This window comes from Limimaricola cinnabarinus, from assembly GCF_002723615.1.
In the GTDB taxonomy this organism is placed as follows: Bacteria; Pseudomonadota; Alphaproteobacteria; order Rhodobacterales; family Rhodobacteraceae; genus Limimaricola; species Limimaricola cinnabarinus_B.
The window spans coordinates 55,734-111,086 of the sequence record NZ_KZ304953.1 but is presented as its reverse complement, the minus strand read 5'-3'; the positions used below and the strand labels follow the sequence as shown (position 1 = coordinate 111,086).

Genomic DNA, 55,353 nt, shown 5'->3' with positions numbered 1-55,353 from the left:
CCCCGCCCTCCGCACCGCAGGAGATCGACGCCGGTCGAAACGCGGCGCTGGCCCGCTGGCGCCGGGAGCGCGACGGCAATGCCGTACAGAAATCGCTGCTGGCGCTGCGCGAGGCGGCCAAGCGCGGCATCAATGTCATGGGGCCGTCGGTCGCCTGCGCCAAGGCGGGGGTGACCACGGGCGAATGGGCCGCCACGCTGGGCGGCGCCCTGCCCCGGGCGGCCGCGCCCGCCCCTGCCCCTGCTCCTGTCACGGCCCCGCCCCCCCGAGGCGAGCGGATGGCGGCCTGCGCGCGGCTCGATGCGGCAATGCGCGGCCTGTCGCGGCCGATGACCATGCTGCTGGTGCGCCCCGGTCTCGATGCCCGCCCCTGGTCCGGTCATCCGCTTTTGCGCGCCGCGCAGGATTGCGGTGTCTCATTATGCGATTGCGGCGCGCGCCGGATGCCTGCCGAAATCGTCCCCCTCGCCTATCGCGACAAGCCCCATGTGCTGATCTTCGGCCTTTCGAATGCGCAATCTATCCGAATGGCGAATAGCACGGTCATGGAGCTGCAAAAGGCCGGTTTCGGGCCCATTCCAATGCTTGGCCTCGTTGCATTCGATGCCGCTCCGCCCCTGCTCGGCGAATTGCACGAAAGCGTGACGTTACGAAACATTCACGAGACGACAGCCGAGACGTTTCTCGATGATCTATCTCACATGGTGGTTTCGGGAAATGCATTGCCACGCCGTCACCCGACCTAACCTTTAGGATAACTCGTAGCTTTTTGTTGAACATTGCAATAAAGAGTAGTCAATACGGCTTCTATTCAACAGAAAGATCAACCAGATGGATCACAACCTGAACGAGATGTCCCGTCAGGATCTCGAAAAGCTTCGCAAGGAGATCGACGAGGCATTGTCCACCGTTTCGCAACGCGAGCGCAAAGCCGCCCTGGAAGCCGCGGAACGCGCAGCCGCCGAACACGGGTTTTCCCTGGCCGATCTTGCGGACTCCGCAAGCAAGGGCAAGAAATCCAAGACCAAGAACCCGCCCAAATACCGCAATCCCGAAGATCCGACCCAGACCTGGTCGGGCCGCGGCCGCAAACCGCGCTGGATCAACGAAGCCGAGGCTGCCGGGCGACCGCTGTCGGATTTCGAGATCTGAATGTCGGGGCCGGGCTTTGCAGCCCGGCCTTTTTTCATCCTTGGAAGGACAGAGAATGAGCACGCATATCGGCGCAAAGGCGGGCGATATCGCCCCGACCGTTCTCATGCCCGGCGACCCGCTGCGCGCGAAATGGGCCGCGCAGAATTTCCTCGACGCCCCGGAATGCATCAACGAGGTGCGCGGCATGCTCGGCTTCACCGGGACATGGCGCGGCAACCCGGTGACCATCCAGGGCTCCGGCATGGGCATGCCGTCGCTGTCGATCTATGCCAACGAGCTGATCCGCGACTATGACGCGCAGACGCTGATCCGCATCGGCTCCTGCGGCGCGATGCAGGCCGATATCGCGGTGCGCGACGTGATCCTCGCCATGACGGCGTCGAGCGTGGGCAACCCCTCGCGGGCGATGCTGCGCGAGATCCATTACGCGCCGCATGCCGATTTCGGGCTGTTGCGCGCCGCGCATGAGGCCGCATCCAAGCGGGGCACGGCCACCCATGTGGGCGGGATCTATTCCTCGGACACCTTCTATGACGAGCGCCCCGACCTGCATGAGCAGATGGTGCGGCACGGCATCTTGGCGGTGGAGATGGAGGCGGCGGAGCTTTACACGCTGGCCGCGCGGCACAAGCGGCGCGCGCTCGCGGTGCTGACCGTGTCGGACCACCTCGTCACCGGCGAGGACCTGCCCGCCATCGAGCGCGAGCAGAGCTTCGGAGAGATGGTGGAGATCGCGCTGGAAGCCGCTTTCGCCTGAGGCCCCCGTACCGCCGTACCCCTGCCCATGGCAGCGGTGCCGCGGCCTCGCCCGGCGCGCGGATACGATGATCGCCCGGCGCGCTTCCCGCGCCGGGCGATGGTCTTGTCAGACGGCGCGCTCGACCATCATGTGCTTGATCGACTGGATCGCCTTGGCCGGGTTCAGCCCCTTGGGGCAGGTCTTGGCGCAGTTCATGATGGTGTGGCAGCGGTAGAGCTTGAACTCGTCCTCGAGATCGTCGAGCCGCTCGCCCGTCGCCTCGTCGCGGCTGTCGACGATCCAGCGATAGGCGTGCAGAAGCGCCGCCGGCCCGAGATAGCGGTCGCCGTTCCACCAGTAGGAGGGGCAGGCCGTCGAGCAGGACGCGCACATGATGCACTCGTAAAGACCGTCGAGCTTCTTGCGGTCCTCGATCGACTGGCGCCATTCCTTGGCGGGCGTGTTGGTCTCGGTCTCGAGCCAGGGCTTGATCGAGGCGTGCTGCGCGTAGAAATGCGTGAGGTCGGGGATCAGGTCCTTGACCACCGGCATGTGCGGCAGCGGGTAGATCTTGATGTCGCCCGCGACCTCGTCGAGCCCGTAGGTGCAGGCCAGCGTGTTGATCCCGTCGATGTTCATCGCGCAGGAGCCGCAGATCCCCTCGCGGCAGGAGCGGCGGAAGGTCAGGGTCGGGTCGATCTCGGATTTGATCTTGATCAGCGCATCGAGAATCATCGGCCCGCAATCGTCGAGATCGATGAAATAGGTGTCGACGCGCGGGTTCTTCCCGTCATCGGGGTTCCAGCGGTAGATCTGGATCTTCTTGAGCGACTTGGCCCCTTCGGGCTTGGGCCAGGTCTTGCCGTGGGTGATGCGGCTGTTCTTGGGCAGGGTGAGCTGGACCATGGTCAGGTCTCCTTGGGGAAAGCGCCGGGGCGCGGGGCCCCGGTCGTCGTCGCATGGGATCTGGTCATCTCAGACGTGGCGGGCGCACGGGGAGCTGGCCGCTGCGGGACAGGACGCAGTCTTCGTAGACGGCGAGCGGATCGCGCCCGCGCAGATAGTCGCCGCTGACGCCGATCGAAAGCCCGGTCGACAGCCCGCTGCGCGAGCTGGCGCCGATGCTGACGGCGCCGGTCGGCGCCTGTGCCGCCCGCGCCCGCTCCTCGCAGACCCGCGCCGCGTCGAGCGGCGACAGCGGGGCCTGGGTGCAGGCCGCCGCCAGAAGGGGCAGTACGAGGAGCAGCGCGGAGCGCATCAGTAGACCCGCGCCTTGGGCGCGATCTTCTTGATCTCGATGCCGCCATCCGATTCTTCGGTCAGCGGATCGAGATGCACCGGCCGGTAGTCGAGCCGCGCGCTGTTGCCCTCGACCCAGGCGAGCGAGTGCTTGCGCCAAGTCTCGTCGTCGCGGTCGGGGTAGTCCTCATGCGCATGGGCGCCGCGGCTCTCCTTGCGCGCCTCGGCGGCGGTGATGGTGGCCAGCGCGTTGGGCATCAGGTTCGCCAACTCCAGCGTCTCCATCAGGTCGGAGTTCCACACGAGGCTGCGGTCGGTGACATGCAGATCGTCCATCTTCGCCGCCGTGGCCTGCATCTTCTTCATGCCTTCCGCCAGCGTCTTGTCGGTGCGGAACACCGCCGCGTCGGCCTGCATGTTGCGCTGCATCTCGATGCGCAGCTCGGCGGTGGGCACGCCGCCCTTGGCATGGCGCAGCCCGTCGAAGCGGTCGAACGCCTTCTCGATCGCGGCCTTGGCCGGGGCCTTCACGGCGGTCGCGGGATCGACCACCTCGCGCGCGCGGATCGCTGCGGCGCGGCCGAAGACCACGAGGTCGATCAGCGAGTTGGAGCCCAGACGGTTGGCGCCGTGCACGCTGGCGCAGCCCGCCTCGCCCACGGCCATCAGGCCGGGCGTGACGGCATCGGGGTTGTCGCTCGTCGGGTTGAGCACCTCGCCCCAGTAGTTCGTGGGAATGCCGCCCATGTTGTAATGCACGGTCGGCAGAACCGGGATCGGCTCTTTCGTGAGGTCCACGCCCGCAAAGATCCGCGCCGATTCCGAGATGCCGGGCAGGCGCTCGGCGAGGGTCTCGGGCGGCAGGTGGTTGAGGTGCAGATGGATATGGTCGCCATCCTTGCCGACGCCGCGCCCCTCGCGGATCTCCATGGTCATGCAGCGCGAGACCACGTCGCGCGAGGCGAGATCCTTGTAGGTGGGTGCGTAGCGCTCCATGAAGCGCTCGCCCTCGGAGTTGGTGAGGTAGCCGCCCTCGCCGCGCGCGCCTTCGGTGATGAGGCAGCCCGCGCCGTAGATGCCGGTCGGGTGGAACTGCACGAACTCCATGTCCTGCAGCGGCAGGCCCGCCCGCGCCACCATGCCGCCGCCATCGCCGGTGCAGGTATGGGCCGAGGTCGCCGAGAAATAGGCCCGGCCATAGCCGCCCGTGGCCAGAACCACGGTCTTGGCGGCGAAGACATGCATGGTGCCGTCATCGAGCTTCCACGCCAGAACGCCGCGGCAGGTGCCGTCATCATCCATCAGCAGGTCGATGGCGAAATACTCGATGTAGAACTCGGCCTTCTGCTTGAGGCTTTGTCCGTAGAGCGTGTGCAGGATCGCGTGGCCGGTGCGGTCGGCGGCGGCGCAGGTGCGCTGCACCGGCGGGCCTTCGCCGTATTCGGTGGTGTGGCCGCCAAAGGGGCGCTGGTAGATCTTGCCCTCTTCGGTGCGCGAAAACGGCACGCCGTAATGCTCCAGCTCGTAGACCGCCTTGGGGGCCTCGCGGGCGAGGTATTCCATGGCGTCGGTGTCGCCGAGCCAGTCGGAGCCCTTCACCGTGTCGTACATGTGCCACTGCCAGCTGTCGGGGCCCATGTTGCCCAGGGAGGCGGCGATGCCGCCCTGCGCCGCGACGGTGTGGCTGCGGGTCGGGAAGACCTTGGAGATGCAGGCGGTGCGCAGGCCCTGCTCGGCCATGCCGAGGGTCGCGCGCAGGCCCGCGCCGCCGGCGCCGACCACCACCACGTCGTATTCGTGGGTTTCGTATTCGTAGGCTGCCATCAGGGGTCTCCGATCAGAGGGCGAGGCGGATCAGGGCGAGAACGCCGATCGCGGCCAGAGCATAGGAAAGGCAGGTCACGCCGATGATCAGCGCGCGGCGGGCGAAGCCCTGCGCGTAATCCTCGATCATCACCTGGGCGCCGGCGCGGAAATGCCAGAAGCCGACGATGAAGGTCAGCACGGCGATCGCCGCCGGAATCGGACGCTGGTAGTAGATCACCACCTCTTCATAGGTGCCGCCCAGCACCGCGCCGAAGGTAAAGACGAAGAGCGGAATCAGCACGGCCAGCGCCACCGAGGACATGCTCATGCGCCAGTGCTGGCGGGTCCCGGAATGCGAGGCGCCGAGGCCGTGCGCGCGCTTGCGGTCGGTCAGGTAAGCCATTGGTTGCCCCTTCAGAGAACGACGACGGTGAAGATGGTGAGCAGGACCGAGACGATCAGGATGATCTGGCCCAGAAGCTCGGCCTTGTCGATCTCGAGCATCTTCACCTCGTCCCAGATCAGGTGCCGGATGCCCGCCAGCGTGTGGTACCACAGGCCCAGCACCGAGAAGAACAGCACCAGATCGCCGAACCAGCTGCGCAGGAAGCCGTCGGCGGTGGCGAAGCTCGCCGGGCCGGCGGCAGCAGCGGCAAACCACCAGACGATCAGCGCGGCGGCGACGATCATCGCGTTGCCGGTGATCCGCGTCAGGATCGAGGTGATCGAGGTGATCTGCGGGCGGTAGATGGTGATATGGGGCGAAAGAGGGCGGTTGCCCCGGTTCACATCGGCCATGGCGTCGTCCTTATCTGGCGTGCGGGCCTGCGTTGCCGCGGCCCCGGCTGGCCTATCCCTAGCGATTTTGCGCGGCCTGTCACCCGCCACGACGCTGCTGAATGCTGAAAAATCCCGGAATCAGGCAGGATTCCGCCCGGCGTGATCACACTCCCGAAGGCTGTGATCACGGATGCCGGGCGGATGCGGAATCTCGAAGGCCGCGGCGATCCGCGCAGCCTCAGAGCTGGCCGAGCTTCAGATCGGCGGAATACTCGACATCGGCCTCCTTGGTCACGGCCTGCCCGCAGCGCATCACGCCATTGGCGGCGTCGAAGGCATAGGTCGGCTGGCCGTAGAGCTCCCATCCCTTCGACAGGGCTTCGGTCACCTTGTGGCAGAAGGCCGAGGTGTCGTCGGCGGTAAGAAGGCGGTAGATCATCATGGCATGGCTCCGAAGCAAGAAAGGTTCGGGCCAGACTTGCACCAGCGCGCGGGGGATGAAAACCACCCGGCGCCACGAGGCCGCCGCCGGGCGGGAAGGCCGGATCAGGAAGCCCGGCCCTCCTCCAGCTTCCGCGCCAGATCGAGCAGCGCCCGCGCGGCCTCGACATGCAGCGCCTCGACGATCTCGCCATCGACCACGGCCACCCCCTGCCCCTCGGCCAGCACCGCCTCGAAGGCGGCGATGCGGCGGCGGGCGAGATCGATCTCTTCCGCGCCGGGCGCGAAGGCGGCATTGGCGGCGGCGATCTGCGCGGGATGGATGAGGCTCTTGCCGTCGAAACCCAGATCGCGCCCCTGCGCGCATTCGGCCTCGAGCCGCGCGGCATCGTCCAGCGCGTTGCAGACCCCGTCGATCGCGGCGACGCCATGCGCGCGCGCGGCCAGAAGCGCGCCCTGCAACGCGGTCAGGAGCGCGAAGCGGTCGGCGGTCGGCCTCAGGCCGATCTCGCGCCCCAGATCATTGGTGCCCATCACGATCCCCGACAGCCGCGGATGCGCGCAGATCTCGGCCGCGCGCAGCACGCCGCGGGCGGTCTCGATCATCGCCCAGAGCGGCCGCTCCGTCCGGGCCGCCACCGCGTCGAGATCCGCCGCCTCATCGACCTTCGGCACCACGATGCCGTCGCACTCCCAGCCCGCCTGCGCCGCGAGATCCTCGGCGCCCCAGGGTGTGCCGAGCCCGTTGATCCGCACCAGCCGGAGCTGCGCCGCCCTCCCCCTTTCCGCAAGCGCCGCGCCCAGCGCCGCGCGTGCTTCCTGCTTGGCCGCCGGGGCGACCGCGTCCTCGAGATCGAGAATCAGCGCGTCGCAAGGCAGGTCGCGCGCCTTGGCCAGGGCGCGGGCATTGGAGGCGGGCACGTAGAGCATGGAGCGCAGCGGCATGAGGGGTCCTTCGTGGCAAGAGCGCCTCCAACCTGCCCCGATACGCGGCCCGCCGCAATCGCCGCGGCGGGGTATGAAACAGGCCGGATTCGGCCGGTTTCGCGCGCTGCGATCGGCCGGAACCGGCCGGTCGATCATCGCCCACTGGCCTCATGCAAATATAGCTCTCGAAGGGTGCAACCTTCCCCCGGCTGGGGGGTTTCCGGCTCAGAACCGGGGCGGCGTCCAAAGGGCGGCCGCAGACCCGGCATTAGGACGAAAGGTTCTGAAAGATGAAACTCCTTCTCACTTCCGCGGCGACCGCGCTCGTCATGGGAACGACCGCCTACGCCGAATCCCACAGCATGGGCCTGGGGGCCTTCGAGGTCACCGCCGATGACTTCTATGCCTCGAACCTCATGGGCATGCGCGTCTATGCCTCGCAGCAGGAGCTTGGCGCGAATGGCGACATGATCGATTTCGCCGAGCAGGAATGGGACGATATCGGCGAGATCAACGACCTGGTGATCTCCGAGGACGGGGCCGTGGGCGCCGTGATCGTCGGGGTCGGCGGCTTTCTGGGGATCGGCGAAAAGGATGTCGCCATCACCATGGACCAGATCCGCACCTATGATGACGAGAACGGCGAGCGCTTCCTCGTGATCAACGCCACGCAGGAATCGCTGGAGGCCGCCCCCGGCTTCGAGCGGGCCAGCATGGACGAGACCGCGATGACCGATGGCGAGGCCGCCGAGCCGGGCATGGTCGAGCAGACCAGCGCCGCCGCCACCGCCGCGGCCACCGCGACGATGATCGAGGACGAGGAGGCCGTCACCGTACCGGCGGATGGCAGCACCACGACCACCGATATCGAAACCGAGACGGTCGAGGGCGAATCGGAAATGACCGAAGCGGAGACGGTCGAAACGGAGATGGCCGAAACCGCCCCCGCCGCAGACACGGGCATGGCCACGGGCACGGGCACGGCCGCGACCACCGGCATGATCGAGCGCGACGGCTACACCACCACCGCCGTCAGTGATCTGAGCACCGAAGAGCTCAACGGCGCGTCGGTCTATGGTGCCGATGACGACAATGTCGGCGAGATCGAGGAGCTGGTGGCCTCGGATGCGGGCGAGATCGAGCAGGCCGTCATCGGCGTCGGCGGTTTCCTCGGCATCGGCGAAAAGCGGGTCGCGGTGAATTTCTCCGACCTGCAGATCCTCACCAACGAGGATGGCTCGGACATCCGCGTCTACATCAGCGCCACCGAGGACGAGCTGAAGGCCCTGCCGGAATACCAGGCCCCCGAGGAGGCGGCGATGGAGAACGAGATGGGGACCCAGATGGAAACCGAAACGGGGACCGAGATGGAAACCGAGATGGAAACCGAGACCGCGCCCGCCGCGCAGTAACGCCCGTTTCCCCGCTTCATGCGGCCGCCCCCCCGGACAAGGGGGGCGGCCGTTTTCGTTTGCGCAAACATCGGGCCGCGCGGCGCTGCGGGCCGCCTCAGGCTTGCAACAGGGTCGGGCACGGCTTAGCAAAGCCTCGCAAACACATTCTCGACAGGAGCCATTCATGGCCAGACCCAAGATCGCCCTCATCGGCGCCGGTCAGATCGGCGGCACGCTTGCCCATCTCGCCGCGATCAAGGAACTCGGCGATGTCGTGCTGTTCGACATTGCCGAAGGCACCCCTCAGGGCAAGGCGCTCGACATCGCCGAATCCGGTCCGGCCGAGGGCTTCGACGCGACCCTCAAGGGCACCAACGACTATGCCGACATCGCCGGCGCCGACGTGTGCATCGTCACCGCCGGTGTGCCGCGCAAGCCCGGCATGAGCCGCGACGACCTTCTGGGCATCAACCTCAAGGTCATGAAGTCGGTGGGCGAAGGCATCGCCAAGCACGCGCCGAACGCCTTTGTCATCTGCATCACCAACCCGCTCGACGCGATGGTCTGGGCCCTGCGCGAGTTCTCGGGCCTGCCGCATGAAAAGGTCTGCGGCATGGCCGGCGTGCTCGACAGCGCCCGCTTCCGCCACTTCCTCAGCCTCGAATTCGACGTCTCGATGCGTGACGTCACCGCCTTCGTTCTGGGCGGGCATGGCGACACCATGGTGCCGCTGGCGCGCTACTCCACCGTCGGCGGCATCCCGCTGCCCGACCTGGTGCAGATGGGCTGGACCACGCAGGAAAAGCTCGACGCGATCATCCAGCGCACCCGTGACGGCGGCGCCGAGATCGTCGGCCTGCTCAAGACCGGCTCGGCCTTCTACGCGCCCGCCACCTCGGCGATCGAGATGGCCGAGGCCTATCTCAAGGACCAGAAGCGCGTCCTGCCCTGCGCGGCCTATGTCGACGGGGCGCTCGGCCTCAACGGCATGTATGTCGGCGTGCCGACCGTGATCGGCGCCGGCGGCGTCGAGCGCGTCATCGACATCAAGATGAACCGCGACGAACAGGCGATGTTCGACAAGTCGGTCGATGCGGTGAAGGGCCTCGTGGATGCCTGCAAGGGCATCGATCAGAGCCTCGCCTGATCCTGAGCCAAAGGGAGCGGCCCGCCTTCGGGCCGCTCCGCCAAGGAGCCGCGCCGCCATGACCGCTTCCACGCCAGATCGCGGCTTCGTCTTCGCCGCCACCGGCCACGACTATGTCACGCTTGCGCGCCGCGCGGCGCGCAATCTCAAGCAGGCCATGCCGCGCTGCCAGGTCGACCTGTTCACCGATGCCGAGATCGACGACGAGATCTTCGACCGGGTGCATCTGCTCGAACATGCCTCGCGCCGCCCCAAGATCGAGGCGATGCAGCGGTCGCGCTTCGAGCGGACGATCTATCTCGATGCCGATATCGCGGTGCTCGCACCGATCGACGACGTCTTCGACATCCTCGATCGCTTCGACCTCGCGCTCGTTCCCAGCCAGCGCCGCAACGACCGCCGCAACCGCGAACAGCTGCCCGGTCATCCGGTGCCGCCCGCCTTTCCGCAGATGAACAGCGGCGTGATGGCGGTCCGGCGGTCGGCCCGGACCGACGCCCTTCTCGCCGACTGGCACCGCATGGTGCATGACGGCACCCAGAAATTCGACCAGCCCTCCCTGCGGGTGCTGCTCTACGAAGGCACGCTGCGGCTTCACATCCTGCCCGACGAATACAACGTGATGTTCTTCAGGCCCTTCATGCTCAATGGCACCGGCTTCACCGCGCCGCGCCTGCTGCACGAGCCCAAGCTGCACCAGCGGGAGGCGGGCGACCCGACCCGGCCCTTCCAGCTGGGCGAGATCCTCGCGCCGCCGCAGATCAAGAAGCTTGCGGAAATGCTCGATGGCGATCAGACATTGTCGCACTACGTTCCGGTCACCGGCGGCGATCCGGTCAAGCCGACCCCGCGCAAGACCGGCTGGCGGACATTTCTCGGCAATCTCAAGCGCCGCGCCATCTGAGCCCCTCATTCCAGGACCTCGACATGACTTCTCAGCCCGCCGCCGCGCCCTCCGATCGCGGTTTCGTCTTTGCCGCGACAAGCCCGCGCTACACCATCATGGCGCAGCGCGCGGCGCGCAATCTGCGCATGGTGATGCCGGAAGCGCAGGTCGATCTCTTCACCGACCAGGACATCGACGATCCGGTGTTCGACCAGATCCACAAGGTCGAGCATGTCTGGCACCGCCCCAAGATGGAGGCGATGCGGCGGTCGCGCTTCGAGCGGACGGTCATGCTCGATGCCGATCTCATCTTTCTCGCCCCGGTCTGGGAGCTGTTCGACATTCTCGACCGCTTCGAATTCGCGGGCTGCCACGGCAATGTGCGCCGGCGCGGCATGGGCTATGCCGATGCCGACGTGCCGCGCAGCTTTCCGGTGATCAATACCGGCGTGCTGGCCTTGCGCCGCACCCCGGCCCTGACCGATTTCCTGCAGCGCTGGGAAGATGCGGTGCGGGATTCGGAGGCCAATCTCGACCAGCCGACCTTCCGCCGCATGCTCTATGAATCGGATCTGCGCTTCGTGGCGCTGCCGGTCGAATACAACATGATGCATGTCCCCGCGCTCGACCGGCGGGAGCCGAAGATGGGCGCGCCGCGAATTCTGCACCTGATGCGGCTCGACAAGATGGAGCCGGGCGATCCGACCCAGCCCTTCGATCTCAAGGAATGCGTGGAGCCGAAGATCTACCGCCATGCCCGCCGCCTGCTGACCCGCGACTGGTCCTTGAAGGACCAGCCCATCGGCCTGCCGCGCATGCCCGCGAAAAAGAAGCCCACCGCCGGCAAGGCGGTGGTCAGCAAGGGCAAGCAGATCAAGAAGGGACTGCGCAGGCGGCTGAACCGGCTCAAGAGCGCCTGACCGCTGTCAGGCCCGCCGAGCAAGGGGGGCCGAGGCCGGGATTCGCGCAGGCACACGCCCCTTTCCCCAAAGCGCTCCTCCCCGACTGCCCGGCCCGCGCCTATTGTGATCACATGAATTTTTCGCGTGATCACAACGGTGGGTTTTTCGGGTGTCGGCGGCACAAACCGGTTCTTCTGTGGCGCGCGGTATGGTTCAAAGGGCCAAATCACGGCAACCGAGGACCGGTCCATGAACATCCACGAATATCAGGCCAAGGCCCTTCTGCGCAGCTACGGCGCGCCCGTTTCCGACGGGCGTCCGGTGATGCGTGCGGAAGAGGCGAAGACCGCGGCGGGCGAGCTCGACGGCCCGCTTTGGGTCGTGAAGGCGCAGATCCACGCGGGCGGCCGCGGCAAGGGCAGCTTCAAGGAAGCCGATGCCGGCGAAAAGGGCGGCGTCCGCCTTGCCAAATCGGTCGAGGAAGCCGCCGAAGAGGCCAAGAAGATGCTCGGCCGCACGCTGGTCACGCATCAGACCGGCCCGGCGGGCAAGCAGGTCAACCGCATCTACATCGAGGACGGCTCGGAGATCGAGACCGAGCTCTACCTCGCGCTGCTGGTCGACCGCGCCACCTCCCGCGTCTCCTTCGTCTGCTCGACCGAGGGCGGCATGGACATCGAGGAGGTCGCCGAGAAGACGCCCGAGAAGATCCTGTCCTTCTCCGTCGATCCGGCCACCGGCTACCAGCCCTATCACGGCCGCCGCATTGCCTTTTCGCTGGGGCTGAAAGGCCAGCAGGTGAAACAGTGCGTCAAGCTGATGGACACGCTCTACCGTCTCTTCCTCGAGAAGGACATGGAGATGCTGGAGATCAACCCGCTGATCGTCACCGACAAGGGCGATCTGAAATGCCTCGACGCCAAGATGGGCTTCGACGGCAACGCGATCTACCGCCATGACGACATCGCCGCGCTGCGCGACGAGACCGAGGAGGACAGCAAGGAGCTGGCCGCCTCCAAGTATGACCTGAACTACATCGCGCTCGACGGCGAGATCGGCTGCATGGTCAACGGCGCGGGCCTCGCCATGGCGACGATGGACATCATCAAGCTCAAGGGTGCCGAGCCCGCCAACTTCCTCGACGTGGGCGGCGGCGCGACCAAGGAGAAGGTGACCGAGGCGTTCAAGATCATCACCTCGGACGAGAACGTCAAAGGCATCCTCGTCAACATCTTCGGCGGCATCATGCGCTGCGACGTCATCGCCGAGGGCGTGATCGCGGCCGTCAAGGAAGTCGGTCTGCAGGTGCCGCTGGTCGTGCGTCTCGAAGGGACGAATGTCGATCAGGGCAAGGAGATCATCAACAATTCCGGTCTCGACGTGATCGCGGCGGACAACCTGTCCGACGCCGCCGAGAAGATCGTCAAAGCGGTGAAGGGATAACAGCAATGGCGATTCTCGTCGACGAAAACACCAAGGTCATCTGCCAGGGCCTGACCGGCAGCCAGGGCACCTTCCACACCGAGCAGGCGATCGCCTACGGCACCAAGATGGTCGGCGGCGTCACGCCGGGCAAGGGCGGCCAGACGCATCTCGACCTGCCCGTGTTCGACAGCGTGCACGAGGCCAAGGCCAGGACCGAGGCCAATGCGTCGGTCATCTACGTGCCGCCGCCGTTTGCCGCCGACAGCATCATGGAGGCGATCGACGCCGAGATGGAGCTGGTGATCTGCATCACCGAGGGCATCCCGGTGCTCGACATGATGAAGGTCAAGCGGGCGCTGGAGAACTCCAGGACCCGGCTGATCGGGCCGAACTGCCCCGGTGTCATCACGCCGGACGCCTGCAAGATCGGCATCATGCCCGGCCACATCCACAAGCGCGGCTCGGTGGGCGTCGTGTCCCGCTCGGGCACGCTGACCTATGAGGCGGTCAAGCAGACCTCCGACATGGGCCTCGGCCAGTCGACGGCCGTCGGCATCGGCGGCGACCCGATCAAGGGTTCCGAGCATATCGACATCCTCGACATGTTCCTCGACGACGACGAGACCCAGTCGATCATCATGATCGGCGAGATCGGCGGCACCGCCGAGGAAGAGGCCGCCGAGTTCCTCGCCGAGCAGCGCAAGAAGGGCCGCTGGAAGCCCACCGCCGGCTTCATCGCCGGGCGCACCGCGCCTCCGGGCCGCCGCATGGGCCATGCCGGCGCCATCGTGTCGGGCGGCAAGGGCGACGCGGAGAGCAAGATCGAGGCGATGAAATCCGCCGGGATCGTGGTCGCCGACAGCCCCGCCACGCTGGGCGAAGCGGTCAAGAAGGCCATCGGCTGAAACCGGTTTGGGCGGGGACCTTCGGGCCCCCGCCCCTGACATCCGCGCCGCGCGCCCTATCTGGGCCGGCGCATCCAGAGTTATTGCCCCGAGGATCGAGGATCCTGCCATGACCGATCAAAGCCCCAACGACGTGTTCCACGCCTCCAGCTTCCTGCAAGGCACGAACGCCGACTATATCGAGCAGCTTCACGCGCGCTATGCCGAGAATCCCTCGAGCGTCGACGAGGCGTGGCAGGAGTTCTTCCGCAGCCTCGGCGACACCGGCTCGGACGCCCGTGCCGAAGCGGCCGGCCCCTCCTGGGCGCGCGCCGACTGGCCGATGCAGCCCAATGACGACCTGACCGCCGCGCTCGACGGCCAGTGGGCCGCCCCCGCCGAGGCCAAGGGCGCGCGCGACAAGATCGTCGCCAAGGCCGCCGAAAAGGGCGTGGGGCTGAGCCAGGAACAGCTGCGCGCCGCCGTGCTCGACAGCATCCGCGCGCTGATGATCATCCGCGCCTACCGCATCCGCGGCCATCTCGCCGCCGATCTCGACCCGCTGGGCCTGCGCGAGGAAACCGCGCATCCCGAACTCGACCCCGCGAATTACGGCTTCACCAAGGCCGACATGGATCGCCCGATCTTCATCGACAACGTGCTCGGGCTCGAGATCGCCTCGATGAACGAGATCCTCGCTCTGGTGAAGCGCACCTATTGCGGCACCTTCGCGCTGCAATACATGCACATCTCGGACCCCGAGCAGTCGGCCTGGCTCAAGGAGCGGATCGAGGGCTATGGCAAGGAGGTGAAGTTCACCGAGGAAGGCCGCCGCGCCATCCTCAACAAGCTGGTCGAGGCCGAGGGCTTCGAGAAGTTCCTGCATGTGAAATACATGGGCACCAAGCGCTTCGGCCTCGATGGCGGCGAGGCGCTGATCCCGGCGATGGAGCAGATCATCAAGCGCGGCGGCAGCCTCGGGGTGAAGGACATCGTGATCGGCATGCCGCATCGCGGCCGCCTCTCGGTGCTCGCCAATGTCATGCAGAAGCCCTACCGCGCGATCTTCCACGAGTTCCAGGGCGGCAGCTTCAAGCCCGAGGAGGTCGACGGTTCGGGCGACGTGAAATACCATCTCGGCGCCTCGTCCGACCGCGAGTTCGACGGCAACAAGGTGCACCTGTCGCTGACCGCGAACCCCTCGCATCTCGAGGCGGTGAACCCGGTCGTGCTCGGCAAGGTGCGCGCCAAGCAGAGCCAGCTCGGCGATACCGAGCGCACCCAGGTGCTGCCGATCCTGCTGCATGGCGACGCGGCCTTCGCGGGCCAGGGCGTCGTGGCCGAGGGCTTCGGCCTGTCGGGCCTGACCGGGCACCGCACCGGCGGCACCATGCATATCGTGGTGAACAACCAGATCGGCTTCACCACCGCGCCGCATTTCTCGCGCTCCTCGCCCTACCCCACCGACATCGCGCTGATGGTCGAGGCGCCGATCTTCCACGTCAACGGCGACGACCCCGAGGCGGTGGTGCACGCCGCCAAGGTGGCGACCGAGTTCCGGCAGAAGTTCCACAAGGACGTGGTGATCGACATCTTCTGCTACCGCCGCTTCGGTCACAACGAGGGCGACGAGCCCATGTTCACCAACCCGGTGATGTACAAGAAGATCAAGAACCAGAAGACCACGCTCACGCTCTACACCGAGCGGCTCGTCAAGGACGGGCTGATCCCCGAGGGCGAGATCGAGGACATGAAGACCCAGTTCCAGGCCATGCTCGGCGACGAGTTCGAGGCCGGGAAATCCTACCGCCCGAACAAGGCCGACTGGCTCGACGGGCGCTGGAGCCATCTCGACCGGCGCGACCACGAAAGCTACCAGCGCGGCCAGACGGCGATCGACGAGAAGACCATGACCGAGATCGGCCGCGCCATCACCCGCGCGCCCGAGGGCTTCCCGCTGCACCGCACCGTCAGCCGCCTGCTCGACGCCAAGGGCAAGATGTTCGAGAGCGGCCGCGGCTTCGACTGGGCCACGGCCGAGGCGATCGCCTTCGGCTCGCTTCTGACCGAGGGCTACCCGGTTCGCCTCTCGGGGCAGGACAGCACCCGCGGCACCTTCTCGCAGCGCCACTCGGCCTTCATCAACCAGGAGAACGAGGACCGCTACTACCCGCTCAACCACATCCGCGAGGGGCAGGCCCGGTTCGAGGCCATCGACTCGATGCTTTCGGAATACGCGGTGCTGGGCTTCGAATACGGCTACACCCTGGCCGAGCCCAACGCGCTGGTGATGTGGGAGGCGCAGTTCGGCGATTTCGCCAATGGCGCGCAGATCATGTTCGACCAGTTCATCTCCTCGGGCGAATCCAAGTGGCTGCGCATGTCGGGCCTCGTGATGCTGCTGCCGCATGGCTATGAGGGCCAGGGCCCCGAGCATAGCTCGGCCCGGCTCGAGCGCTTCCTGCAGATGTGCGGCGGCGACAACTGGATCGTGGCCAACTGCTCGACGCCGGCGAACTACTTCCACATCCTGCGCCGGCAGCTGCACCGCACCTTCCGCAAGCCTCTGGTGCTGATGACGCCCAAGTCGCTCCTGCGCCACAAGATGGCGATCTCGGATGCCGAGGACTTCACCACCGGCTCCTCCTTCCACCGCGTGCTGTGGGACGATGCCGAGAAGGGCCATTCGGACACCGAGCTGAAGCCGGATGCAGAGATCAAGCGCGTCGTCATGTGCTCGGGCAAGGTCTATTACGACCTCTTGGAAGAGCGCGACGCGCGCGGGCTCGACGACGTCTACCTGATGCGGATCGAGCAGTTCTATCCCTTCCCGGCGCTGTCGCTCGTCAAGGAGCTTGAGCGGTTCAAGGGGGCGGAGATGGTCTGGTGCCAGGAGGAGCCCAAGAACCAGGGCGCCTGGAGCTTCATCGAGCCCAATATCGAATGGGTGCTGAGCCGGATCGACGCCGCGCACAAGCGGCCCCGTTACGTCGGCCGCCACGCGAGCGCCTCGCCCGCGACCGGCCTCGCCAGCCAGCACAAGGCCCAACAGGAAGCGCTGGTGAACGAAGCGCTGAGCATCGAAGGAAACTGAGAATGAGCACCGAAGTCCGCGTCCCCACCCTCGGCGAGAGCGTCTCGGAAGCGACCGTCGCCACCTGGTTCAAGAAGCCCGGCGATGCCGTCGCGGTGGACGAGATGCTGTGCGAGCTCGAAACCGACAAGGTGACGGTGGAGGTCCCCTCTCCCGTCGCCGGCACGCTGTCGGAGATCGTCGCCAATGAAGGCGACACCGTCGGCGTCGACGCGCTGCTGGCGCAGGTCTCCGAGGGCGACGCGCCCGAGAAGGCCGAGCCCGAGGCTCCGAAGGAAGACGGTCCCAAGGAGCAGCAGGAGGCCACCAATGTCTCCGGTGAGCCCGAGGGCGAGCCCGCCGAAAAGGGCGAGGCGAAAGGCGACACCGAGGACGCGCCCTCGGCCAAGAAGCTGATGGCCGAGAACGACCTCAAGGAAGGCGACGTCAAGGGCACCGGCAAGGATGGCCGGGTCATGAAGGAGGACGTGCTGAAGGCGCTCAACGCGCCGAAGAAGGCCGAGACCTCCAAGCCCGCCGCCCGTGGCCCCGTCTCATCGGATGATGCCGACCGCGAGGAGCGGGTCAAGATGACCCGCCTGCGCCAGACCATCGCCCGCCGCCTCAAGGAGGCGCAGAACACCGCCGCGATGCTGACCACCTACAACGAGGTGGACATGACCGCGGTGATGGAACTGCGCAACGAGTACAAGGCGCTGTTCGAGAAGAAGCACGGCGTGAAGCTCGGCTTCATGTCCTTCTTCACCAAGGCCTGCGTGCATGCTCTGAAGGAGGTGCCGGACGTCAACGCCGAGATCGACGGCGATCACGTGGTCTACAAGAACTACGTCCACATGGGCGTCGCCGTCGGCACGCCGAGCGGCCTCGTCGTGCCGGTGATCCGCAACGCCGACAGCATGGGCTTTGCCGAGATCGAGAAGTCGATCGCCGAGATGGGCGTGAAGGCGCGCGACGGCAAGCTCGGCATGGCCGACATGCAGGGCGGCTCCTTCACCATCTCGAATGGCGGCGTCTACGGCTCGCTGATGTCCTCGCCGATCCTCAACCCGCCGCAGTCGGGCATCCTCGGGATGCACAAGATCCAGGAACGCCCGATGGCGATCAACGGCAAGGTCGAGATCCGGCCGATGATGTATCTGGCGCTGAGCTATGATCACCGCATCGTCGACGGCAAGGGCGCGGTGACCTTCCTCGTGCGCGTCAAGGAGGCGCTGGAAGACCCGCGCCGCCTGCTGATGGACCTCTGAACTCCGCGCGGGGCCGGGCGTTGAGCCCGGCCCCGTTGTTCAAGAAAGGCGCGCGCCATGCAGATGCTCTGCCAGATCGACACCCCCGACTACGCCTCGTGGAAGACCGCCTTCGACGATGATTACGAGACGCGGATGCAGGCGGGCCTCAGCCAGCTGCAGATCTGGCGCGACGCCGATCACGGCTCGACCGTGCTGGTGCTGTTCGACGTCAACGACCGCAAGCGCGCCGAAGGCTGGATCGCCAAGGAGCAGGGCTTTGGCGGCGCCATGACCTGCACCTTCCTAGAGACCGCCTGATGCCCCTTCCCGCCCCGATACGCGAAATGCGCCCGATCGTGCTATGCTCGTCGGGGATGTATCGGTCGTGGGAGGCTCATCATGTCCGGCGAACTCGGGATTCTGGCGCTTTACGGGCTGCTCGTTCTGATCATTCTCGTGGTGCAGGTGCTGACGGCATGGGCGCAGGTCGGCCTGCCCATGCTGGCGCGCCCGCGCGACGACATGCCCCGGCTGACCGGCATGGCCGGGCGGATGGAGCGCTGCCTGTCCAATTCGGTCGTGGCCATGGCGCTCTTCGCGCCCGCGGTGCTGATCCTCGTGCTGCGCGAGGCCACGGGGGGCGGCACGCTTATGGCGGCACAGCTCTTCCTGCTCGCACGGGCGGCCTATGCGGTGATCTACCCGGCGGGCATCCCCTGGCTGCGCACCGGCGTCTGGGCCTTGGGCTTTCTCGCCACGCTCTATCTCTACATCGCCGCCCTCTGAGCCGGGGCCCGCGCTGATGGCGCCCGAATTGCAGGCGCTGGCCTATGCGGGGCTGCTGCAGGGCGCGCAGTTCGGCTGGCTGTCGCTGCGCGCCAACATGGAGCTCGGCTTCGGCAAGACGCTCTCCCCGCGCGATCCGCAGCGGCTCGGCCGCCCGCTCGAGGAACAGGCGAGCGTGCGGACAGGGCGGCTCTACAGGGCGCTCAACAACCATTTCGAGGGGCTGATCCTCTTCACCCTCGCGGTCGTCGTGCTGATCCTCGGCGACAAGACCACCGGTCTGTCGGGCCTTCTGGCCTGGACCTATCTGGGCGCGCGCATCGTCTACGTGCCCGCCTATTTCTTCGGGCTGCGCCCTTGGCGCTCGCTGATCTGGCTGGTGGGGTTTCTCGCCACCATCGGCATGATCGGCCTGGCCCTCGTCTGACACCCACAGGAGACACTCCATGGCATCCTACGATCTCATCGTCATCGGCTCCGGCCCCGGCGGCTATGTCTGCGCCATCAAGGCGGCCCAGCTCGGCCTCAAGACCGCGGTGGTCGAGGGGCGCGAGACGCTGGGCGGCACCTGCCTCAATGTCGGCTGCATCCCCTCCAAGGCGCTGTTGCACGCCACCCACGCGCTGCACGAGGCCGAGCACAACTTTGCCAAGATGGGGCTGAAGGCCGAGACGCCGACCGTCGATTGGCAGCAGATGCTCTCCTACAAGAACGACAGCATCGGTCAGAACACCGGCGGCATCGAGTTCCTGTTCAAGAAGAACAAGATTGACTGGCTCAAGGGCTGGGGCTCGATCCCCGAGGCGGGCAAGGTCAAGGTCGGCGAGGAGACGCACGAGGCCAAGAACATCGTGATCGCGAGCGGCAGCGTCCCCTCCTCGATCCCGAATGTCGAGGTCGACAACGAGATCGTCGTCGATTCCACCGGCGCGCTGGAGCTCAAGAAGATCCCCGAGAAGATGGTGGTGATCGGCGCGGGCGTGATCGGGCTGGAGCTGGGCTCGGTCTATCGCCGTCTGGGCGCGGAAGTGACCGTGGTCGAATATCTCGACGCGATCACGCCCGGCATGGATGCCGAGGTCGCCCGCAACTTCCAGAAGATCCTGACCAAGCAGGGGCTGAAATTCGTGCTCGGCGCGGCGGTGCAGGGCGTGACGGTCGAGGGCGACAAGGCCAAGGTCACCTGGAAGAGCCGCAAGGATGACAGCGAGGAGAGCCTCACCGTCGACACCGTGCTCGTGGCCACGGGGCGGAAACCTTACGTCGAGGGACTCGGCCTCGAAGAGCTCGGCGTCGAGATGACCGAGCGCGGCCAGATCAGGATCGACGACCACTTCAAGACCAGCGTCGACGGCGTCTATGCCATCGGTGACGCGGTGCCGGGGCTGATGCTGGCGCACAAGGCCGAGGATGAGGGCGTGGCGATCGCCGAGATCCTCGCCGGACAGAAGGGCCATGTGAACTACGAGGTGATCCCGGGCGTGGTCTACACCCACCCCGAGGTGGCGACCGTCGGCAAGACCGAGGAGCAGCTCAAGGAAGAGGGCCGCGGCTACCGCGTCGGCAAGTTCCCCTTCCTGGGCAATGCGCGCGCCAAGGCCAACCATTCGGCCGAGGGCTTCGTGAAGATCCTCGCCGACAAGGAGACCGATCGCATCCTCGGCGCGCATATCATCGGCCCGATGGCGGGCGACCTCATCCACGAGGTCTGCGTGGCGATGGAGTTCGGCGCCGCGGCCGAGGATCTGGCCCGCACCTGCCACGCCCATCCGACCTATTCGGAAGCCGTGCGCGAGGCGGCGCTGGCGCTGGGCGACGGCGCGATCCACGCCTGACCCCCTCTCCCCCCGCCCCGATCGAAAACGGCCGCCCCTCGGGGCGGCCGTCGTCATGTGGCGGGGGTCTTCGCGGCGCCGGGCCGAAGCCCGGCCATGGCGGATCTCAGCCGAAGAACAATGCGTCCTCGAGATCGTCGGAGGACACGTCGAGGATCTTGACGCTGTCACGGCCGCCGAAATCGATCACGGTGTCGCCCCTGCGATCCGTCAATTCGATCTTGCCTTCCGCGTGGTGCCGGAAGGTGATGTGATCGACGTCGACATTGAAGTCCTTGATGACATCCTTGCCGAACCTGGCGTCGAAGACGAACTCGTCGCCGCCGAGACCGCCGGTCAGCTTGTCCTTGCCGCGGCCGCCATCGATGACATCGTTGCCGCCCTGCCCCTTGATCACGTCCCGGCCCCGGCCACCGGAGAGCATGTTGTCCTCGGCCGAGCCGATCAGCTTGTCCTTGCCGCGCGTGCCCTCGACATTCTCGAAGCCATCGAACCTGTCGCGATCGCCCAGGCCCTTGGTGCGCGAGACGCCCTTGTCCATGTTGACGACAACGCCGTGGCGCCCGACATGCACCAGCGTATCCTCGCCCTCGCCGCCATGCAGCACGTCCTTGCCACGGCCACCGACCACCCGATCGTCGCCGCCGCCGGCATGGATCGTGTCGCGGCCATTATAGCCCTGGATGTAGTTGTCGATCTCGGAGCCGTACAGTTCATCGCCCTTGCGGGTGCCGGTGATGTTTTCGGCATCCGAGGTGACCGAAAGCCTGAAATCGCCAATCGGATCGACCGGATACCCCGAGGGCACTTCCACAGAAAGGAAGATCTTCTGGTCGGCGTCGGCCTCGTAGCTGAACTCGCTCGGGTCGTATTTGTCATTCATCCGAATCCAGCTGCCCGACGAATCCCGGATGCCCCACTGGGTCTGACCGATCGGGTCGTCGAGATCGGTATCGAGCACGAAGCTGTAGGTGCGCCCCTCCTCCACCTTGAGGGCATACATGTCGGCATCGCTCTTGTTGTCGAGCCGCCCTTCGACCCTGCCGCCGTCGAAGATCTTGGCCTTGGTATGGGTGTCCCCGCGCACGAAATCGCTGCGGTCCAGCGTCAGCCTGTATCCGTAACCATATTTGACCTGGGTGCTCGTCGTATCGATCCGCACATCGAACGCGCCGCCGGTGGATTGCTGCCAAGACCCGGAGAGCACGGCGGACCTGTTGTAGGATGCGATTCCGGTGATGCTGTCGAGGACCTGCACCCTGGGGTCCGCGTTGCGACCCGTGGTCACGTCGCCCCTGATCCAGTTATAGCTGATCCCGGCTTCGAGGTGGATCCGGTGCACGACACTGCTTTCGGCGGGTATTGCCTCGAATGTCTGCTTCGTGTCGTGTCTAGCCATCTAAAGACCCTCGGTTGTTTGCATGCCATGGGTAAGGGCGCGCACAACCCCAGGCAACAAACCCATGATCTTTCACAACTCGTGCTGATTTTTGGCAACGCATTGCGAGTCTGGGCCGGATGCAGCTTGCATGCCGTAGCAGAGGGCAAGGCGATGAGCTCCGGTTAGGCAGACCCCGCATATCCATGCGAGATGCCGGGCAGACCGGGGTTCGGAGCAGGTCCGAGATCTATGACAGGAGGGTGATGGTGGAGCCTAGGGGGATCGAACCCCTGACCTCCTGCATGCCATGCAGGCGCTCTCCCAGCTGAGCTAAGGCCCCATCATGTCCGGCGTTTCCGCCGTGTCGGTCAGCGTCGCTGCCCGTGTGCCGCTCTCTAAGGGTGGGGCCGGGCGGGTGCAAGCGGAAAACACACGCCCGGGCCGATTTTCTTATTCGTCGTCTTCGGCCGGGACATCGGCCAGCTCGTCGAGGGAGACCTCGTTGCTGTCATCGTCGTCATCGTCGAGCACGTCGTCGCCCAGATCGACGTTGTCGTCATCCTCGTCGTCGCTGTCGTCGAGCAGCAGCTCCTCGTCATCCTCCGAGGATTTCTTGGCCTTCTTGCTCTGCGCATCCTCGGCATCCGCGACCATGGTGCGGTGCTTGCCGGTGTCGAGCGTGACGACCTCGCCCGTGTAGGGGCTGATGATCGGGTTGGCGTTCAGGTCGTAGAAGCGCTTGCCCGTGGTCGGGCAGATGCGCTTGGTTCCCCATTCTTCCTTCGGCATGGGCTGTCCTTCCAGTTCCGTGCGGCGATGATCGGCGGGCGCGCCGGCCCGGGCGCGAAAAGCGCCTCGGCCTTGCGGCGGATCGCGCTCCCCTGCCATAAGCGCGCAGAGGTGTCAAAGGCTTTGGCCGAAGGGAGCGACCGGGTGATGGGAGAACATGTGCTGCCGGGCGATCCGCCCCTGACGGTGGCGCTGCGCCGTTCGGACCGGGCGCGGCGGATCACGCTGCGCGTGTCGCATCGCGACGGCCGGGTGACGCTGACCCTGCCGCGCCGCACGCCCGAGACCGAGGCGCTGGCCTTCCTGCAGGCGCGCGAGGCCTGGGTGCGCGGGCATCTCGAACAGGTGGCCCCCGCGCGGCCGGTGCGGCTTGGCGGCAGCCTGCCCTATCTGGGCCGCGAGATCGCGCTGCGCCCCGGCCCCGTGCGCCGCGCGACGCTTGATGGCGATACGCTGCTCCTGCCCGACGACGCGGCCCGCGCGCCCGCGCGCATCATGGCCTTTCTCAAGGACCGCGCCCGCGACCGGCTCTCGGCGGCGGTGGACCGCCACGCCGCGGCGCTGGGCCGCCCGGTGCGGCGGCTGAGCCTGCGCGACACGCGCTCGCGCTGGGGCTCGTGCAGCGCGCGGGGCGACATCATGCTGTCGTGGCGGCTCGTCATGGCGCCGCCCGAGATCGGCGATTACGTCGCCGCACACGAGGTCGCCCACCTGGCCGAGATGAATCACTCCGCCGCCTTCTGGGCCGTCTGCGTGCGGCTCTACCCCGATCACCGCGCCGCGCGCGACTGGCTTCGGACACGTGGCGACAGCCTGCAGCGGATCGAGTTCTCCGTCCCTGCCCCCGCCCCCGCCCCCGCCCCCGCCGAGACGCTCGCATGATCCCCGCCAATGCGAGCCCGCGCCTGCCCGACCCGACCGGCGCCGCGCATGACCGGGTCTACCGCGCGCTCAGGACGCGCATCCTGCATGGCGAGATGGAGCCCGGGGAATCGCTGACCCTGCGCGGCATCGGCAAGCTGTTCGGCGTCTCCATGACGCCCGCGCGCGAAGCGGTGCGGCGGCTGGTGGCCGAGGGCGCGCTCACGCTCTCTTCCTCGGGCCGGGTGGCCACGCCCGCGCTCACCAATGAGCGGATCGAGGAGCTGGCGAGCTTGCGCGCCATGCTGGAGCCCGAGCTTGCCTCGCGCGCCCTGCCGCGGGCGCATTTCGCGCTGATCGACCGGCTGGAGGCGATCAATGCCGGGGTCAGCCAGATGGTCGCGCGGCATGACGCGACCGGCTACATCCGCATGAACCTCGAATTTCACCGCACGCTCTATCTGCGCGCCCAATCGCCCGCGATCCTCGCCATGACCGAGACCGTCTGGCTGCAGCTCGGCCCCACCATGCGCGCGCTCTACGGGCGGCTGCGGCGCACCGAGCCGCCCTATCACCACAAGCTCATCCTCGCCGCGCTCCGCGCGGGAGACGAGCCGGGGCTCAGGCTCGCGGTGCGGACCGACGTGACGCAGGGGCTGCGGCTGCTCAAGGGGTGATTGACTATTCCGACATTTATTGTCAGGAATAGGCCAGCCACGACGGCCCGCCCGTCGCAAGCCGGATGCGTTCAGGACCATCGAGGCCCGCCATGCCCCGCGACTTTCCCGAAGATTTCCCCACGGACGACACCCGCCGCGCGCCGCCTGGTGGCGCGCCGGTCGGCCATATCGACGATCTCGGTGCGCTGGAGGCGCGCGCCGTGCGGCTGCTCAGGCTGTGGTGCGATGCCGGGCCGGGCGCGGTCGAGGCGCGCCTCGCCCCCGATCTCGATCCCGGCCCCGCCCGCGCGGCCAGCCGCGCGCTCGATGCGCTGTTGCGGCTATGCGGTGCCACCGGGCGGCGGCCGCTGATGCGCCACGCCGCGCAATGCGCCTGCCTGGGCGCGGACGAGGCCTGGTTCGCGCGGCTCGTCGGCCACGGTGCGCTGGCCGAGCGCGAGGAGGCGATGATGCTCGCCATGGCCTTCCTGCGTCCCGATGCGGTGGCGGAGGCCGCGCATCTGGCCCAGGCGCTGGGGCTCGGCCTGCGCCGCGCCGGGATCGGCCGGCGGCTGCATTGAACGCAGGCGCGCGGGCGATCCGCGCGCCGCCCTCGATCTAGAACAGCCACGCCCCCCATCTGCCGGAGGGAGCGGTGAATGGCGGGCCGCGCACGGCCCCAGCTCGGCCCCGGCCCATGCGGCAAATCCCGACGGCACCTCTTTCGGATAGGTCCAGTAACCTGTTGAGAGGACACATATATTTTTTACGTTGGGTCGAAATAATGACGACGTGAGGTTCCGATGAGGCGGCGCAGACCTGCCTCATTCCCGCCACAATCGGCCCCGAAACGGATCATGTTCTCGCGATTGATCAGTTTATCGAACCAACTATCCAGCTCACAGACCAGCTCATGGGATGGCGTCATGTATCATCAGGTAAACGCTTTTTCGGCTTCCGACGCCGCCTCCGCCCCGTCGCGGAACCCTGCGCTTTCGCGCAATGTCGAGCTTGTCTCGAGCCGGTTCTCGCAGGTCCGGCGGCATCGTTTTTCGAGCGGTGTCGAGGCCATGGTGACCGTGACCTTCCGCTACCACCCCGCCCTGCCGGTGCGCCGCGAAACGCTGCTCGTCAGCCTGCCGCGCCGCATCCATTCCCGTCCCGGTGCCTTGCGCAACCGGCTCGCCGGCATGGCGCTCGACCTCGCGGTGCTGATGCACCGCACGGACCGGGGCGCAGCCCTGCGACCGGTCTGACCATCTTGCCCCTTCGGGACCTCGCGCCCGAACCGACTTCAGCGCTCCTTCGGGAGCGCTTTTTTTCTTGCAGGAAGCCTCTTTCGCCGCGCCGCCCCAGCCCCTAGCCTTCCGGTATGACTGGCGAGCGCTCCTCATTCGACGTGGTGATCATCGGCGGCGCGATGATCGGCAGCGCCGTGGCCTGGTGGCTCGCGCGCGATCGCGATTTCGATGGCAGCATCCTCGTCATCGAGCGCGATCCCTCCTTCGAGTTCGCCTCCACCAGCCACACCAATTCCTGCATCCGCATGCAGTTCGGCACCAAGATCAACGTCGCGATCAGCCGCTTCGGGCTGGAGTTCATAGGATCGTTCCGCGAGTTCGCGGGCGAGGACGCGCCCGAGATTCATCTCGACGATTTCGGCTATCTCTACCTCGCCCGCGACGAACCCGCCGCCGACCGGCTGCGCACCGCGCAGGCGCTGCAGGCGCGCATGGGCGCGGGCACGAAGCTGCTCTCGTCCGGCCAGCTGCGCGCGGCCTTTCCCTTCATGCGCTTCGACGACGTGATTCTCGGCAGCCACAACCCCGGCGAAGAGGGCTGCTTCGACGGCGGCACGATGTTTTCGGAGTTCCGCCGCCGCGCCCGCAAGATGGGGGTCGAGGAGGCGCGCGCCGAGGCCACGGGGCTGCGGATGGCGGGCGGTCGCGTGACCCATGTCGAGCTGTCGGACGGCAGCAGCGTCGCCTGCGGCCATGTCGTCAACGCCGCGGGGCCGCGCGCCGCCACGGTGGCGGCGATGGCCGGGATCGTGCTGCCGGTCGAGCCGCGCAAGCGCTACACCTTCATCTTCGAGGCCGAGGACAAGCTGCCGCGCCGCCTGCCGCTGACGGTCGATCCCTGCGGCATCCACTACCGCACCGATGGCGGGCTCTACATGGCGGGCTGCCCGCCCGAGACCGACGGCCCCTGCGATGCGGAGGATTTCGAGATGGATCACGCCATCTGGGAGGAGCGCGTCTGGCCCGCCCTGGCCGAACGCATTCCCGCATTCGAGCGCATCCGGCTGCGCAATTCCTGGGTCGGCCACTATGCCTACAACACGCTCGACCAGAACGCGCTTCTGGGCCTGCATCCGGGCTGCGACAACCTGCTCTTTGCCAACGGCTTTTCCGGCCACGGGCTGCAGCAGGCCCCGGCGGTGGGGCGCGGCATCGCCGAGCACATCATCCACGGAGGCTGGCGCAGCCTCGACCTTTCGCCGCTCTCGGTGGCGCGCCTCGTCGAAGGGGCGCCGTTGACCGAGGCGGCGGTGATCTAGGGAGTATCCATGAAGAAGATCGTCCTCACCGGCGCCTGCGGCGCGCTCGGCTCGCAGCTGCGCGAGCCGCTCTCGAAGCTCGCCCGCGAGCTTTTGTCCACCGACATCGCCGAAGCCCCGGCCGAGCTGCTGGGAAACGAGCGTTTCGTGCAGGCCGACCTCGCCGATCTCGCGGCGATCGAGTCGCTGATGGAGGGGGCCGAGATGGTCGTGCATTTCGGCGCGATCCCCGACGAGCGGCCCTTCGAGGAACTGCTCGGCCCGAACTACATCGGCGCCTACACGGTCTGGGAGGCGGCGCATCGCGCAGGCGCGCGCCGCGTGGTCTATGCCTCCTCGGTCCATGCCGTGGGCCTGCAGGAGACGATGGCCGGCCATGACACGGACGTGGCTCACAAGCCCGACAGCTTCTACGGCCTGTCGAAATGCTTTGCCGAGGACATGGCCGGGATGTTCTGGGAGAAGCGGGGGCTGGAGGCGGTCTGCCTGCGGATCATGTCCTGCACGCCCGAGCCGCAGAACGCGCGGGCACTGCACACATGGCTCTCCTACGGCGATCTGGCGCGGCTGGTCGAGGCCTCTATCACCACGCCGGTCACCGGTTTCACCGTCGCCTGGGGCGTCTCGGCCAACAGCCGGGCCTCGGTTTCGAATCACAAGGTCTCGTTTCTCGGCTACCGGCCACGCGACAATGCCGAGGATTGGGCCGACCGGCTGCTGCCGCCGCAAAGGACGCCCGACCCCTCGGACCGGGCGCAGCGCTCGCTCGGCGGTCCCTTCGCGGTGGTGCCGCTGGGCGAAAGCGGGGTCGAGGCGATCCGGCGGATGAGCGAGGGGAGCTGACGGCGCTCCACCCCCGGCCTTGCGCCAGCGGAGAGGCCGGGATTTGCGTATTTCTAAGAAAGATGAAGGGGATGGCGCGCCCTTCCCTTTCATCTTTTCTCAAATACGCATGGCGCGCGGTCTCAGCCCTGCGCCGCGGCGCGGATCGCCGCGATGTTTTCGCCGTAGACCTGCGCCGCTTCGACCGAGCCGCCGCGAAACACCGCCGAGCCCGCGACCAACGCGTCGGCCCCCGCCCTAGCCACCAGCGGCGCGGTGCTCGTATCGACGCCGCCATCCACCTCGAGATGGATCTCCCGGTCGCCGATCATCTCCCGCAGGGCAGCGATCTTGTCGAGCGTGGCATGGATGAACTTCTGCCCGCCAAAGCCCGGGTTCACGGTCATGGCCAGCACGAGATCCACGTCGTCGAGCAGCGGCGCCACAGCCTCCGCGGGCGTGCCGGGGTTGAGCGCGACGCCCGCCTTCATCCCCGCCGCGCGGATCGCCTGCAGCGTGCGGTGGATGTGCGGCCCCGCCTCGACATGGGCGGTCAGGATGTCGGTGCCTGCATCGGCGAAGGCGTCGATATAGGGATCGACCGGCGCGATCATCAGATGCACGTCCATCACCGTCTTCACATGCGGCCGGATCGCGCGGACGAGCTGCGGGCCGAAGGTGATGTTGGGCACGAAATGCCCGTCCATCACGTCGACATGGACCCAGTCGGCGCCCTGCGCCTCGATGGCGCGGACCTCCGCGCCGAAATCCGCGAAATCGGCGGAGAGGATCGAGGGGGCGATCTTGAGAGTGCGGTCGAAAGCGGTCATCGGCAGGGCTCCTCATGCAGATGCGCCCTGCCCTAGCGCGAAAATTCGTCCGCGTCACCCGGCCCTCGCGCCCCGCCTCTCGCATCCGCAGAAAACCCTGCTACCCTAGCGTCATGCAACGCCCGCCCGTGATCCTCTCGCATGCTGATATTCTCGCCCCCGGCGCTTGCGCCGCGCTGACCCGCGCCGCGCTCACCCCTGCCCGCCCCGCGCTGCACGGCCACGACTTCTACGAGCTGGCCTGGGTGCAGAACGGGCGGGTGCGCCATCACCTGCCCGAGGGGCGCGAGGATCTCGTCGAGGGCGACGTGATCTTTGCAGGCCCGAAGCACCTGCACGGGCTGCAAGGGCGCGGCGCGGATGCGCTGCTGGTCTCCGTGACCCTGCACCCGGCGCTCATCGCCGATCTGGGGGCGCGGCATCCGGCGCTGGCGGGGCGGCTGTTCTGGGCCGATGCGCCCGCGCCGCTGCGGCTGAGGCGCGACAGCCGGCAGATGGCGGAGCTGAACCGCGCGGCGCTGCGGCTCGAGCGCGGGCGGCGCGACGCGCTGGGGGCCGAGGCCTTCCTGCTGCCGCTGCTCTGCGCGCTGACCGAGGAAACCGCGCCGCTGCCCGCCGAGGCGCCGGACTGGCTCGCGCGGGCCTGCGCCGCCTCGCGCGCGCCCGACGTGTTTCATGACGGCGCCTCGGGCTTCGCGCGTGTCGCGGGCAAGGCGCATCCGCATGTCAGCCGCTCGATGCGGCGCTTTCTCGACATGTCGCCCTCGGACTGGATCAACGCGCAGCGCATGGATTACGCCGCCCGCAGGCTGACCGGCAGCGCCGACAGCCTGTCGGAGATCGCGGCCGAATGCGGCGTGCCGAACCTGTCGCATTTCCACAAGCTGTTCCGGCAGGCCCATGGCGAAACCCCGCAGCGGTTTCGCCGGGCGCGCCAGCGCGACGTGGTGCAGCCCGGCTAGCGCGGCTCCTTGCGCTCGGCCCGCGCCGCGCGGCGGTTGCGGATCGCTTCGCTCCAGATCGCGACGCGCCGGTCGCCCCGGTCGAGCCAGGGCGAGACATGGCGCCGCGACCAGCGCCGCAGCCGCACGCCCACGCCCCAGACCAGCGCCGCGAGAAGCACCAGCACCACGATGTTGAACCACGGGATCAGCCGCACCTCGGGCCCGGCCACCGGCTTGACCGACAGCGCGTTGGGATAGACCGAGAGCCATGGCAGCCGCCAGCCGTAATAGCGCATCGCCACCCATTGCGGTGCCGTGGCCGAGGAGACGAGGCTGCGCGCCTCGGCCTGCAGGTTGGCGCTGTCGAACTTGAAATAAGGCGGCCAGCCGCCGCCCGTGTCCTCGTTGCGAAACACCATGACATCGCCATCCGCGCGCACCGTGTCGATGAAGCGCACGTCGCGCTCCACCGGGCCGGTGGTGGCGGCGTCGTTCTCGGAAGCCGCCCAAAACACCGAATCCGGGTCGATCCGCTCGAGCTTGATCTCGACGCCGGTGATCCGGACGATCTCGCGGCGCGGCAGGTTGTAGTGCAGCAGCGCGGCGAGCAGCGCCAGCACCACGCCCCAGAAGATCCATGATATCCAGCGCATCGCATCACTCCTTGCGCATCATCCCGGGCCGCCGCCAAAGCCAGCGGCCCGCCCCAGGCCTGCCTCAGTAGCCGAAGCTCTCGATGCGCGACGCATCGCCGAATTGCGGCGGCCCGCTCGCCTCGGCGGCGGCATAGAGCTCTTCGGGCGGCACATAGGTCGGCGGCAGCTCGCGGCCCCGGTTGGCCACGGCCTCGCCCTCGATCGCGACCGAATCGGCATAGTCGCGGATCACCACCCGCGTGCCGAGCGGCACTTTCGGGAAGAGGAAGATGGCGTCGTGGTTGAACATGCGGATGCAGCCCGCCGAGCCGGAATTGCCGATCGAGGCGAGATCGTTGGTGCCGTGGATCCGGTAATAGGTGTCGCGGTTGCCCTGGTAGAGATAGAGCGCCCGCGCGCCCAGGGGGTTGGCCAGGCCGCCGGGCACGCCGCCCGCATATTCGGCGTAGATCTCGGGCTCGCGCCGGATCATGTTCTGCGTCGGCGTCCAGCTCGGCCACTTTTCCTTGCGCTTGATCGTGGTGTCGTAGGACATCGACAGGCCCTGACGGCCGACGCCGACCGGAAAGCGCCACGCCATGCCGCCCGGCTCGATCCAGTAGAGCAGCTTGGCATGCAGGTCGGCCTCGATCGTGCCGCTCGATTCGTAGCCCGGATAGGACACGTAGGCGCGGCGGTTCAGCCCGGTCAGGTATTTCGGCGGCACCGGCGGCAGGCGGTAGCCCGCATCCTCGATCAGCCCGTAGCCATCGACGATCTGGCTCATCGGCACGCCGCCGATCTCGCGCTCGGCGGCGGGGGCGGCGGAGGACGGGATACGGGCGGCGCAGGCGGGAAGGACGGACAGCGCGGCCGCGCCGGTCAGCAGCCGGCGACGCGTGAGCGCGGTAGGGGTGAACTTCATGAATGGCAGCCTTTGACGCAAGGGTTCGCGCCAACCTATCATCACGCGCCGGAACCGCAATCTCGGCACCCTGCGGGGCGGTGCCAGCCCACGACCGGGGCATTACATCCCGCCCGGAGGAAGAATGGCATTGAGATCAACAGCTTGCGACAGAGCCCATGGCACGAATCACGCGTGCCTAAGCCACATGGTCTCTCACATCCGCTTGAGGCGCGCATGATGCGGCCCGGTCCGCGCGATGCGATCACCGATGTTCCGGGCCTGCTGGTCGGACAGGCGCATGACGCGGCGCTGCGCTCGGGCGTGACGGTGCTGACGGCCCGCGCGCCCTTTGCCGCCGCGGTCGACGTGATGGGCGGCGCGCCCGGCACGCGCGAGACCGAGCTTCTGGCCCCCGACCGGCTCGTTCCGGCGGTGGATGCGCTGGTGCTGTCGGGGGGCTCCGCCTTCGGGCTCGATGCCGCCTCGGGCGTGGCCGAGGGGCTGCGCGCCATGGGGCGCGGCTTCGAGGCGGCGGGGCAGCGCGTGCCGATCGTGCCGGCGGCGATCCTGTTCGATCTCGGCAATGGCGGCGACAAGGGCTGGACGGCGAACCCCTACGCCACGTTGGGGCGCAAGGCGCTGGAGATGGCGGGGGCGGATGTCGCCGAAGGCAGCCACGGCGCGGGCCATGGCGCCACCACGGCCACGCTGGCGGGCGGCATCGGCACCGCCTCGCTGGTGCTGGAGAGCGGGCACCGCGTCGGCGCGCTGGTGGCGGTGAACGCGGTCGGCTCGGCCACGGTCGGCGGTGGCCCGCATTTCTGGGCGGCGCCATGGGAGATCGGGGCCGAGTTCGGTGGGCTGGGCTCTGCGATGCCGCCCCCTGGCCCGCCGCCCACCAAGCTCGCCGCACCCGGCGAGGCCACGACCCTCGCCATCGTCGCCACCGACGCCGCGCTCGACAAGGCGGGCTGCCGGCGCATGGCGGTCGCGGCGCAGGACGGCATCGCGCGGGCGCTGGTCCCGGCGCATACCCCCTTCGACGGCGATCTGGTCTTTGCCGCCTCGACCGGGGCGCGCCCGCTCGGCGGCCCCGCCGAGGCGCTCTGGCTCGGCCATGCCGCCTCCACCTGCCTTGCCCGCGCCATCGCGCGCGCGGTGTATCACGCGGCCCCCGGCGGGCCGCTGCCCTCCTGGCAGGAGCGGTTCGGGCGCTGATCCCTTTCATCTTTCTTCAAATACGCAAATCCCGACATTGAACCGGAGCGCCCCGTGGCGGGTCGGGCGATGCGTATTTTCGGAAAGATGAACCAGGGGCGGCGCTCAGCCCAACAGCGTCTCGGTCAGCGGGCTGTCGGGTTCGGCCAGCTCCTCGATCACGTCGAAATGGTGCCGCCCCGGCGCTTCCACCAGCTCGCAGCCGCGCCGCTCGGCCAGCCAGCGGGCCTGATCGATGAAGGCGGGCCGCTCCGCCGCGCCGACCCAGACCGTCATCGGCAGATCGACCTGCTCGCACAAAAGCGGGCTTTCGGCCTCGGCCTCCTCCCGGTCGAGCCGCAGGTCGTCGTTCATCGTCGCCCCCATGAGCGGGCGCAGGTCCGACAGCGGCGAGATCGGCACGATCCGCGCCACCCGGTCGCGCCAGGGCGGCGAAAGATCGGCGCAGGCCATGCGCGCCACCAGATGCCCGCCCGCCGAATGACCCGCAAGCCGCAGCGGCCCCGGCACGGCTTCGGCCACCGCGCCGATCGCCGCCTCGATCTCGCGGGTCATGGCCGCGATCCGCGCCTCTGGCGCCAGCGTGTAGGAGGGCATCGCCACCGCCCAGCCATGCGCCAGCGCGCCTTCGGCGAGATGCGACCAGCTCGACTTGTCGAAGGCCCTCCAGAAGCCGCCATGCACGAAGATCACCGCGCCCTTCGCTTCGCCTTCGGGGCGAAACAGGTCGAGCCGCTGGCGCGCGCCTGCCCCATAGGCGATCTCCTCGGGCGGATGGCGCTCGCGAAACGCCGCCGCCGCCTCGGCCCAGCGCGCGGGATATTCCATGCCGCCGGGGATATGGCTGGCATTGGCATAGGCCACGTCGATCGCGGCACGGCTGTCTGTCATGTCTCTCTCCCTGTCATGCCCGCTGTTCGAGGGCTGGACCCGCACTACCCTCGCGGTCAAGGATGCGCCCGAACACCTGGAGGAGAAGTCATGCTCGACGACCGCACCGACATCAAGTCACTGCTCAGCCGCCCCGATCTCATCCGCGACAAGGCCTTTCTCGGCGGCAAATGGGTTTCGGCCGAAGGTGGCGCGACCTTCGAGGTCACCAACCCCGCGCGCGGCGACGTTCTGGCCTCGGTGGCCGATCTGTCGCGCGAGGAGGTCGCCCGCGCCATCGACATCGCCCGCAAGGCGCAGAAGCCCTGGGCCGCGAAGACCGGCAAGGAGCGCGCGAAGATCCTGCGCCGCTGGTTCGACCTGCTGATGGAGCACCAAGAGGATCTCGCCATCCTGATGACCGCCGAGCAGGGCAAGCCGCTGCATGAAAGCCGCGGCGAGGTGGCTTACGGCGCGAGCTTCATCGAATGGTTCGGCGAGGAGGCCAAGCGCGTTTACGGCGAGACCATCCCCGGCCACATGCCCGACAAGCGGATCACCGTGATCAAGCAGCCGATCGGCGTCGCCGCCGGGATCACCCCGTGGAACTTCCCCAACGCGATGATCGCCCGCAAGGTGGCCCCGGCGCTGGCGGCGGGCTGCTCCTTCGTGATCCGCCCCGCCTCGCAGACGCCGCTTTCGGCTCTGGCCATGGCGGTGCTGGCCGAGGAAGCGGGCGTGCCCGAGGGGGTGTTCTCGGTGGTCACCTCCTCCTCGGCTTCCGAGATCGGCAAGGAATTCTGCGAGAACCCGGTTGTGCGCAAGCTGACCTTCACTGGCTCGACCGAGGTGGGCCGCATCCTGCTGCGCCAGGCCGCCGACCAGGTGATGAAATGCTCGATGGAGCTCGGGGGCAACGCGCCCTTCATCGTCTTCGACGACGCCGATCTCGATGCCGCGGTCGAGGGCGCGATCCAGTGCAAGTTCCGCAACAACGGCCAGACCTGCGTCTGCGCCAACCGGATCTACGTGCAAAAGGGCGTCTATGACGAGTTCGCCAAGCGCCTGAAGGCGGCGGTGGAGAAGCTGCATGTCGGCGACGGCCTGTCTGACGGCACCGATCTCGGCCCGCTGATCGAACCCTCGGCGATCGAGAAGGTGCGCGATCACCTCAAGGACGCGCTCGATCAGGGCGCGACCCTGCTCACGGGCGGCGAAGCGCATGACCTCGGCGGCCAGTTCTTCCAGCCCACCGTCGTCACCGGCGCCAAGCAGGGCATGAAGGTCGCGCATGAAGAAACCTTCGGCCCCTTCGCCCCGCTCTTCGCCTTCGAGGACGAGGAGGAGGTGATCGAGATGGCCAATGACACGATCTTCGGGCTGGCCTCGTATTTCTATGCCAAGGATTTGTCCCGCGTGACCAAGGTCGCCGAGGCGCTGGAATACGGCATCGTCGGGATCAACACCGGCATCATCTCGACCGAGGTCGCGCCCTTCGGCGGGGTCAAGCAGTCGGGGCTGGGCCGCGAGGGCTCGCGCCACGGGATCGAGGATTACCTGGAGATGAAATACATCTGCGCCTCGGTCTGAGGGCCTGCGGCCATGGCGGGGGCGGTTCGGGCGCCGCCCCCCCGATCGTGCAGCCGGGGCCGTGACGCGCCGAAAATGCGGTCGGCCGGGCGGTTGTCCGAGCGGGTCGCAACCATGTCGCATTCCGTGCCTAGCCTGAAGGCGGCGTCCGGTGTCACGCCGTGGCGTCACGGCTTGATGACGAGTGACACGTTCGCACCGAGCGCCGGGCGGAACCCTCAGCGCAGCTCCGCTGCCGGAATGATCGGAAAGAACACCCCGCCCGAGCGCACGCCGAACCAGTCCGCGCCCTCATGCGGCGCGGTCTCGCCCAGCTCGACCAGCCGGTAGAAGCTCTTGCGGTCGATCAGCGCCTCCAGCCCGGAGCGGATCTCGACATAGGGGGCGGGCTCGCCCGTCTCGGGCTCGCGCACCACCCGGATTGGGTGATCGGGGCCCGCCAGCGCCGTCTCGCCGAGATTGGTCGTGAACAGCAGATCCTCGCCCTCGCGCACCACATCGACCGCGACGAATGGCGCGTCGTCCACGGTGATACCGACCTTCTCGACCGGGGTGACGAGGTAGTGCCTGTCGCCCTCCCGCTTGAGGATCGAGGCGAAGAGCTTGACCATCCGCTCACGCCCGATCGGCGTGCCCTCGTGGAACCACGTGCCGTCGCGGGCGATGCGCATGTCGAGATCGCCGCAGAACGGCGGATCCCACAGATGCACCGGCGCGGGCCCGCGCGCCCCCGCCCGGCTCGCTGCCGATGCGAGGCTTTCCGCCGAAGGGCCGCCATTTCCTTCACCGTTCTTTGTGTTTGCCATCGGGAGCCGCCACGGTATCTGCTGGAACTGCAATCTAGACTAGAACGGGAAGGCTGTCATGCCAGAGCAGATGAGCGACGCCGATCTCCTTGCCGGGATCGACAGCCTCGGCGACCGCCTCGCGCGGGCCCGCGACAGCGTGGCCCGGCGCTTCGTCGGTCAGGAGCGGGTGGTCGAGCTGTCGCTCTCGGCGCTGCTCTGCGGCGGCCACGCGCTGCTCGTGGGCCTGCCGGGCTTGGGCAAGACGCGGCTCGTCGATGCGCTCTCGACGGTGATGGGCCTCGCCGAAAGCCGCATCCAGTTCACCCCCGACCTGATGCCCGCCGACATTCTGGGCAGTGAAGTGCTGGAGACCGCCGCCGACGGCTCCCGCGCCTTTCGCTTCATCGAAGGCCCGATCTTCTGCCAGCTCCTGATGGCCGACGAGATCAACCGCGCCTCCCCCCGCACGCAGTCGGCGCTGCTGCAGGCGATGCAGGAGCGCGAGGTGACCATCGCCGGGCAGCACCGCCCGCTGGGCCGCCCGTTCCACGTTCTGGCGACGCAGAACCCGCTGGAGCAGGAGGGCACCTATCCGCTGCCCGAGGCGCAGCTCGACCGCTTCCTCTTTCAGATCGACGTGCCCTACCCCACCCGCGACACCGAGCGCGAGATCCTGCTCGCCACGACCGGCATCGAGGAGGCCGAGGCCGAGGCGGTGTTCACCGCGCAGGAACTGCTCGACGCCCAGCGCCTCCTGCGCCGGATGCCGGTCGGCGAAGGCGTGATGGAGCTCATTCTCGATCTGGTGCGCGCCTGCCGCCCCGACGAGCCCGAGGCGCTGCCCGAGCTGCGCCAGTCGGTGAGCTGGGGGCCGGGGCCGCGCGCGGCGCAGGCCTTGATGCTCGCGGTGCGGGCCGAGGCGCTGCTCGATGGGCGTCTCGCGCCGGGGCCGCAGGACGTGGCGCGGCTCGCCGTGCCGGTGCTGGAGCACCGCATGGCGCTGGGCTTTGCCGCACGCGCGCGGGGCGAAAGCCTGCCCGCGCTGATCGGGGAGGTGACCGCGCGGGTGACGCGCATCGAGGCGGCGGCGTGATCGCAGGCCCCGCCCCGGACAGCACCCCGCTCGGCCTGCGCGGCCGGGCCGAAGACCTCGCCGCCCCGCTGCCGCCGCTTCTGGCCGAGGCCGAGCAGCTCGCCCAGACCGTGCTGATGGGCGAGCATGGCCGCAGGCGCGCGGGCGCGGGCAGCAATTTCTGGCAATACCGCGCCGCCCAGCCGCATGACACCGCGCGCGCCATCGACTGGCGCCGCTCGGGCCGCGCCGATCAGGCCTTCGTGCAGGAAAAGGAATGGCAGATCGCCCAGAGCGTGGCGCTCTGGGTCGATGACGGGGCCGCCATGGGCTTTGCCTCGACGCCCAGGCTCCCCCCCAAATCCGACCGCGCGCGGCTCATCGCGCTGGCGCTCGCCGTGGTGCTGAACCGCGGCGGCGAACGGGTCGGGCTCACCGATGCGCGGCTGCCGCCGCGCCGGGGGCGCGGGCAGCTGGCGCGGCTGGCGCAGATCCTGTCGCAGGAGCGGGGCGAGGATCACGGCGCGCCCGAGGCGGGCGGCCTCGCGCCGCAAAGCCGCGCCGTGCTGATCTCGGATTTCCTCGGCCCCATCGAGCCGGTCGAGGCAATGCTCACCGCGGCCGCCGATCGCGGCGTGCGCGGCGCGCTCTTGCAGGTGCTCGACCCCGCCGAGGAGGCGTTTCCCTATGACGGGCGCACCATCTTCGAAAGCATGTCCGGCGCGCTGCGCCACGAGACGCTGAAGGCGGGCGATCTGAAGGACCGCTATCTCGAACGCCTCGCTGCGCGCCGCGCGCATCTTGCCGCCCTCGCCCATGCCACCGGCTGGCAGCTCTCGACCCACCGCACCTCCGAAAGCGCGGTCTCGGCGCTTTTGTGGCTCCACACCGCGCTGGAGCGGCGCTGATGTGGAGCCTCGGCCCCGTCGGCTTTCTCTCGCCATGGCTGCTGGCCGGGCTGGTGCTGCTGCCGGTGTTGTGGCTGATCCTGCGCGCCGTGCCGCCCGCGCCGCTGCGCCGCCGCTTTCCCGGCGTGGCGCTGCTTCTGGGGCTCGATGACCGCGAGAGCCAGTCGGACCGCACGCCGTGGTGGCTTTTGCTGCTGCGCATCCTCGCCGTCGCGGCGGTTATCGTGGGCTTTGCAGGCCCGGTGCTGAACCCGACCGACCGGCCCGCCCCCGGCACGGGGCCGCTCCTGATCCTCGCCGACGGCACATGGGCCGATGCGCGCGACTGGCCTGCCCGTAGCGCGCGGATCGAGGCGCTCTTGGGCGAGGCCCGGCGCGCGGGCCGCCCCGCCGCCGCCGCCGTGCTGACCGACCTTCCCGGCGAGATCCGCTTCGACCCCGCCGAGGCGGTGCTGTCCGCCCTGCCCGGCCTCACCCCGCGGCCATGGCAGCCCGATGCGGCGGCGCTGGCCGACTGGGCCGAGGCTCTCGAAGGCCGGTTCGAGACGGTCTGGCTGTCGGACGGCCTCGCGCGCGACAGCCGCGCCCCCCTGCTCGATGCGCTCGAATCCCACGGCCCGGTGCGGGTGATCCAGACGCCGCGCCGCATCCTCGCGCTGCGCCCGCCGCTGCTCGACGGCGCGCAGATCGCGCTGGAGGCGGTGCGCACCCCCACCGGGGGCGCGGCGCAGGCCATCATCGCCGCCCATGGCCTCGATCCCGCCGGGGTCGAACGCCGCCTCGCCACCGCGACGCTCGACTTTGCGCCGGGCGAGGCCACGGCCTCCGCCGCTCTGGCGCTGCCGCCCGAACTGCGCAACCGGGTCACCCGCTTCGAGATCGAGGGCGCGCGCTCCGCCGCCGCCGTGGCGCTGGGCGACGATGCGCTGCGGCGGCGCGAGGTGGCCCTCGTCGAAAGCCGCGAGGCGCGCGAGACGACCGAGCTGATGTCGCCGCTGCATTACCTGCGCGTGGCGCTGGAGCCGCAGGCCGATCTGCTCTCGGGCGATCTCTCCGCGCTGATCCCCGCCAGGCCGGACGTGATCGTGCTGGCCGATGCGGGCAGCCTGCCGCCCGCCGAGGCCGAGGCGCTGCAGGCTTGGGTCGAGGAAGGCGGGCTTCTTCTGCGCTTCGCCGGACCGCGCCTCGCGGCTTCCGAGGCGGGGCGCGACGGGGGCGATCCGCTGATGCCGGTGCGGCTGCGCGCCGCGGCCCGCTCGGTCGGCGGCACGATGAGCTGGGGCGAGCCCAAGACCATCGCCCCCTTCGAGAGCGACAGCCCCTTCTTCGGCCTGCCGGTGCCGGAGGATGTCACCGTGCGCGCGCAGGTCGTGGCCCAGCCCGGCCCCGACCTCGCCGATCGGGTCATCGCGCAGCTTTCCGACGGCACGCCGCTGGTCACCCGCAAGGGCCTCGGCGAGGGGCAGGTCGTGCTCGTTCATGTCACCGCCAATGCCGAATGGTCCTCGCTGCCGCTTTCGGGGCTGTTCGTGTCGATGCTGGAGCGGCTCGCCATCTCGGCGCGCGGCGGCGCCGATGCCGCCGCCGACCTCGCGGGCACGACATGGCAGCCGGTCGAGGTGATGGATGCCGAAGGCCGCCTGACCGAGACCGATACCCGCGCCGCCGTCGCGGGCGAGGATCTCGCGGCAGGCGATCTGGGCCCCGACCTGCCGCCGGGGCTCTATGCGGGCGAGGCGGGGCGCTTTGCGCTCAACGTCACCCGCGCCGACACCAGCCTCGCGCCTGCGCGCTGGCCCGCGCGCATTGCGGTCGAGGGGCTGACACGCCCGGCCGAGCGGCCCTTGGGCGGGCTGCTGCTGGCGCTCGCCGTGGCGCTGATGGCGCTCGACGCGCTGGCCTCGCTCGCGGTGGGCGGGCGGCTTCGCGCGGGCGCGGCGCTGCTGCTCGCGGCTTTGCTGCTGCCGCCGGTTCCCGGCGCGCGGGCGCAGGACGCCGCGCCGCCGATCTCGGCGCAGGACGAGGCTTTCGCGCAGGCCGCGACCGGGTCGGTCGTGCTGGGGCATATCCTGTCGGGCGACGCGCAGGTCGACGAGGTGGCGCGGCAGGGGCTGGAGGGCCTCGGGCGCACGCTGTGGCAGCGCACCTCGGTCGAGCCCGCCGCCCCGATGGCGGTCGATCCCGAGACCGACGAGCTGGCCTTCTTCCCGCTGCTCTACTGGCCGATCACGGATCAGACGCCGATCCCCTCGGGCGCGGCCTATGACAAGCTCAACGCCTATCTGCGCGGCGGCGGCATGATCGTCTTCGACACGCGCGACGCCGGGATCGCGGGCTTCGGCAGGACCACGCCCGAGGGCCGCCGCCTGCAAACCATCGCCCGCCCGCTCGACGTGCCGCCGCTCTCGCCCGTCCCCGAGGATCACGTGCTGACCCGCACCTTCTACCTGCTGCAGGATTTTCCCGGCCGCCATCAGGGCCGCGACGTCTGGGTCGAGGCCGCACCCGACGAGGAGCCGACCCCCGGCATGCCGTTTCGCAACCTCAACGACAACGTCACGCCGGTGGTGATCGGCGGCAATGACTGGGCCTCGGCCTGGGCGATGAACCCGGTCGGCATGCCGCTCTACCCGGTCGGGCGCGGCATGGCCGGTGAACGGCAGCGCGAGATGGCTTACCGCTTCGGGGTGAACCTCGTGATGCATGTGCTCACCGGCAACTACAAATCCGATCAGGTCCATGTGCCCGCCCTGCTCGAAAGGCTCGGCCAATGACCGGCACGGTGATCTTCGATCCGCTCCTGCCCTGGCCCGCGCTCTGGGCACTCGTCGCGCTGACGGTGCTGGTGGTGGCGCTGGCGCTGTGGCGCGGCCTGCCGGGCTGGTGGCTGCGCGCCCTCGCCGGGGCCGCGCTGATCGCCGGTCTGGCCAACCCGGCGCTGCAGCGCGAGGAGCGTCAGCCCCTGTCGGACATCGTGGTCGCCGTGGTCGACGAAAGCGCGAGCCAGACCCTTTCGGACCGCGCCGCGCAGACCGAGGCCATGCTCGACGACCTCACGGCGAAGATCGCCGCGCGCGAGAACACCGAGCTGCGGGTGGTGCGCCTCGGCGATGCGCCGCAGGATGGCGGCACGCGGCTGATGACCGCGCTGTCCGAGGCGCTGGCCGAAGAGCCCCTGGGCCGCGTCGCGGGCATCGTCCTTCTGACCGATGGGCGCCTGCACGACGCCGCGCGCGCCCCCGACCTGCCCGCCCCGGCCCATGTTCTGCTCAGCGGGCGCGAGGGCGACTGGGACCGCCGCCTCGTGGTGCGCAACGCCCCGGCCTTCGCGATCCTCGGGGAGGAAGTGGAGCTGACGCTGCGCATCGAGGACAGCGGCGCCGCCCCCGAAGCCGCCGGTCCCGTGCCGCTCACCATCGCCGTGGACGGGGCCGAGCCGATGCGCTTCGAGGTGCCGCTCGGGCGCGACATCCGCCTGCCGGTGGCGCTGCCGCATGGCGGCATGAACGTGCTGCAATTCGCCACGCCGGAGGTGGAGGGCGAGCTGACGCCGCGCAACAACGAAAGCGTGGTGCAGATCAACGGCGTGCGCGACAGGCTGCGGGTGCTGCTGGTCTCGGGCGAGCCCTATGCCGGCGAGCGGACATGGCGCAACCTGCTGAAATCCGACCCTTCGGTCGATCTGGTGCATTTCACCATCCTGCGCCCGCCCGAAAAGCAGGACGGCGTCCCGGTCGAGGAGCTGTCGCTCATCGCCTTTCCGACCCGCGAGCTGTTCATCGAGAAGATCGACGAGTTCGACCTGATCGTCTTCGACCGCTACCGCAGGCGCGGCATCCTGCCGTCGGAATATTTCGCCAATGTCGGCCGCTATGTCGAAGAGGGCGGCGCGGTGCTGGTCACCGCCGGGCCGGAATATGCGGGTGCCGAGAGCATCTTCCGCAGCCCCCTGGGCTTCGTGCTTCCGGGCGCGCCCAGCGCGCGGGTGGTCGAGCGGGCGTTCCGCCCCGAGCTGACCGAGCTTGGCACGCGCCACCCCGTCACCTCGGGCCTCGCCGATCCGTGGCGCGATGCCGAGGGCGATCCGCTCAAGCCCGGCTGGGGCCGCTGGTTCCGGCAGGTGGAAATCGACCCGACCCAGAGCGCCACCATCGCCCTCACCGGGCCGGGCGAACGCCCGCTTCTCGCGCTCGACCGCGTGGGAGAGGGGCGTGTGGCGCTGCTGGCCTCGGACCAGGTCTGGCTCTGGGGGCGCGGCTATGATGGCGGCGGCCCCCAGCTCGACCTGCTGCGCCGCCTGGCGCACTGGATGATGAAGGAGCCCGAGCTCGAGGAAGAGGCGCTCTGGGCCGAGCCCTCGGGGCTGACCATGCGGATCGTGCGCCGCTCGCTTTCCGAACAGATCGGTCCCGTCACCGTCACCGGGCCGGAGGGCGATGAGACGGAAGTGCCGCTCGAAGAGGTCGAACCGGGCCGGTTCGAGGCGCTCTGGGCCACGCCGCGCATGGGGCTCTACCGTCTTTCGGAGCGCGATCAGGAGGCGGTGATCGCGCTCGGCCCCGCGGCACCGCGCGAGTTCGAGGAAACCATCGCAAGCGGCGACGCGCTCGAAGAGATCACCGCGCCGACCCGCGGCGGTATCAAGCGCATCGAGGAGGGGCTGCCGGCCTTGCGCGAGGTGCGCGCGGGGCGCCCCGCCGCCGGGCGCGGCTGGATCGGGCTGACCCCGCGCGGCGCCTACCGCACGCTCGACCTCACGGTGACGCCGCTGCTCCCGGCCTGGCTCTGGCTGATCTTCGCCGCGACGTTGATGATCGGCGCCTGGCTGCGCGAGGCGCGGCGCTAGGCGGAGAAGTCGGGATCTGCGTATTTGAAGAAAGATGAACGGGGGCGTCGCGCCCTCCTGTTCATCTTTCGCCAAATACGCGCGGGGGGCCGCGCAGCGGCGGGGGCGGCAGCCCCCTCAGCCCTCGCCCAAGAGCACCGCCCGGGGCACGGAGGCGAACTCCCGGCTCCAGACCAGCCACAGCACCGCCAGCGTCGCCGCCATCAGCGCCCATGGCCCAAGGAGCCACACCACCGCGCCCAGCGCGAAATACATCGCCCGCAGCCCGCGGTTGAAGTTCCACGCCGCGCGGATGTTGAGCTCCGCCGCCTGCATCGCGCGCGGCATCGCGCGCGGATCGGCGGGGTCATTGGGCACCGCCGCCATCATCACCGAACAATAGCCGAAGACCCGCTGCGCCCAGACGAATTTCAGGAAGGCATGGGTCAGCAGCAGCGCCACCGGCACCAGCTTGATCTGCCACAGCAGCGCCGGGAGCGTGTCGCCACCCAGCCCCTCGGCCACGCCCTGCAACGGCTCCACATTGCCGATCAGCGCCAGCACGCCGCCCACCGCCAGAAGGCAGGTCGAAGCGAGGAACGAGGTGCCCTGCCGCAGGCTGGCGACGATCTGCGCGTCGAAGATGCGCGGATCGCGCTCCACGAAGCCGCGCATCCATTCGCGGCGGTATTCCGCCATCAATACCGTCACCGAAGGCCGCCGCCCCGGATGCTCGATTCGCCAGCCGATCCCCCAGTAGCTCAGCGCCAGCAAGGCCAACGCGGCGATGTCGGGGAGGGTCAGAAGGGTCAGTCGGGACAGCGTATCCATGCGTGGCACCCTAGCCCCGCCCGCGCGCGCTTGCCATGGGGCGGTTTTGGTTATATTTCCTTACCAATCCCACGTCACGCCCATGGGCAGGAGGAACGACCCATGCAGATGCCATCTCCCGATGCCCGCATCATGGCCCGCAAGGCGCAGGTCGTCGCCCGGCTGGCGCAGGTTCTGGGCGATCGCGGCGTGATCCACGACCCTGCCGAGACCCGCGCCTATGAATGCGACGCGCTCACCGCCTATCGCTGCCCGCCGCTTTGCGTGGTGCTGCCCGCCACGACCGAGGAGGTCTCGGCGGCGCTGAAGGTCTGCCACGAGGAGGGCGTGCCGGTGGTGCCGCGCGGCTCGGGCACCTCGCTCGCGGGCGGGGCGCTGCCCACCGCCGATTCGGTGATCCTCGGCGTGTCGCGGATGAACCGGGTGCTGGAGACGGACACGGCCGACCGGATCATCCGGGTCCAGACCGGGCGCACCAACCTCTCCGTCACCGGCGCTGTCGAGGAGCTGGGCTTCTTCTACGCCCCCGACCCGTCGAGCCAGCTCGCCTGCGCCATCGCGGGCAACATCGCGATGAACTCGGGCGGGGCGCATTGCCTGAAATACGGCGTGACGACCAACAACCTGCTCGGCGTGACCATGGTGCAGATGGATGGCACGGTGGTCGAGATCGGCGGGGCGCATATGGATGCGGGCGGGCTCGACCTTCTGGGCGTGATCTGCGGCTCCGAGGGCCAGCTCGGCGTCGTCACCGAGGCGACCTTGCGCATCCTGCCCAAGCCCGAGGGCGCGCTGCCCGTCATGCTGGGCTATGACAGCGCCGAAGCGGCGGGCGCCTGCGTGGCCGACATCATCGAGGCGGGCGTGCTGCCGGTGGCGATCGAATACATGGACCGCCCCTGCATCCGCGCCTGCGAGGCCTTCGCCCATGCGGGCTATCCCGACTGCGAGGCGCTGCTGATCGTCGAGGTCGAGGGTTCGGCCGACGAGATCAATCACCAGCTGGAGACCATCCTGAAGATCGCCCGCGACCATGATCCGGTGGAAATCCGCGCGGCGCAGGATTCCGACGAGGCGGCGCGGATCTGGCTCGGGCGCAAATCGGCCTTCGGCGCGATGGGGCAGATCAACGACTACATGTGCCTCGACGGCACGATCCCGGTCTCGGCCCTGCCCGAGGTGCTGCGCCGCATCGGCGAGCTGAGCGACGAGTACGGCCTCGGCGTGGCCAACGTGTTCCACGCGGGCGACGGCAACATGCATCCGCTGATCCTGTTCGACGCGAACAAGGAGGGCGATCTGGAGAAATGCGAGGCGATGGGCGCCGATGTGCTGAAGCTCTGCGTCGAGGTGGGCGGCTGCCTGACCGGTGAGCACGGCGTCGGCGTCGAGAAGCGCGACCTGATGACGGTGCAGTTCGCGCCCGAGGACCTCGAGGCGCAGATGAAGGTGAAGGACGTGTTCGACCCCAAATGGCTCCTCAACCCCGCCAAGGTCTTCCCGCTCTCGGTAAGCGAAGGGCGGCGGGCATGATCCGCCCTGGCTCCGAGGCCGAGCTGGCCCAAGCCATCCGCGACGCGGACGGCCCCCTCTCGCTGCGCGGCGGCGGCACGCGCGGGCCCCTGCCCGAGGGCACGGCCATCACCACCGCCGGGCTGACCGGCATCACCCTGCACGACCCCGCCGCGCTGACACTGGTGGCGCGGGCGGGCACGCCGGTGGAGGAGATCGAAGCCGCGCTGGCCGAGACCAACCAGCGCCTCGCCTTCGAGCCGATGGATCACCGCGCGCTTCTGGGCAGCACCGGCACGCCGACCATCGGCGGCGTGGTGGCGGCCAATGTCTCGGGGCCCCGCCGGGTGCTGGTGGGGGCGGCGCGCGATCATCTGCTCGGGCTGCGTTTCGTCGATGGCGAGGGCACGATCGTCAAGAATGGCGGCCGGGTGATGAAGAACGTCACCGGCTACGACCTCGCCCGCCTCGTCGCGGGCAGCCGCGGCGCGCTCGGCGCGATCACCGAGGTGGCGCTCAAGGTGCTGCCCGGCACCGAGAGCTGCGCCAGCCTCGTGGCGCGCGGCCTCGACGACGCGGCGGCGGTGCGGGCGATGTCGGCGGCCCTCGGCACGCCCTTTGAGGTGACGGGCGCCGCGCATGACCCGCACGCTGCGGACGGGCCGCGCACCGTGCTTCGGATCGAGGGCTTCGCCGCTTCGGTGGCCTACCGCGCCAAGGCGCTCATCGAGGCGCTGGCCCCGCATGGCGCTTGGGAGATTGAGGACGACCGCGAGACGGTGCGCGCCGCGTGGCGCGGCATCCGCGACGTGGCGGCCTTCCACGGCACCACGGGCGACGTCTGGCGCGTCTCGGCGCGCCCGAGCGAGGCCGCGGAGATCGCGGCCCGCGCGGATGCCGATCAGGTCTTCTACGACTGGGGCGGCGGCCTCGTCTGGCTGCGCCTGCCGGAAGGAACCGATTTGCGCGCCCGGCTGGGCCGCTATGACGGCCACGCCACGCTGGTGCGCGCCGCCCCCGAAACCCATGCGCGGCTGCATACGCTGCAGCCCGAGCCCCCGGCGCTGCAGGCGTTGACCCGCGGCCTGCGCGACAAGTTCGACCCGCGCGGCATCCTCGCCGCCTGACGGAGACCCCATGCAGACCAATTTCACGCCAGACCAGCTGCGCGACCCCAAGACCGCCGAGGCCAACGAGATCCTGCGCGCCTGCGTGCATTGCGGCTTCTGCACGGCCACCTGCCCGACCTATCAGGTGCTGGGCGACGAGCTCGATTCACCGCGCGGCCGGATCTATCTCATCAAGGACATGCTCGAAAACGAGCGGGTGCCCGACGACAAGACCGTCACCCATCTCGACCGCTGCCTGGGCTGCCTCGCCTGCATGACCACCTGCCCCTCGGGCGTGCATTACGGCCACCTGATCGACCAGGCGCGCGGCTATATCGAGGACAATTACAAGCGCCCGCCGATGGATCGCTTCCTGCGCTGGACGCTGGCGCGCATCCTGCCCTATCCGGGCCGCTTCCGGCTGGCGCTTCTGGCGGCGAAGCTCGGCAAGCCCCTGAAGGGGCTGATGCCCGACAAGCGGCTGCGCGCGATGCTGGAAATGGCGCCCGAGAAGATCCCGCCCGTCTCGCGCAACGACGACCCGCAGGTCTTCCCGGCTCAGGGCGAGCGCCGGATGCGCGTGGGCCTGTCGATCGGCTGCGCCCAGCGCGCGCTGGACACCGAGATCAACGACGCGACGATCCGGCTGCTCACGCGGCTCGGCTGCGAGGTGGTGATCCCCGAAGGTGTGGGCTGCTGCGGCGCGCTGACCGAGCATATGGGCAAGCATGACGAGGCGCGCGGCACCGCCGCCGGGCTGATCCGCTCGATGGCCTCGATCGAGGGGCTCGACGCGGTGGTGATCAACACCTCCGGCTGCGGCACCACGATGAAGGATTACGGCCACATGTTCGCGGGCCACGAGATGGAGGCCGAGGCCGCCCGCATCGGCGGGCTGTGCCGCGACGTGAGCGAGATCGTGGCCGAGCTTGGCCTGCCGGAAGGAACGAAAGCCGCGCCCCTGCGCGTGGCCTACCACGCCGCCTGCTCGCTGCAGCACGGCCAGAAGCTCAAGGCCGGACCCAAGGGGCTTTTGAAGCAGGCCGGGTTCGAGGTGTCGGAGCCCGCCGACAGCCATCTGTGCTGCGGCTCGGCGGGCACCTACAACCTGATGCAGCCCGAGATCTCGGCCGAGCTGCGCAACCGCAAGGTCGAGACGCTGGAGGTGCTGAAGCCGCAGGTGATCGCCGCCGGGAACATCGGCTGCATGATGCAGATCGGGCGCGGCGCGAGCGTGCCGGTGGTGCATTCGGTGCAGCTTCTCGACTGGGCGACCGGCGGGCCGCAACCGCCCGCAATCGGGAAACAATCCGCCTGAATACCCTATGAAGCCGCGCCGCGCTGTCCTAGTCTCGCGCCTGGGTCGAGCGATCCCCGCCCGGCCCGGATGCGGAGGACGAATGCAGCACGCGATCGCGGTGGCCCTGCTGGTGCTCGTGGCCCTGTCCTTGCCGGTGCGTGCAGACCGGCACGACCTCACCTTGATGGTGACCGGCGACGACGCGCGCGGCTGGGAGGCCGTGGGCCGGCTCGACCTTGGTGGTCGCGGCTTTTGCACCGGCGCGCTGATCGCCACCGATCTCGTGCTCACCGCCGCGCATTGCCTTTATGACCGCGACAGCGGCGAGCGCATCGACCCCGCCGAGATCGAATTCAAGGCCGGGATGCGCGGCGGCCGGGCGCTGGCTTACCGCGGCGTGCGCCGGGCCATGACGCCCGAAGGCTATGCCTTCGTCGGCACCGGCTCGGGCGCCGCAAGCGCCGAGGACGTGGCGCTGCTCGAATTGTCGCAGCCGATCCGCTCGGCCCGCATCACCCCCTTCGAGACGGTGGAGACAGTCGTCGCAGGCGCGCAGGTCGGCGTCGTCTCCTATGCGCATGACCGGGCCGAGGCGCCCTCCTTGCAGCAGACCTGCGACGTGCTGGGCGAGGAAAAGGGTCTTCTCGTCATGGGCTGCGACGTCGATTACGGCTCCTCGGGCTCGCCGGTGTTCAGCTTCAAGGACGGGGTGGCGCGGATCGTCTCGGTGATCTCGGCCAAGGCCGAGATGGAGGGGCGCAGCGTCGCGATCGGCGTGGCGCTCGAACACCCCCTGCCCGGGCTGCGCACCCGCATGGCCGACCGGCCCGGCGCCTTCGGCGGGCTTTCCACCGGGCAGGTCAGGGTCGTCGGCGCGGGCCAGAGAACCGAGACCGGCGCGCGTTTCGTCCGGCCCGAGATCGATGCCGACATCGACACCGGGGGATCTTGAAACCCCGAAAATCCTCTCCCACATTGCGAGGCACGGAGCGCCATATCGGGCTCCCGACGGCCGGCCTGTCCCACCAGGGGAAGGCCATCACGACGTTATCGCTTGAGACAGAGGATGACCAAAATGCGTAACTTCGATCTTGCCCCGCTCTACCGCGCCACCGTGGGCTTCGACCAGGTCGCCGACCTGATGGACCGCGTGCTTGCCGGCGAGCCCGCGCAGAACAACTACCCGCCCTACAACATCGAAAAGACCGACGAGAGCGCCTGGCGCATCTCGATCGCCGTCGCGGGCTTCGGCGCCGACGACCTTGCCGTGGAGGTCCGCGAAAACGCGCTGATCGTCACCGCCCGCAAGGCCGAGGACGACACCGAAAGCCGCACCTTCCTGCATCGCGGCATCGCCACGCGCGCCTTCGAGCGCCGCTTCCACCTTGCCGATCACGTGAAGGTCACCGGCGCGAGCCATCTCGACGGCATGCTGCACATCGATCTCGTGCGCGAGGTGCCCGAGGCGCTGAAGCCCCGCCGCATCGAGATCTCGAGCCAGAAGCCGCAGGACGCGAACCTGATCGAGGAGAAGTCGGTCAACTGATCCGGCCCGATCCGCAAGCGAAAGGGGCGGCCCCGCCGGGCCGCCCCTCTTCGTGTTTTGGCTCCGACCAGTAAGGCCCGATCAGAAGGTCAGGGAATAGTTGTCGCCCATGTCCGGCTTGCGCTCCGCAAGGTTGCCCTTGGCGGTCTCGTAGAGGAAGCGCGCGGCGGAGGTGGTCGAGGTCCAGACCTCGGCCGAGCGCAGCGTCAGGCACAAAAGCCGCACGTCCGGGTCGCGGCGGCCATCCTCGAACCAGCTCGCCGCGACCTTGCTCCACAGCTCGTCGAGCTTCTGCTCGTCATGGCTCAGGCTCAGCGTGCCATGCGCATGGGTATAGATGCCGTGATCGTCGCTGGTCAGCGCGAAGACCGCGTCCTGCGGGCCGGTCTCGGCACGTTCGGCCAGCTCGGTGCCGTCATGGCCGATGAACCACAGGCAGCCCTTCTCGGGGTCGGTGTAATGGGCCATCGGGATCAGCCGGTCGGTGCCCTTGAGCCCGATCAGCCCGGCATGCAGGCCGTCGATCCGCTTCCAGAACATCTCGACGCGTTTCTCTTGGCTGTGCTCGCTCATCTCTCGATCCAATCCTTGCACGGGCGGCCACGATGCCGCCGCCCGCTTCGGGAGTGCAACGATGCGAAAGGGGCGCGGTTCCGTCAGTGCGCCAGCGCCCAGTTCGGCCCCTGCCCGGCCTCGGCGGCAAGATGCACGTCGAGATGCACCGCCGGATGCGCCGCCCCCTCCATCACCTCGCGCGCGATGGGGATGAGCTTGTCGGCCTCGGCCTCATCCACCTCGAACAGGAGTTCGTCATGGACCTGCAGGAGCATCCGCGCCGAGGGCACGGCGGCGATCGCCGCGTCCATGCGGATCATCGCGCGGCGGATGATGTCGGCGGCGGTCCCCTGGATCGGCGCGTTGATCGCGGCGCGCTTGGCAAAGCCCGCGCCCGGCCCCTTGGCATTGATCTCGGGCGTGTTGATCCGCCGCCCGAACATGGTCTGCACGAAGCCGTTCTCCTTGGCGAAGGCGGTGGTCGCGTCCATGTAGTCCCGGATGCCGGGGAAGCGTTCGAAATAGCGGTCGATGAAGCCCTGCGCCTCACCGCGCGGAATGCGCAGGTTGCGGGCGAGGCCGAAGCCCGAAATGCCGTAGATCACCCCGAAATTGATCGCCTTGGCCTGCCGCCGGATCTCGGGCGTCATCTCGCCCAAGGGCACGTTGAACATCTCCGACGCGGTGGCGGCATGGATGTCCTGCCCCTCGCGGAAGGCTTCCTTCAGCGCCTCGATCCCGGCCATGTGGGCGAGGATGCGCAGCTCGATCTGGGAATAGTCGAGAGACACCAGCACCCGCCCCTTCGGCGCGACGAAAGCCTCGCGGATGCGGCGGCCCTCCTCGGTGCGGATCGGGATGTTCTGCAGGTTCGGATCGGTCGAGGCGAGGCGGCCGGTGTTGGCCCCGGCGATCGAATAGGAGGTGTGCACCCGGCCCGTTTCGGGGTGGATGTGCTCCTGCAGGCTGTCGGTATAGGTCGATTTCAGCTTGGAGATCTGCCGCCAGTCGAGCACGAGGCGCGGCAGCTCGTGCTCTGTGGCGAGGTCTTCGAGGATGTCGGCGCCGGTGGCATAGGCGCCGGTCTTGCCCTTCTTGCCGCCGGGCAGCGCGAGGTCGTCGAACAGGATCTCGCCCAGCTGCTTGGGCGATCCGACGTTGAAGGGCCGCCCGGCCTTGGCGTGGATCTCCGCCTCCAGCCCCGCCATCTTCTGCGCGAAGGCGTTGGACATGCGGCTCAGAACCTCGCGGTCGACCTCGACCCCCGCCCGCTCCATCCGCGCCAGCACCGGCACTAGCGGCCGCTCCAGCGTCTCGTAGACGGTGGTGACGCGGGCCTGGTGCAGCTGCGGCTTGAAGCGCTTCCACAGGCGCAGCGTGATGTCGGCGTCCTCTGCGGCGTATTTCACCGCCGCGTCGATCTCGACCTTGTCGAAGGTCACCGCCGATTTGCCGGTGCCGATCACCTGCTTGATCGGGATCGGCGCGTGGCCGAGATAGCGCTCCGACAGCGTGTCCATGCCGTGCCCGTGCAGCCCCGCATGCATCGCGTAGCTCAAGAGCATCGTGTCGTCGAAGGGGGCCACGTCGATCCCCAGACCGGCGAGGATCTTGAGGTCGTATTTCATGTTCTGGCCGATCTTGAGGATCGAGGCGTCCTCCAGCACCGGCTTCAGCATCTCCAGCGCCTGCGCCATCGGCATCTGCCCCTCGCTCAGCGCATCCGAGCCGAACAGCCCCTCCTCGCCCGAGCGATGCGCCAGCGGGATGTAGCAGGCATGGCCCGGCGTCAGCGCGAGCGAGATGCCCACCAGATCGGCGCGCATCTCGTCGAGGCTCGTCGTCTCGGTGTCTATCGCGACATGGCCCAGCTCGTGGATCGCGTCGATCCAGAGCTGCAGCGCCTCCGGCGTGGTCACCTTCTCATAGGCGGCGTGGTCGAAGGGGGCCTCGGGCTCGGGCTCGGCGGCCTCGGGCGCGGTGCTCGCCGTCTCGGGCACCGCCGGCGCCTCCGTCCCGAGCTTTTCGGCCACGCGGCGGGTGATGGTGCGGAATTCCATCTCGGCGAGAAAGCCCAGGAGCGTCTCGGGGACCGGGTCGCGGATCTCCAGATCGTCGAGCGTGAAGTCGAGCGCCATGTCGCAATCGAGCGCCACGAGCTGCTTCGAAAGCCGGATCTGCTTTTCATGCTCGATCAGGGTCTGGCGGCGCTTGGGCTGCTTGATCTCGCCCGCCCGTTCCAGAAGCGTCTCCAGATCGCCGAACTCGTTGATCAGCAGCGCTGCGGTCTTGATGCCGATGCCGGGCGCGCCGGGCACGTTGTCGACCGAGTCGCCCGCGAGCGCCTGCACGTCGACGACGCGATCGGGCCAGACGCCGAATTTCTCGAACACGCCGTCGCGGTCGATGCGGCGGTTCTTCATCGGGTCGAGCATCTCGACCCCGTCGCCCACCAGCTGCATCAGGTCCTTGTCCGAGGAGATGATCGTCACCCGCCCGCCCGCGTCGCGCGCCTGACAGGAGAGTGCCGCGATGATGTCGTCGGCCTCGAAGCCTTCCTTTTCCTTGCAGGCGATGTTGAACGCCTCGGTCGCCGCGCGGGTCAGCGGGATCTGCGGGCGCAGATCCTCGGGCATGGCGTCGCGGTTGGCTTTGTAGAGATCGTAAAGATCGTTGCGGAAGGTGTGGGAGCCCTTGTCGAAGATCACCGCGACATGGGTGGCCGCATCCGGGCCGGTGTTGCCGTCGATATAGCGCTGCAGCATGTTGACGAAGCCCGACACCGCCCCCACCGGCATGCCGTCGGATTTGCGCGTCAGCGGCGGCAGCGCGTGATAGGCGCGGAAGATGAAGGCCGAGCCGTCGATCAGGTGCAGGTGGCACCCCTTGCCGAATTGCGTCATGCCCGCGTCCCCTCTTGCGATGTCGCGTGTCTGTCTAGCCGAAACCCGGGCGGGTTTCGGCGGAAATCTTCGGTGATGCCGGGGAAAGCCGCCTCAGCGGGTCTCGTTCTCCTGCCCCGAGCGGTCCTGCCCGCGGGTGATCTCGTCGAGCCCCTCGGCACCGGCCTCCGCGAATTCGCGGTGGATGTAGCGCGCATCGCAATAGGAGCAGTCGACGAAGCCGGTGTCGTGCGGGATCATCAGCCAGACGCGCGGATGGCCGAGCCCCGCGCTGCCGCCGTCGCAGGCGATGCGCCATGTGTCGACGATCTTGGTCTCGGGCGCGGGAAGTGTCATGAGGGGCCTTGCCTTGCTAACGGGAACGGCCGGGCATGGACCCGGCCCTGATCGCGCTACATTCTAGCCGCCCGGCCCGCAGGGACAAGACGCGAAAGGACACAGCCATGACCGACGCCGCCATCGAGATCACCGGCCTGAAGAAGACCTACGCGCCCAGCGCCAAGTCGCCCGCCAAGGTCGCGCTCGACGGTGTCGACCTGACCATCCCGGCGGGCTCGATCTTCGGGCTTCTTGGCCCCAACGGCGCGGGCAAGTCGACCATGATCAACATCATGGCCGGGCTGGTGCTGAAGAGCGCGGGCCGGGTGAACATCTGGGGCTTCGACCAGGACGAGAACCCGCGCCAGTCCCGCGCCGCCATCGGCGTGATGCCGCAGGAGCTGGTGCTCGATCCGTTCTTCACGCCCAGAGGCGCGCTCGACGTACAGGCCGGTCTCTGGGGCGTGCCGAAATCGCAGCGCCGCACCATGGAGCTGCTCGATCTCGTGGGCCTCGCCGACAAGGCCGACGCCTATGCCCGCTCGCTCTCGGGGGGCATGCGGCGGCGGCTGCTGCTCGCCAAGGCGCTGGTGCATGCCCCCCGCGTCCTGGTGCTCGACGAGCCGACGGCGGGGGTCGATATCGAGCTGCGCAACATGCTGTGGCGCAATGTGCGCCGTCTCAACGAGCAGGGCACGACAATCATCCTGACCACCCATTACCTCGAAGAGGCGCAGGAGATGTGCGACGAGATCGCCATCATCGACAATGGCCGCGTCGTCACCCGCGACACCACCGCCAATCTCGTCGGCCGGGTCAGCGGCAAGACGCTGGTGGTGACCCCGGACGGCCCCGCAGCGATTCCCCCCCTGCCCGAAGGGGTGAGCTGCGCCGAGCGCGCGGGCGGGGTGCTGGCCTTCACCTATGATGCCTCCAAGATGGGCGCGGGCGCGGTGCTCGACGCGATCCGCGCGGGCGGCATGCGGCTGATGGACGTCAAGACCGAGGAGGCGGATCTCGAGGACGTGTTCCTGCAGCTCACCTCCAAGGCCGGGGAACCCGTCTCCGCCGCCTGAGGTTGCCCTCCCGCCGACCACGGAGGGAGACGCATGGAAGAAGAGACCGAAGCCGCCCCGCGCGAGGATATCGACAGCCTCGCCGGCGTCGATGCCGATACCGGCAACATCTTCGAGAAGCTCGACGCCTGGGCCGACGGTTTCTTCCGGCTTCTGCCCAACATCGCGGTGGCGATCGTGGTGCTGGTGCTGTTCTGGTTTCTCGCGCGCGGCGTGGCCTGGCTGGTGCGCCGCTCGGGCCGAAGGCGCGGCCGCGACAATCTCGGCGATGTCGGCGCGAGCCTGCTGCGCTGGCTGGTGCTGATCATCGGCTTCATGCTCGCCGTCACCATCGTCGCGCCCTCGATCACGCCGGGCGATCTCTTCGCCGGGCTCGGCATCGGCTCGGTCGCGATCGGCTTCGCCTTCAAGGACATCCTGCAGAACATGCTGGCGGGCATCCTGATCCTGATCCGCCAGCCCTTCGAGGTGGGCGACCAGATCGTCTCGGGCGGCCATGAGGGCACGGTCGAGCGGATCGAGACCCGCGCCACGCTGATCAAGACCTATGATGGCCGCCGCGTGGTGATCCCCAATTCGGACATCTACACCGACGCGGTGGTGGTCAACACCGCCTTCGATAAGCGCCGCTCGCAATACGACGTGCTGATCGGCTGCTCGGACGACATCGACGCGGCCTGCGCGGTGATGGTCGAGACGGCGGGCGGATGCGAGGGCGTGCTCGCCGATCCCGCGCCCGAGGCGATCCCGTGGGGGATGGACGCGGATGGCAACACCATCCGCCTGCGCTGGTGGACCGCGCCCGCGCGCGCCGATGTGGTGCATGTCTGGGGCCGGGTGATCCGCGATGTCTACAACGCGCTCGACGCAAAGGGCGTCGACCTGCCCTATCCGACGCGCATGGTGCTGTTTCACGACCAGACCGAGGCGACAGACGGCGACCGCACCGCCCAGCGCGAAGGCTGGCCCGCCAAGGGCGACAGCCCCGCCGCGCGCCGGATCGAGGAGGCGATCCGCGCGGGGGCCTCGAAGCAAAGCTGAGCCCCGGGGACCTTCGGCGCCAGCCCGAAGGGGGCGCGCCCCCTTCGGATGCGGCGTTCAGCTGCGCTCCAGCAGCCGCCCGAGGGGGCGTCCGCCCAGCAGGTGCATGTGGAAATGCGGCACTTCCTGATGCCCGTGGGCGCGGGCATTGGTGATGGCCCGGAAGCCGTCTTCGAGATCGCATTGTTCGCAGAGCCTGGCGACCGCGCGGTTGAAGTCGAGGATCTCGGCATCGCTGGCGTCGCGCGCGAAGTGGTCGTAGCTGACGTAAGGCCCCTTGGGGATCACGAGCACATGCACCGGCGCCTGCGCCGAGATGTCCTCGAAGGCGAGGCTGTGTTCGGTCTCCAGCACGGTCTTGCACGGGATATCGCCGCGCAGGATCCTGGCGAAGATGTTGTCGTCGTCATACGCAAAGCGCATCGCGTTCTCCTCAATCGTCGAACAGATGTGGCGTCTCGCCGATGCTGCGGGCCAGCTCGGGCTCGACCCCGAGAAAGCGCCGCAGCGCCCGGTCGTTCTCTTCGGCCCCGGCCTCCTGCGCAAGGGTGTAGTGATTGGCGAAGCGCGCCTCGCGCAGCTCGCGGGTCTCGGCCTGCATCTGCTGGCGCAGCGGCGGCATCAGCAGGTCGAGCCCGGCTTCGCTGCGCCCCGCGAGATCGCTGCGGATCGCGTGTTCGCGCAGATAGGCGTCGTCGAGGGGCGTGTCGATCTCAAGCAGCCGCACCTCGGCCCTGTCGCCCATCACGTCGCGGATCAGGTCGATCCGCGCGGGGTCGATGCAGATGATCATCCGGTCCACCCCGTGCAGCTCGTAGAGCAGCCGCAGCATCG

At 68.6% G+C, this 55,353-nt stretch carries 54 protein-coding genes, 1 tRNA gene and 1 pseudogene (2 of these 56 running past the window's edge); 35 read left to right on the top strand and 21 right to left on the bottom strand.

Annotation, left to right across the window (positions count from 1 at the left end; genetic code table 11):
- From CJ301_RS05150 to deoD, 3 genes are all read left to right on the top strand, one after another.
- A protein-coding gene (locus CJ301_RS05150; protein WP_099274966.1) for a methylmalonyl-CoA mutase family protein crosses the window boundary here: on the top strand, positions 1-746 show its final stretch. Its footprint begins 820 nt before the window's first position; 746 of the gene's 1,566 nt are visible here — the last part of the coding sequence; its start codon lies beyond the left edge, outside the window; the stop codon is at positions 744-746.
- An 85-nt stretch (positions 747-831) separates the two neighbouring features.
- Positions 832-1,152 (top strand): H-NS histone family protein, encoded by a 321-nt coding sequence (locus CJ301_RS05145; protein ID WP_099274964.1) that lies wholly within the window; start codon positions 832-834, stop codon positions 1,150-1,152.
- Positions 1,153-1,207: 55 nt separating this feature from the next.
- On the top strand, positions 1,208-1,912 hold the full coding sequence (gene deoD / locus CJ301_RS05140) for a purine-nucleoside phosphorylase (RefSeq protein WP_099274961.1): 705 nt from the start codon (positions 1,208-1,210) through the stop codon (positions 1,910-1,912).
- A gap of 108 nt (positions 1,913-2,020) precedes the next feature.
- On the opposite strand, the gene CJ301_RS05135 is transcribed toward deoD, so the two are convergent.
- The 7 genes from CJ301_RS05135 to CJ301_RS05105 all read right to left on the bottom strand — a co-directional run bounded on the left by CJ301_RS05135 (position 2,021) and on the right by CJ301_RS05105 (position 7,105).
- Positions 2,021-2,800 (bottom strand): succinate dehydrogenase iron-sulfur subunit, encoded by a 780-nt coding sequence (locus CJ301_RS05135; RefSeq protein ID WP_099274959.1) that lies wholly within the window; start codon positions 2,798-2,800, stop codon positions 2,021-2,023.
- Positions 2,801-2,864: 64 nt separating this feature from the next.
- On the bottom strand, positions 2,865-3,152 hold the full coding sequence (locus tag CJ301_RS05130; RefSeq protein WP_099274957.1) for a hypothetical protein: 288 nt from the start codon (positions 3,150-3,152) through the stop codon (positions 2,865-2,867).
- Positions 3,152-4,957: a succinate dehydrogenase flavoprotein subunit gene (gene sdhA / locus CJ301_RS05125; RefSeq protein WP_099274954.1), complete on the bottom strand. Its 1,806-nt coding sequence runs from the start codon at positions 4,955-4,957 to the stop codon at positions 3,152-3,154. Before sdhA ends, CJ301_RS05130 begins: the two co-directional genes overlap by 1 nt.
- A 13-nt stretch (positions 4,958-4,970) precedes the next feature.
- Entirely contained in the window at positions 4,971-5,342 is a 372-nt protein-coding gene (sdhD, locus tag CJ301_RS05120) for a succinate dehydrogenase, hydrophobic membrane anchor protein (protein WP_099274952.1), read from the bottom strand.
- 11 nt (positions 5,343-5,353) lie between these two features.
- Entirely contained in the window at positions 5,354-5,737 is a 384-nt protein-coding gene (gene sdhC / locus CJ301_RS05115; RefSeq protein WP_099274950.1) for a succinate dehydrogenase, cytochrome b556 subunit, read from the bottom strand.
- Positions 5,738-5,957: 220 nt separating this feature from the next.
- Positions 5,958-6,161 carry a DUF1737 domain-containing protein gene (locus tag CJ301_RS05110; RefSeq protein ID WP_099274948.1) on the bottom strand — a complete coding sequence of 68 codons (204 nt, stop codon included), beginning with the start codon at positions 6,159-6,161 and terminating at the stop codon, positions 5,958-5,960.
- Positions 6,162-6,265: 104 nt separating this feature from the next.
- Positions 6,266-7,105 (bottom strand): HpcH/HpaI aldolase/citrate lyase family protein, encoded by an 840-nt coding sequence (locus CJ301_RS05105; protein WP_099274946.1) that lies wholly within the window; start codon positions 7,103-7,105, stop codon positions 6,266-6,268.
- Between the two features lie 272 nt (positions 7,106-7,377).
- Here CJ301_RS05105 and CJ301_RS05100 point away from each other — a divergent pair, with 272 nt between their 5' ends.
- The 12 genes from CJ301_RS05100 (at position 7,378) to lpdA (ending at position 20,669) form a co-directional block, all read left to right on the top strand.
- Complete coding sequence (locus tag CJ301_RS05100) at positions 7,378-8,499, top strand: PRC-barrel domain-containing protein (protein WP_099274944.1); 1,122 nt, start codon at positions 7,378-7,380, stop codon at positions 8,497-8,499.
- 166 nt (positions 8,500-8,665) lie between these two features.
- Positions 8,666-9,628, top strand: coding sequence for a malate dehydrogenase (mdh, locus tag CJ301_RS05095; RefSeq protein WP_099274942.1), 963 nt, complete (start codon positions 8,666-8,668; stop codon positions 9,626-9,628).
- Positions 9,629-9,686: 58 nt separating this feature from the next.
- On the top strand, positions 9,687-10,532 hold the full coding sequence (locus CJ301_RS05090; RefSeq protein WP_099274940.1) for a putative nucleotide-diphospho-sugar transferase: 846 nt from the start codon (positions 9,687-9,689) through the stop codon (positions 10,530-10,532).
- 23 nt (positions 10,533-10,555) lie between these two features.
- Entirely contained in the window at positions 10,556-11,434 is an 879-nt protein-coding gene (locus tag CJ301_RS05085; RefSeq protein ID WP_099274937.1) for a putative nucleotide-diphospho-sugar transferase, read from the top strand.
- Between the two features lie 231 nt (positions 11,435-11,665).
- Positions 11,666-12,859 carry an ADP-forming succinate--CoA ligase subunit beta gene (gene sucC / locus CJ301_RS05080; RefSeq protein ID WP_099274935.1) on the top strand — a complete coding sequence of 398 codons (1,194 nt, stop codon included), beginning with the start codon at positions 11,666-11,668 and terminating at the stop codon, positions 12,857-12,859.
- Positions 12,860-12,864: 5 nt separating this feature from the next.
- A complete protein-coding gene (sucD, locus tag CJ301_RS05075) occupies positions 12,865-13,746 on the top strand; it encodes a succinate--CoA ligase subunit alpha (protein WP_099274933.1) in 882 nt (293 codons plus the stop codon).
- A gap of 109 nt (positions 13,747-13,855) precedes the next feature.
- Positions 13,856-16,819: a 2-oxoglutarate dehydrogenase E1 component gene (locus CJ301_RS05070; RefSeq protein ID WP_099274932.1), complete on the top strand. Its 2,964-nt coding sequence runs from the start codon at positions 13,856-13,858 to the stop codon at positions 16,817-16,819.
- Between the two features lie 2 nt (positions 16,820-16,821).
- The gene (gene odhB / locus CJ301_RS05065; protein ID WP_099274931.1) at positions 16,822-18,066 is read left to right on the top strand and encodes a 2-oxoglutarate dehydrogenase complex dihydrolipoyllysine-residue succinyltransferase; all 1,245 of its coding nucleotides are present in this window, start codon (positions 16,822-16,824) and stop codon (positions 18,064-18,066) included.
- 57 nt (positions 18,067-18,123) lie between these two features.
- Positions 18,124-18,366, top strand: a complete 243-nt coding sequence (locus CJ301_RS05060) for a hypothetical protein (RefSeq protein WP_099274929.1) — start codon at positions 18,124-18,126, stop codon at positions 18,364-18,366.
- An 81-nt stretch (positions 18,367-18,447) separates the two neighbouring features.
- Entirely contained in the window at positions 18,448-18,834 is a 387-nt protein-coding gene (locus CJ301_RS05055; RefSeq protein WP_099274927.1) for an MAPEG family protein, read from the top strand.
- A gap of 16 nt (positions 18,835-18,850) precedes the next feature.
- The gene (locus CJ301_RS05050) at positions 18,851-19,261 is read left to right on the top strand and encodes an MAPEG family protein (protein ID WP_099274925.1); all 411 of its coding nucleotides are present in this window, start codon (positions 18,851-18,853) and stop codon (positions 19,259-19,261) included.
- Between the two features lie 19 nt (positions 19,262-19,280).
- Complete coding sequence (gene lpdA, locus CJ301_RS05045; protein ID WP_099274923.1) at positions 19,281-20,669, top strand: dihydrolipoyl dehydrogenase; 1,389 nt, start codon at positions 19,281-19,283, stop codon at positions 20,667-20,669.
- 106 nt (positions 20,670-20,775) lie between these two features.
- On the opposite strand, the gene CJ301_RS05040 is transcribed toward lpdA, so the two are convergent.
- The 3 genes from CJ301_RS05040 to CJ301_RS05030 form a co-directional block, all read right to left on the bottom strand.
- Positions 20,776-22,068: a calcium-binding protein gene (locus tag CJ301_RS05040; protein WP_110522077.1), complete on the bottom strand. Its 1,293-nt coding sequence runs from the start codon at positions 22,066-22,068 to the stop codon at positions 20,776-20,778.
- Between the two features lie 246 nt (positions 22,069-22,314).
- Positions 22,315-22,390: transfer RNA gene (locus CJ301_RS05035), tRNA-Ala, on the bottom strand.
- A 110-nt stretch (positions 22,391-22,500) separates the two neighbouring features.
- The gene (locus tag CJ301_RS05030) at positions 22,501-22,839 is read right to left on the bottom strand and encodes a TIGR02300 family protein (protein WP_099274919.1); all 339 of its coding nucleotides are present in this window, start codon (positions 22,837-22,839) and stop codon (positions 22,501-22,503) included.
- A gap of 147 nt (positions 22,840-22,986) precedes the next feature.
- On the opposite strand from CJ301_RS05030, the gene CJ301_RS05025 reads away from it, so the two are divergent.
- The 6 genes from CJ301_RS05025 (at position 22,987) to CJ301_RS05000 (ending at position 27,762) form a co-directional block, all read left to right on the top strand.
- Positions 22,987-23,721 carry a M48 family metallopeptidase gene (locus tag CJ301_RS05025; RefSeq protein ID WP_099275222.1) on the top strand — a complete coding sequence of 245 codons (735 nt, stop codon included), beginning with the start codon at positions 22,987-22,989 and terminating at the stop codon, positions 23,719-23,721.
- The gene (locus CJ301_RS05020; RefSeq protein WP_099274917.1) at positions 23,718-24,377 is read left to right on the top strand and encodes a GntR family transcriptional regulator; all 660 of its coding nucleotides are present in this window, start codon (positions 23,718-23,720) and stop codon (positions 24,375-24,377) included. The genes CJ301_RS05025 and CJ301_RS05020 overlap by 4 nt, the downstream gene beginning before the upstream one ends.
- Before the next feature lie 92 nt (positions 24,378-24,469).
- Positions 24,470-24,940 carry a hypothetical protein gene (locus CJ301_RS05015; RefSeq protein WP_099274915.1) on the top strand — a complete coding sequence of 157 codons (471 nt, stop codon included), beginning with the start codon at positions 24,470-24,472 and terminating at the stop codon, positions 24,938-24,940.
- Positions 24,941-25,216: 276 nt separating this feature from the next.
- Positions 25,217-25,615 (top strand): hypothetical protein, encoded by a 399-nt coding sequence (locus CJ301_RS05010; protein ID WP_162620420.1) that lies wholly within the window; start codon positions 25,217-25,219, stop codon positions 25,613-25,615.
- 116 nt (positions 25,616-25,731) lie between these two features.
- Positions 25,732-26,919, top strand: coding sequence for an NAD(P)/FAD-dependent oxidoreductase (locus tag CJ301_RS05005; protein WP_099274911.1), 1,188 nt, complete (start codon positions 25,732-25,734; stop codon positions 26,917-26,919).
- Positions 26,920-26,928: 9 nt separating this feature from the next.
- The gene (locus CJ301_RS05000) at positions 26,929-27,762 is read left to right on the top strand and encodes an NAD-dependent epimerase/dehydratase family protein (protein ID WP_099274909.1); all 834 of its coding nucleotides are present in this window, start codon (positions 26,929-26,931) and stop codon (positions 27,760-27,762) included.
- 122 nt (positions 27,763-27,884) lie between these two features.
- On the opposite strand, the gene rpe is transcribed toward CJ301_RS05000, so the two are convergent.
- Positions 27,885-28,571 (bottom strand): ribulose-phosphate 3-epimerase, encoded by a 687-nt coding sequence (gene rpe / locus CJ301_RS04995; protein ID WP_099274907.1) that lies wholly within the window; start codon positions 28,569-28,571, stop codon positions 27,885-27,887.
- Between the two features lie 113 nt (positions 28,572-28,684).
- Here rpe and CJ301_RS04990 point away from each other — a divergent pair, with 113 nt between their 5' ends.
- Positions 28,685-29,533 carry a helix-turn-helix domain-containing protein gene (locus CJ301_RS04990; RefSeq protein WP_099274905.1) on the top strand — a complete coding sequence of 283 codons (849 nt, stop codon included), beginning with the start codon at positions 28,685-28,687 and terminating at the stop codon, positions 29,531-29,533.
- Here CJ301_RS04990 and CJ301_RS04985 read toward each other — a convergent pair.
- Complete coding sequence (locus CJ301_RS04985; RefSeq protein ID WP_099274903.1) at positions 29,530-30,168, bottom strand: DUF1523 family protein; 639 nt, start codon at positions 30,166-30,168, stop codon at positions 29,530-29,532. The two genes, CJ301_RS04990 and CJ301_RS04985, sit on opposite strands and share 4 nt — an antisense overlap.
- A 64-nt stretch (positions 30,169-30,232) precedes the next feature.
- Positions 30,233-31,075, bottom strand: a complete 843-nt coding sequence (locus tag CJ301_RS04980) for a L,D-transpeptidase (RefSeq protein WP_254050076.1) — start codon at positions 31,073-31,075, stop codon at positions 30,233-30,235.
- A 219-nt stretch (positions 31,076-31,294) separates the two neighbouring features.
- Here CJ301_RS04980 and CJ301_RS04975 point away from each other — a divergent pair, with 219 nt between their 5' ends.
- The gene (locus tag CJ301_RS04975; protein ID WP_099275218.1) at positions 31,295-32,275 is read left to right on the top strand and encodes a P1 family peptidase; all 981 of its coding nucleotides are present in this window, start codon (positions 31,295-31,297) and stop codon (positions 32,273-32,275) included.
- A gap of 105 nt (positions 32,276-32,380) precedes the next feature.
- Here the strand turns inward: CJ301_RS04975 and CJ301_RS04970 are convergent, their stop codons facing one another.
- Positions 32,381-33,166 (bottom strand): alpha/beta hydrolase, encoded by a 786-nt coding sequence (locus CJ301_RS04970; protein ID WP_099274901.1) that lies wholly within the window; start codon positions 33,164-33,166, stop codon positions 32,381-32,383.
- 90 nt (positions 33,167-33,256) lie between these two features.
- On the opposite strand from CJ301_RS04970, the gene CJ301_RS04965 reads away from it, so the two are divergent.
- Entirely contained in the window at positions 33,257-34,735 is a 1,479-nt protein-coding gene (locus tag CJ301_RS04965) for an NAD-dependent succinate-semialdehyde dehydrogenase (protein ID WP_099274899.1), read from the top strand.
- Between the two features lie 218 nt (positions 34,736-34,953).
- On the opposite strand, the gene CJ301_RS04960 is transcribed toward CJ301_RS04965, so the two are convergent.
- Entirely contained in the window at positions 34,954-35,541 is a 588-nt protein-coding gene (locus CJ301_RS04960; protein ID WP_099274897.1) for a DUF1285 domain-containing protein, read from the bottom strand.
- Between the two features lie 70 nt (positions 35,542-35,611).
- Here CJ301_RS04960 and CJ301_RS04955 point away from each other — a divergent pair, with 70 nt between their 5' ends.
- The 4 genes from CJ301_RS04955 to CJ301_RS04940 are packed head-to-tail and all read left to right on the top strand — an operon-like array spanning position 35,612 to position 42,349.
- Complete coding sequence (locus CJ301_RS04955; protein WP_173812327.1) at positions 35,612-36,616, top strand: AAA family ATPase; 1,005 nt, start codon at positions 35,612-35,614, stop codon at positions 36,614-36,616.
- Complete coding sequence (locus tag CJ301_RS04950) at positions 36,613-37,503, top strand: DUF58 domain-containing protein (RefSeq protein WP_099274893.1); 891 nt, start codon at positions 36,613-36,615, stop codon at positions 37,501-37,503. Before CJ301_RS04955 ends, CJ301_RS04950 begins: the two co-directional genes overlap by 4 nt.
- Positions 37,503-40,277: a DUF4159 domain-containing protein gene (locus CJ301_RS04945; RefSeq protein ID WP_099274891.1), complete on the top strand. Its 2,775-nt coding sequence runs from the start codon at positions 37,503-37,505 to the stop codon at positions 40,275-40,277. The genes CJ301_RS04950 and CJ301_RS04945 overlap by 1 nt, the downstream gene beginning before the upstream one ends.
- Positions 40,274-42,349: a hypothetical protein gene (locus tag CJ301_RS04940; RefSeq protein WP_099274889.1), complete on the top strand. Its 2,076-nt coding sequence runs from the start codon at positions 40,274-40,276 to the stop codon at positions 42,347-42,349. Before CJ301_RS04945 ends, CJ301_RS04940 begins: the two co-directional genes overlap by 4 nt.
- 117 nt (positions 42,350-42,466) lie before the next feature.
- On the opposite strand, the gene CJ301_RS04935 is transcribed toward CJ301_RS04940, so the two are convergent.
- Entirely contained in the window at positions 42,467-43,159 is a 693-nt protein-coding gene (locus CJ301_RS04935) for a DUF599 domain-containing protein (RefSeq protein ID WP_099274887.1), read from the bottom strand.
- 102 nt (positions 43,160-43,261) lie between these two features.
- Between CJ301_RS04935 and CJ301_RS04930 the strand changes: the two genes are divergently transcribed.
- The 5 genes from CJ301_RS04930 (at position 43,262) to CJ301_RS04910 (ending at position 48,626) form a co-directional block, all read left to right on the top strand.
- Entirely contained in the window at positions 43,262-44,692 is a 1,431-nt protein-coding gene (locus CJ301_RS04930) for an FAD-linked oxidase C-terminal domain-containing protein (protein ID WP_099274885.1), read from the top strand.
- Positions 44,689-45,798, top strand: a complete 1,110-nt coding sequence (locus CJ301_RS04925; RefSeq protein WP_173812326.1) for an FAD-binding protein — start codon at positions 44,689-44,691, stop codon at positions 45,796-45,798. The genes CJ301_RS04930 and CJ301_RS04925 overlap by 4 nt, the downstream gene beginning before the upstream one ends.
- A gap of 10 nt (positions 45,799-45,808) precedes the next feature.
- The gene (gene glcF / locus CJ301_RS04920) at positions 45,809-47,098 is read left to right on the top strand and encodes a glycolate oxidase subunit GlcF (RefSeq protein ID WP_099274883.1); all 1,290 of its coding nucleotides are present in this window, start codon (positions 45,809-45,811) and stop codon (positions 47,096-47,098) included.
- Between the two features lie 82 nt (positions 47,099-47,180).
- A complete protein-coding gene (locus CJ301_RS04915) occupies positions 47,181-48,032 on the top strand; it encodes a trypsin-like serine peptidase (RefSeq protein ID WP_099274881.1) in 852 nt (283 codons plus the stop codon).
- 123 nt (positions 48,033-48,155) lie between these two features.
- Positions 48,156-48,626: an Hsp20 family protein gene (locus tag CJ301_RS04910; RefSeq protein WP_099274879.1), complete on the top strand. Its 471-nt coding sequence runs from the start codon at positions 48,156-48,158 to the stop codon at positions 48,624-48,626.
- A gap of 81 nt (positions 48,627-48,707) precedes the next feature.
- On the opposite strand, the gene CJ301_RS04905 is transcribed toward CJ301_RS04910, so the two are convergent.
- The 3 genes and pseudogenes from CJ301_RS04905 to CJ301_RS04895 all read right to left on the bottom strand — a co-directional run.
- On the bottom strand, positions 48,708-49,199 hold the full coding sequence (locus tag CJ301_RS04905; protein ID WP_099274877.1) for a pyridoxamine 5'-phosphate oxidase family protein: 492 nt from the start codon (positions 49,197-49,199) through the stop codon (positions 48,708-48,710).
- 83 nt (positions 49,200-49,282) lie between these two features.
- Positions 49,283-52,084, bottom strand: coding sequence for a DNA polymerase I (polA, locus tag CJ301_RS04900; protein WP_099274875.1), 2,802 nt, complete (start codon positions 52,082-52,084; stop codon positions 49,283-49,285).
- A 162-nt stretch (positions 52,085-52,246) separates the two neighbouring features.
- Positions 52,247-52,420: pseudogene (locus CJ301_RS04895) on the bottom strand (zinc-finger domain-containing protein); the annotation flags it as partial.
- 107 nt (positions 52,421-52,527) lie between these two features.
- Between CJ301_RS04895 and CJ301_RS04890 the strand changes: the two are divergent.
- Entirely contained in the window at positions 52,528-53,478 is a 951-nt protein-coding gene (locus CJ301_RS04890) for an ABC transporter ATP-binding protein (protein ID WP_099274871.1), read from the top strand.
- Positions 53,479-53,511: 33 nt separating this feature from the next.
- Positions 53,512-54,519 (top strand): mechanosensitive ion channel family protein, encoded by a 1,008-nt coding sequence (locus tag CJ301_RS04885; RefSeq protein WP_099274869.1) that lies wholly within the window; start codon positions 53,512-53,514, stop codon positions 54,517-54,519.
- Positions 54,520-54,576: 57 nt separating this feature from the next.
- On the opposite strand, the gene CJ301_RS04880 is transcribed toward CJ301_RS04885, so the two are convergent.
- Both CJ301_RS04880 and CJ301_RS04875 read right to left on the bottom strand, forming a co-directional pair.
- Positions 54,577-54,942, bottom strand: coding sequence for an HIT domain-containing protein (locus tag CJ301_RS04880; RefSeq protein WP_099274867.1), 366 nt, complete (start codon positions 54,940-54,942; stop codon positions 54,577-54,579).
- Positions 54,943-54,952: 10 nt separating this feature from the next.
- On the bottom strand, positions 54,953-55,353 hold the 3' end of the coding sequence (locus CJ301_RS04875; protein WP_099274865.1) for a DUF5928 domain-containing protein. The gene runs 1,171 nt beyond the window's last position; only the last 401 of its 1,572 coding nucleotides appear in the window; its start codon lies off the right edge, out of view; its stop codon occupies positions 54,953-54,955.

Bases quoted from the DNA above. Each gene is read 5' to 3' on its own strand.
- CJ301_RS05145 (WP_099274964.1), top strand. From the start codon at position 832: ATGGATCACAACCTGAACGAGATGTCCCGTCAGGATCTCGAAAAGCTT.
- deoD (WP_099274961.1), top strand. From the start codon at position 1,208: ATGAGCACGCATATCGGCGCAAAGGCGGGCGATATCGCCCCGACCGTT.
- CJ301_RS05135 (WP_099274959.1), bottom strand. From the start codon at position 2,800: ATGGTCCAGCTCACCCTGCCCAAGAACAGCCGCATCACCCACGGCAAG.
- CJ301_RS05130 (WP_099274957.1), bottom strand. From the start codon at position 3,152: ATGCGCTCCGCGCTGCTCCTCGTACTGCCCCTTCTGGCGGCGGCCTGC.
- sdhA (WP_099274954.1), bottom strand. From the start codon at position 4,957: ATGGCAGCCTACGAATACGAAACCCACGAATACGACGTGGTGGTGGTC.
- sdhD (WP_099274952.1), bottom strand. From the start codon at position 5,342: ATGGCTTACCTGACCGACCGCAAGCGCGCGCACGGCCTCGGCGCCTCG.
- sdhC (WP_099274950.1), bottom strand. From the start codon at position 5,737: ATGGCCGATGTGAACCGGGGCAACCGCCCTCTTTCGCCCCATATCACC.
- CJ301_RS05110 (WP_099274948.1), bottom strand. From the start codon at position 6,161: ATGATGATCTACCGCCTTCTTACCGCCGACGACACCTCGGCCTTCTGC.
- CJ301_RS05105 (WP_099274946.1), bottom strand. From the start codon at position 7,105: ATGCCGCTGCGCTCCATGCTCTACGTGCCCGCCTCCAATGCCCGCGCC.
- CJ301_RS05100 (WP_099274944.1), top strand. From the start codon at position 7,378: ATGAAACTCCTTCTCACTTCCGCGGCGACCGCGCTCGTCATGGGAACG.
- mdh (WP_099274942.1), top strand. From the start codon at position 8,666: ATGGCCAGACCCAAGATCGCCCTCATCGGCGCCGGTCAGATCGGCGGC.
- CJ301_RS05090 (WP_099274940.1), top strand. From the start codon at position 9,687: ATGACCGCTTCCACGCCAGATCGCGGCTTCGTCTTCGCCGCCACCGGC.
- CJ301_RS05085 (WP_099274937.1), top strand. From the start codon at position 10,556: ATGACTTCTCAGCCCGCCGCCGCGCCCTCCGATCGCGGTTTCGTCTTT.
- sucC (WP_099274935.1), top strand. From the start codon at position 11,666: ATGAACATCCACGAATATCAGGCCAAGGCCCTTCTGCGCAGCTACGGC.
- sucD (WP_099274933.1), top strand. From the start codon at position 12,865: ATGGCGATTCTCGTCGACGAAAACACCAAGGTCATCTGCCAGGGCCTG.
- CJ301_RS05070 (WP_099274932.1), top strand. From the start codon at position 13,856: ATGACCGATCAAAGCCCCAACGACGTGTTCCACGCCTCCAGCTTCCTG.
- odhB (WP_099274931.1), top strand. From the start codon at position 16,822: ATGAGCACCGAAGTCCGCGTCCCCACCCTCGGCGAGAGCGTCTCGGAA.
- CJ301_RS05060 (WP_099274929.1), top strand. From the start codon at position 18,124: ATGCAGATGCTCTGCCAGATCGACACCCCCGACTACGCCTCGTGGAAG.
- CJ301_RS05055 (WP_099274927.1), top strand. From the start codon at position 18,448: ATGTCCGGCGAACTCGGGATTCTGGCGCTTTACGGGCTGCTCGTTCTG.
- CJ301_RS05050 (WP_099274925.1), top strand. From the start codon at position 18,851: ATGGCGCCCGAATTGCAGGCGCTGGCCTATGCGGGGCTGCTGCAGGGC.
- lpdA (WP_099274923.1), top strand. From the start codon at position 19,281: ATGGCATCCTACGATCTCATCGTCATCGGCTCCGGCCCCGGCGGCTAT.
- CJ301_RS05040 (WP_110522077.1), bottom strand. From the start codon at position 22,068: ATGGCTAGACACGACACGAAGCAGACATTCGAGGCAATACCCGCCGAA.
- CJ301_RS05030 (WP_099274919.1), bottom strand. From the start codon at position 22,839: ATGCCGAAGGAAGAATGGGGAACCAAGCGCATCTGCCCGACCACGGGC.
- CJ301_RS05025 (WP_099275222.1), top strand. From the start codon at position 22,987: ATGGGAGAACATGTGCTGCCGGGCGATCCGCCCCTGACGGTGGCGCTG.
- CJ301_RS05020 (WP_099274917.1), top strand. From the start codon at position 23,718: ATGATCCCCGCCAATGCGAGCCCGCGCCTGCCCGACCCGACCGGCGCC.
- CJ301_RS05015 (WP_099274915.1), top strand. From the start codon at position 24,470: ATGCCCCGCGACTTTCCCGAAGATTTCCCCACGGACGACACCCGCCGC.
- CJ301_RS05010 (WP_162620420.1), top strand. From the start codon at position 25,217: ATGTTCTCGCGATTGATCAGTTTATCGAACCAACTATCCAGCTCACAG.
- CJ301_RS05005 (WP_099274911.1), top strand. From the start codon at position 25,732: ATGACTGGCGAGCGCTCCTCATTCGACGTGGTGATCATCGGCGGCGCG.
- CJ301_RS05000 (WP_099274909.1), top strand. From the start codon at position 26,929: ATGAAGAAGATCGTCCTCACCGGCGCCTGCGGCGCGCTCGGCTCGCAG.
- rpe (WP_099274907.1), bottom strand. From the start codon at position 28,571: ATGACCGCTTTCGACCGCACTCTCAAGATCGCCCCCTCGATCCTCTCC.
- CJ301_RS04990 (WP_099274905.1), top strand. From the start codon at position 28,685: ATGCAACGCCCGCCCGTGATCCTCTCGCATGCTGATATTCTCGCCCCC.
- CJ301_RS04985 (WP_099274903.1), bottom strand. From the start codon at position 30,168: ATGCGCTGGATATCATGGATCTTCTGGGGCGTGGTGCTGGCGCTGCTC.
- CJ301_RS04980 (WP_254050076.1), bottom strand. From the start codon at position 31,075: ATGAAGTTCACCCCTACCGCGCTCACGCGTCGCCGGCTGCTGACCGGC.
- CJ301_RS04975 (WP_099275218.1), top strand. From the start codon at position 31,295: ATGCGGCCCGGTCCGCGCGATGCGATCACCGATGTTCCGGGCCTGCTG.
- CJ301_RS04970 (WP_099274901.1), bottom strand. From the start codon at position 33,166: ATGACAGACAGCCGTGCCGCGATCGACGTGGCCTATGCCAATGCCAGC.
- CJ301_RS04965 (WP_099274899.1), top strand. From the start codon at position 33,257: ATGCTCGACGACCGCACCGACATCAAGTCACTGCTCAGCCGCCCCGAT.
- CJ301_RS04960 (WP_099274897.1), bottom strand. From the start codon at position 35,541: ATGGCAAACACAAAGAACGGTGAAGGAAATGGCGGCCCTTCGGCGGAA.
- CJ301_RS04955 (WP_173812327.1), top strand. From the start codon at position 35,612: ATGAGCGACGCCGATCTCCTTGCCGGGATCGACAGCCTCGGCGACCGC.
- CJ301_RS04945 (WP_099274891.1), top strand. From the start codon at position 37,503: ATGTGGAGCCTCGGCCCCGTCGGCTTTCTCTCGCCATGGCTGCTGGCC.
- CJ301_RS04940 (WP_099274889.1), top strand. From the start codon at position 40,274: ATGACCGGCACGGTGATCTTCGATCCGCTCCTGCCCTGGCCCGCGCTC.
- CJ301_RS04935 (WP_099274887.1), bottom strand. From the start codon at position 43,159: ATGGATACGCTGTCCCGACTGACCCTTCTGACCCTCCCCGACATCGCC.
- CJ301_RS04930 (WP_099274885.1), top strand. From the start codon at position 43,262: ATGCAGATGCCATCTCCCGATGCCCGCATCATGGCCCGCAAGGCGCAG.
- CJ301_RS04925 (WP_173812326.1), top strand. From the start codon at position 44,689: ATGATCCGCCCTGGCTCCGAGGCCGAGCTGGCCCAAGCCATCCGCGAC.
- glcF (WP_099274883.1), top strand. From the start codon at position 45,809: ATGCAGACCAATTTCACGCCAGACCAGCTGCGCGACCCCAAGACCGCC.
- CJ301_RS04915 (WP_099274881.1), top strand. From the start codon at position 47,181: ATGCAGCACGCGATCGCGGTGGCCCTGCTGGTGCTCGTGGCCCTGTCC.
- CJ301_RS04910 (WP_099274879.1), top strand. From the start codon at position 48,156: ATGCGTAACTTCGATCTTGCCCCGCTCTACCGCGCCACCGTGGGCTTC.
- CJ301_RS04905 (WP_099274877.1), bottom strand. From the start codon at position 49,199: ATGAGCGAGCACAGCCAAGAGAAACGCGTCGAGATGTTCTGGAAGCGG.
- polA (WP_099274875.1), bottom strand. From the start codon at position 52,084: ATGACGCAATTCGGCAAGGGGTGCCACCTGCACCTGATCGACGGCTCG.
- CJ301_RS04890 (WP_099274871.1), top strand. From the start codon at position 52,528: ATGACCGACGCCGCCATCGAGATCACCGGCCTGAAGAAGACCTACGCG.
- CJ301_RS04885 (WP_099274869.1), top strand. From the start codon at position 53,512: ATGGAAGAAGAGACCGAAGCCGCCCCGCGCGAGGATATCGACAGCCTC.
- CJ301_RS04880 (WP_099274867.1), bottom strand. From the start codon at position 54,942: ATGCGCTTTGCGTATGACGACGACAACATCTTCGCCAGGATCCTGCGC.